The organism is Blautia sp. MSK17_66, from assembly GCF_020538025.1.
GTDB lineage: Bacteria > Bacillota > Clostridia > Lachnospirales > Lachnospiraceae > Blautia_A.
This window is the reverse complement of the sequence record NZ_JAJBNQ010000028.1, coordinates 1-53220: the sequence shown is the minus strand read 5'-3', so window position 1 is coordinate 53220 and position 53220 is coordinate 1. Positions and strand designations below refer to the sequence as shown.

The 53220-nt window shown below is 41.5% G+C and carries 53 protein-coding genes and 3 pseudogenes; 49 read left to right on the top strand and 7 right to left on the bottom strand.

Annotation, left to right across the window (positions count from 1 at the left end; genetic code table 11):
• The 38 genes and pseudogenes from LIR34_RS14400 to LIR34_RS14220 all read left to right on the top strand — a co-directional run.
• Positions 1-343: pseudogene (locus LIR34_RS14400) on the top strand (phage replisome organizer N-terminal domain-containing protein); the annotation flags it as partial.
• Positions 340-1197, top strand: a complete 858-nt coding sequence (locus tag LIR34_RS14395; protein ID WP_006859737.1) for an ATP-binding protein — start codon at positions 340-342, stop codon at positions 1195-1197. The pseudogene LIR34_RS14400 and the gene LIR34_RS14395, both read left to right, overlap by 4 nt.
• Complete coding sequence (locus LIR34_RS14390) at positions 1194-1382, top strand: transposon-encoded TnpW family protein (RefSeq protein WP_002569233.1); 189 nt, start codon at positions 1194-1196, stop codon at positions 1380-1382. The genes LIR34_RS14395 and LIR34_RS14390 overlap by 4 nt, the downstream gene beginning before the upstream one ends.
• 111 nt (positions 1383-1493) lie before the next feature.
• The gene (locus LIR34_RS14385) at positions 1494-3104 is read left to right on the top strand and encodes a recombinase family protein (protein ID WP_117536987.1); all 1611 of its coding nucleotides are present in this window, start codon (positions 1494-1496) and stop codon (positions 3102-3104) included.
• 36 nt (positions 3105-3140) lie between these two features.
• Positions 3141-3224, top strand: a pseudogene (locus LIR34_RS18125) (Maff2 family mobile element protein); the annotation flags it as partial.
• 82 nt (positions 3225-3306) lie between these two features.
• The gene (locus LIR34_RS14380) at positions 3307-3654 is read left to right on the top strand and encodes a TnpV protein (RefSeq protein WP_173722545.1); all 348 of its coding nucleotides are present in this window, start codon (positions 3307-3309) and stop codon (positions 3652-3654) included.
• Between the two features lie 14 nt (positions 3655-3668).
• Positions 3669-3950, top strand: a complete 282-nt coding sequence (locus tag LIR34_RS14375; RefSeq protein WP_173722546.1) for a hypothetical protein — start codon at positions 3669-3671, stop codon at positions 3948-3950.
• A 687-nt stretch (positions 3951-4637) separates the two neighbouring features.
• Positions 4638-4934, top strand: coding sequence for a hypothetical protein (locus LIR34_RS14370; RefSeq protein WP_243862476.1), 297 nt, complete (start codon positions 4638-4640; stop codon positions 4932-4934).
• Between the two features lie 23 nt (positions 4935-4957).
• A complete protein-coding gene (locus LIR34_RS14365; RefSeq protein WP_173722548.1) occupies positions 4958-5368 on the top strand; it encodes a single-stranded DNA-binding protein in 411 nt (136 codons plus the stop codon).
• Between the two features lie 147 nt (positions 5369-5515).
• Entirely contained in the window at positions 5516-5722 is a 207-nt protein-coding gene (locus LIR34_RS14360) for a helix-turn-helix domain-containing protein (protein ID WP_005341250.1), read from the top strand.
• Positions 5723-5737: 15 nt separating this feature from the next.
• Positions 5738-8503, top strand: a complete 2766-nt coding sequence (locus LIR34_RS14355; RefSeq protein ID WP_173722549.1) for a class I SAM-dependent DNA methyltransferase — start codon at positions 5738-5740, stop codon at positions 8501-8503.
• A 15-nt stretch (positions 8504-8518) separates the two neighbouring features.
• The gene (locus tag LIR34_RS14350; RefSeq protein WP_173722550.1) at positions 8519-9295 is read left to right on the top strand and encodes a DUF6414 family protein; all 777 of its coding nucleotides are present in this window, start codon (positions 8519-8521) and stop codon (positions 9293-9295) included.
• Positions 9282-10400, top strand: coding sequence for an AAA family ATPase (locus LIR34_RS14345; RefSeq protein ID WP_173722551.1), 1119 nt, complete (start codon positions 9282-9284; stop codon positions 10398-10400). Before LIR34_RS14350 ends, LIR34_RS14345 begins: the two co-directional genes overlap by 14 nt.
• Positions 10401-10652: 252 nt before the next feature.
• Positions 10653-11174 (top strand): GNAT family N-acetyltransferase, encoded by a 522-nt coding sequence (locus tag LIR34_RS14340; RefSeq protein WP_003864592.1) that lies wholly within the window; start codon positions 10653-10655, stop codon positions 11172-11174.
• A 57-nt stretch (positions 11175-11231) separates the two neighbouring features.
• Positions 11232-11657 (top strand): N-acetyltransferase, encoded by a 426-nt coding sequence (locus tag LIR34_RS14335; protein ID WP_003864588.1) that lies wholly within the window; start codon positions 11232-11234, stop codon positions 11655-11657.
• 94 nt (positions 11658-11751) lie between these two features.
• Positions 11752-12066: an L-2-amino-thiazoline-4-carboxylic acid hydrolase gene (locus tag LIR34_RS14330; protein ID WP_040466130.1), complete on the top strand. Its 315-nt coding sequence runs from the start codon at positions 11752-11754 to the stop codon at positions 12064-12066.
• Between the two features lie 33 nt (positions 12067-12099).
• Positions 12100-12282 carry a DUF6440 family protein gene (locus tag LIR34_RS14325; RefSeq protein ID WP_003864586.1) on the top strand — a complete coding sequence of 61 codons (183 nt, stop codon included), beginning with the start codon at positions 12100-12102 and terminating at the stop codon, positions 12280-12282.
• A 112-nt stretch (positions 12283-12394) separates the two neighbouring features.
• Entirely contained in the window at positions 12395-13906 is a 1512-nt protein-coding gene (locus LIR34_RS14320; RefSeq protein ID WP_003864585.1) for a hypothetical protein, read from the top strand.
• A 322-nt stretch (positions 13907-14228) separates the two neighbouring features.
• Positions 14229-14453 carry a DUF3791 domain-containing protein gene (locus LIR34_RS14315; protein ID WP_003864584.1) on the top strand — a complete coding sequence of 75 codons (225 nt, stop codon included), beginning with the start codon at positions 14229-14231 and terminating at the stop codon, positions 14451-14453.
• A complete protein-coding gene (locus LIR34_RS14310; protein ID WP_003864583.1) occupies positions 14446-15012 on the top strand; it encodes a DUF3990 domain-containing protein in 567 nt (188 codons plus the stop codon). The genes LIR34_RS14315 and LIR34_RS14310 overlap by 8 nt, the downstream gene beginning before the upstream one ends.
• On the top strand, positions 15000-15230 hold the full coding sequence (locus LIR34_RS14305; RefSeq protein WP_003864582.1) for a hypothetical protein: 231 nt from the start codon (positions 15000-15002) through the stop codon (positions 15228-15230). Before LIR34_RS14310 ends, LIR34_RS14305 begins: the two co-directional genes overlap by 13 nt.
• 200 nt (positions 15231-15430) lie before the next feature.
• Positions 15431-15796, top strand: a complete 366-nt coding sequence (locus tag LIR34_RS14300) for a DUF3847 domain-containing protein (RefSeq protein ID WP_015543456.1) — start codon at positions 15431-15433, stop codon at positions 15794-15796.
• Positions 15796-17523 (top strand): MobQ family relaxase, encoded by a 1728-nt coding sequence (gene mobQ / locus LIR34_RS14295; protein ID WP_003864580.1) that lies wholly within the window; start codon positions 15796-15798, stop codon positions 17521-17523. Before LIR34_RS14300 ends, mobQ begins: the two co-directional genes overlap by 1 nt.
• Positions 17524-17561: 38 nt before the next feature.
• Positions 17562-19469 (top strand): AAA family ATPase, encoded by a 1908-nt coding sequence (locus LIR34_RS14290; RefSeq protein WP_023843669.1) that lies wholly within the window; start codon positions 17562-17564, stop codon positions 19467-19469.
• A 264-nt stretch (positions 19470-19733) separates the two neighbouring features.
• Positions 19734-19850: a putative holin-like toxin gene (locus LIR34_RS14285; protein ID WP_015543458.1), complete on the top strand. Its 117-nt coding sequence runs from the start codon at positions 19734-19736 to the stop codon at positions 19848-19850.
• Between the two features lie 303 nt (positions 19851-20153).
• On the top strand, positions 20154-20336 hold the full coding sequence (locus tag LIR34_RS14280; protein ID WP_015521925.1) for a hypothetical protein: 183 nt from the start codon (positions 20154-20156) through the stop codon (positions 20334-20336).
• A 26-nt stretch (positions 20337-20362) separates the two neighbouring features.
• Positions 20363-22060 (top strand): recombinase family protein, encoded by a 1698-nt coding sequence (locus tag LIR34_RS14275; protein ID WP_015521926.1) that lies wholly within the window; start codon positions 20363-20365, stop codon positions 22058-22060.
• Between the two features lie 24 nt (positions 22061-22084).
• Positions 22085-22216, top strand: coding sequence for a Maff2 family mobile element protein (locus tag LIR34_RS17780; RefSeq protein WP_082425621.1), 132 nt, complete (start codon positions 22085-22087; stop codon positions 22214-22216).
• A 12-nt stretch (positions 22217-22228) separates the two neighbouring features.
• Positions 22229-23098, top strand: a complete 870-nt coding sequence (locus LIR34_RS14265; protein WP_012744298.1) for a VirB6/TrbL-like conjugal transfer protein, CD1112 family — start codon at positions 22229-22231, stop codon at positions 23096-23098.
• A gap of 23 nt (positions 23099-23121) precedes the next feature.
• Positions 23122-23586 carry a PrgI family protein gene (locus tag LIR34_RS14260; RefSeq protein WP_012744297.1) on the top strand — a complete coding sequence of 155 codons (465 nt, stop codon included), beginning with the start codon at positions 23122-23124 and terminating at the stop codon, positions 23584-23586.
• Positions 23468-25924 (top strand): VirB4-like conjugal transfer ATPase, CD1110 family, encoded by a 2457-nt coding sequence (locus LIR34_RS14255; RefSeq protein WP_027090295.1) that lies wholly within the window; start codon positions 23468-23470, stop codon positions 25922-25924. The genes LIR34_RS14260 and LIR34_RS14255 overlap by 119 nt, the downstream gene beginning before the upstream one ends.
• Before the next feature lie 18 nt (positions 25925-25942).
• A complete protein-coding gene (locus LIR34_RS14250) occupies positions 25943-26053 on the top strand; it encodes a DUF3789 domain-containing protein (protein ID WP_118342920.1) in 111 nt (36 codons plus the stop codon).
• An 18-nt stretch (positions 26054-26071) separates the two neighbouring features.
• Positions 26072-28873, top strand: a complete 2802-nt coding sequence (locus tag LIR34_RS14245; protein WP_044905510.1) for a CD1108 family mobile element protein — start codon at positions 26072-26074, stop codon at positions 28871-28873.
• Positions 28854-29216, top strand: a complete 363-nt coding sequence (locus LIR34_RS14240; RefSeq protein WP_243143786.1) for a DUF4315 family protein — start codon at positions 28854-28856, stop codon at positions 29214-29216. Before LIR34_RS14245 ends, LIR34_RS14240 begins: the two co-directional genes overlap by 20 nt.
• Entirely contained in the window at positions 29188-30600 is a 1413-nt protein-coding gene (locus LIR34_RS14235; protein ID WP_330659950.1) for a CD1107 family mobile element protein, read from the top strand. The genes LIR34_RS14240 and LIR34_RS14235 overlap by 29 nt, the downstream gene beginning before the upstream one ends.
• Positions 30601-32673 (top strand): DNA topoisomerase 3, encoded by a 2073-nt coding sequence (locus LIR34_RS14230; RefSeq protein ID WP_012744292.1) that lies wholly within the window; start codon positions 30601-30603, stop codon positions 32671-32673.
• A gap of 68 nt (positions 32674-32741) precedes the next feature.
• Entirely contained in the window at positions 32742-38270 is a 5529-nt protein-coding gene (locus LIR34_RS14225) for a SpaA isopeptide-forming pilin-related protein (protein ID WP_244092322.1), read from the top strand.
• Positions 38271-38601: 331 nt separating this feature from the next.
• Positions 38602-39099, top strand: coding sequence for a hypothetical protein (locus LIR34_RS14220; RefSeq protein WP_244092323.1), 498 nt, complete (start codon positions 38602-38604; stop codon positions 39097-39099).
• 152 nt (positions 39100-39251) lie between these two features.
• On the opposite strand, the gene LIR34_RS14215 is transcribed toward LIR34_RS14220, so the two are convergent.
• From LIR34_RS14215 to LIR34_RS14205, 3 genes are all read right to left on the bottom strand, one after another.
• The gene (locus LIR34_RS14215) at positions 39252-40442 is read right to left on the bottom strand and encodes a site-specific integrase (protein WP_101629279.1); all 1191 of its coding nucleotides are present in this window, start codon (positions 40440-40442) and stop codon (positions 39252-39254) included.
• Positions 40443-40519: 77 nt separating this feature from the next.
• Positions 40520-40726, bottom strand: a complete 207-nt coding sequence (locus LIR34_RS14210; protein ID WP_101629282.1) for an excisionase — start codon at positions 40724-40726, stop codon at positions 40520-40522.
• A 12-nt stretch (positions 40727-40738) separates the two neighbouring features.
• Positions 40739-41788 carry a replication initiation factor domain-containing protein gene (locus tag LIR34_RS14205; protein ID WP_257963366.1) on the bottom strand — a complete coding sequence of 350 codons (1050 nt, stop codon included), beginning with the start codon at positions 41786-41788 and terminating at the stop codon, positions 40739-40741.
• A gap of 566 nt (positions 41789-42354) precedes the next feature.
• Between LIR34_RS14205 and LIR34_RS14200 the strand changes: the two genes are divergently transcribed.
• From LIR34_RS14200 to LIR34_RS14175, 6 genes and pseudogenes are all read left to right on the top strand, one after another.
• Positions 42355-42921, top strand: a complete 567-nt coding sequence (locus LIR34_RS14200) for a helix-turn-helix domain-containing protein (protein WP_412659886.1) — start codon at positions 42355-42357, stop codon at positions 42919-42921.
• Between the two features lie 426 nt (positions 42922-43347).
• Positions 43348-43608 carry a hypothetical protein gene (locus LIR34_RS14195; RefSeq protein WP_244092324.1) on the top strand — a complete coding sequence of 87 codons (261 nt, stop codon included), beginning with the start codon at positions 43348-43350 and terminating at the stop codon, positions 43606-43608.
• A gap of 120 nt (positions 43609-43728) precedes the next feature.
• Complete coding sequence (locus LIR34_RS14190; RefSeq protein WP_101629281.1) at positions 43729-45684, top strand: hypothetical protein; 1956 nt, start codon at positions 43729-43731, stop codon at positions 45682-45684.
• 2 nt (positions 45685-45686) lie between these two features.
• A complete protein-coding gene (locus tag LIR34_RS14185; RefSeq protein WP_009243732.1) occupies positions 45687-46337 on the top strand; it encodes an ATP-binding cassette domain-containing protein in 651 nt (216 codons plus the stop codon).
• Between the two features lie 68 nt (positions 46338-46405).
• Positions 46406-46615: pseudogene (locus LIR34_RS14180) on the top strand (DUF188 domain-containing protein); the annotation flags it as partial.
• Positions 46616-46625: 10 nt separating this feature from the next.
• Entirely contained in the window at positions 46626-47144 is a 519-nt protein-coding gene (locus tag LIR34_RS14175) for a hypothetical protein (protein ID WP_012744275.1), read from the top strand.
• A 15-nt stretch (positions 47145-47159) separates the two neighbouring features.
• Here the strand turns inward: LIR34_RS14175 and LIR34_RS14170 are convergent, their stop codons facing one another.
• Entirely contained in the window at positions 47160-48539 is a 1380-nt protein-coding gene (locus LIR34_RS14170; RefSeq protein WP_012744274.1) for a relaxase/mobilization nuclease domain-containing protein, read from the bottom strand.
• The gene (locus tag LIR34_RS14165; protein ID WP_012744273.1) at positions 48506-48829 is read right to left on the bottom strand and encodes a MobC family plasmid mobilization relaxosome protein; all 324 of its coding nucleotides are present in this window, start codon (positions 48827-48829) and stop codon (positions 48506-48508) included. Before LIR34_RS14165 ends, LIR34_RS14170 begins: the two co-directional genes overlap by 34 nt.
• A gap of 249 nt (positions 48830-49078) precedes the next feature.
• Between LIR34_RS14165 and LIR34_RS14160 the strand changes: the two genes are divergently transcribed.
• Positions 49079-49468, top strand: coding sequence for an MmcQ/YjbR family DNA-binding protein (locus tag LIR34_RS14160; RefSeq protein ID WP_012744272.1), 390 nt, complete (start codon positions 49079-49081; stop codon positions 49466-49468).
• 57 nt (positions 49469-49525) lie between these two features.
• On the opposite strand, the gene LIR34_RS14155 is transcribed toward LIR34_RS14160, so the two are convergent.
• Together LIR34_RS14155 and LIR34_RS14150 are read right to left on the bottom strand one after the other, a co-directional pair.
• Entirely contained in the window at positions 49526-49726 is a 201-nt protein-coding gene (locus LIR34_RS14155) for a helix-turn-helix transcriptional regulator (protein ID WP_005344265.1), read from the bottom strand.
• Between the two features lie 56 nt (positions 49727-49782).
• Positions 49783-50514 (bottom strand): helix-turn-helix domain-containing protein, encoded by a 732-nt coding sequence (locus tag LIR34_RS14150; RefSeq protein WP_130096559.1) that lies wholly within the window; start codon positions 50512-50514, stop codon positions 49783-49785.
• A gap of 194 nt (positions 50515-50708) precedes the next feature.
• Here LIR34_RS14150 and dinB point away from each other — a divergent pair, with 194 nt between their 5' ends.
• From dinB to LIR34_RS14130, 4 genes are all read left to right on the top strand, one after another.
• Positions 50709-51956 carry a DNA polymerase IV gene (gene dinB, locus LIR34_RS14145; RefSeq protein ID WP_023922632.1) on the top strand — a complete coding sequence of 416 codons (1248 nt, stop codon included), beginning with the start codon at positions 50709-50711 and terminating at the stop codon, positions 51954-51956.
• 14 nt (positions 51957-51970) lie between these two features.
• Positions 51971-52183 carry a hypothetical protein gene (locus tag LIR34_RS14140; protein ID WP_023922630.1) on the top strand — a complete coding sequence of 71 codons (213 nt, stop codon included), beginning with the start codon at positions 51971-51973 and terminating at the stop codon, positions 52181-52183.
• Between the two features lie 12 nt (positions 52184-52195).
• On the top strand, positions 52196-52435 hold the full coding sequence (locus LIR34_RS14135) for a hypothetical protein (RefSeq protein ID WP_005344271.1): 240 nt from the start codon (positions 52196-52198) through the stop codon (positions 52433-52435).
• Between the two features lie 250 nt (positions 52436-52685).
• Positions 52686-53220 (top strand): hypothetical protein (locus LIR34_RS14130; protein ID WP_173684669.1); only part of this gene is annotated, 535 nt, incomplete at its 3' end.

Here is a 53220-nt window from a genome sequence, read left to right as displayed (position 1 = left end):
GTCCGACATTCGTCCACCAGAGATAGAGATAGAGTTAGAGAAAGAGATAGAGATAGAAAAAGAGAGAGAGGGAGAAACGGGACACCCCGCCCCCGCCGCTTATGGCAGATACAACAATGTGATACTGACCGATACAGAGCTTTCCGGGCTGAAAACAGAGCTGCCCGACAAGTGGGAGTATTATATTGACCGGCTTTCCTGCCATATCGCTTCCACCGGGAAGCAGTACCACAGCCATGCAGCCACCATTTACAAGTGGGCGCAGGAGGACGCTGCCAAAGGCAAGGCTGCCCCGAAACAGGGCATACCCGATTATTCATGCAAGGAGGGTGAGAGCTTATGAGAAACGAGATTGAAGCTATGATTACGGACATTACAGCCACTACCGCCGAAGCGGAGGACTACACAGGCGAGGACGGGCTTTTATACTGCGGCAAGTGCCATACGCCCAAAGAAGCCTACTTTTCAAAAGAAACCGCCCAATGGTTAGGGCATGACCGACACCCGGCAGAGTGCGACTGCCAGCGGGCAGCCCGTGAAAAACGGGAAGCCGCTGAAAGCAGACAGAAGCACCTTGAAAAAGTGGAGGACTTGAAACGCCGGGGCTTTACCGACCCTGCTATGCGGAACTGGACATTTGAGCATGACAACGGCAGAAACCCGCAGACCGAAACCGCCCGCTTTTATGTGGAGAGCTGGGAAACCATGCAGGCTGAAAATATCGGCTACCTGTTTTGGGGCGGCGTGGGGAAAGGAAAAAGCTACCTTGCCGCCTGTATCGCCAACGCCCTTATGGAGAAAGAGGTTGCCGTCTGTATGACAAACTTTGCAACAATACTCAATGACCTTGCTGCCAGCTTTGAGGGCAGGAACGAATATATTTCCCGCCTTTGCAGCTATCCCCTGCTGATACTTGATGATTTCGGTATGGAGCGAGGGACAGAATACGGGCTGGAACAGGTTTACAGCGTGATTGACAGTCGTTACCGAAGCAGCAAGCCGCTGATCGCCACGACCAACCTCACGCTGGAGGAATTGCAGCACCCGCAGGACACGCCCCACGCCCGTATCTATGACAGGCTGACTTCCATGTGCGCCCCCGTCCGCTTCACGGGCAGCAATTTCCGAAAGGAAACCGCACAGGAAAAGCTGGAACGATTAAAGCAACTGACGAAGCAGCGAAAGGAGAGCCTATGACAGAAACCAAACAGACAAGCACCACCAAAACAGACCGCCGCCCGGACTGTGTAACGGAAATCCGCATGGGCAACTCCGTCCTTACCGTTTCCGGATTCTTCAAGCAGGGCGCAACCGACACCGCAGCCGACAAGATGATGAAAGTGCTGGAAGCGGAAGCTGCTACACAAAAAACGGCGATTTGACCGACCATAAAGAAGCAGATTTGACGCTTTTGCCGCTATACAGACAGCCGCCCCATGTGGTACAATCAAGGTACGGAATAGTGGGGCTGGCTGTCGGAAACGGAGGATTTTATGTTAAGACAGACCAACCAACAACCAATTACCGCCCTTTACCCAAGACTTTCCCATGAGGACGAGCTGCAAGGCGAGAGCAATTCCATTTCCAATCAGAAGCGTATCCTTGAAACCTATGCAAAGCAGAACGGCTTTTCCAATCTGCGCTGGTACACGGACGACGGTTATTCTGGTGCAAACTTTCAAAGACCCGGTTTTCAAGCCATGCTTGCGGACATTGAAGCCGGAAAAGTCGGGACAGTTATCGTAAAGGATATGTCGAGGTTAGGGCGAAACTACCTGCAAGTGGGAATGTACACGGAAATGGTTTTCCCACAGAAAGGCGTCCGCTTCATCGCTATCAATGACGGAGTGGACAGCGCACAGGGCGACAATGACTTTGCCCCGCTGCGGAATATCTTTAACGAATGGCTGGTGAGAGATACGAGCAAGAAAATCAAAGCAGTAAAACGCTCAAAAGGTATGAGTGGCAAGCCCATCACAAGCAAACCTGTGTATGGCTACCTCATGGACGAGGACGAAAATTTCATTATTGACGAGGAAGCTGCACCCGTAGTTAAGCAGATATACAACCTCTGCCTTGCCGGGAACGGTCCGACCAAGATAGCCCGTATGCTCACAGAGCAGCAAATCCCCACGCCGGGGACGCTGGAATACCGCAGGACGGGCAGCACCCGCCGCTACCACCCCGGCTATGAGTGCAAGTGGGCGACCAATACCGTTGTGCATATCCTTGAAAACCGGGAATACACGGGCTGCCTGGTAAACTTCAAGACGGAAAAACTCTCTTACAAAGTCAAGCACAGCGTAGAAAACCCGGAGGAAAAGCAAGCGATATTCGAGAACCACCACGAGCCTATCATAGACACCCAAACATGGGAACGGGTGCAGGAGCTTCGCAAGCAGCGCAAACGCCCCAACCGCTATGATGAAGTGGGCTTGTTCTCCGGCATACTGTTCTGTGCAGACTGCGGCAGTGTGATGTATCAGCAGCGATACCAGACGGACAAGCGCAAGCAGGACTGTTATATCTGCGGCAACTACAAGAAACGCACCCATGACTGTACGGCGCACTTTATCCGCACCGACCTCTTGACCGCTGGTGTACTCTCCAATCTGCGGAAAGTGACCAGCTATGCGGCAAAGCATGAAGCCCGGTTTATGAAGCTCCTGATTGAGCAGAACGAGGACGGGGGCAAGCGCAGGAACGCCGCCAAGAAAAAGGAGCTGGAAGCCACCGAGAAACGCATAGCCGAGTTATCCGCTATCTTCAAGCGGCTGTATGAGGACAGTGTGACCGGGCGCATATCAGACGAGCGTTTCACAGAGCTGTCGGCAGACTATGAAGCAGAACAACGGGAGCTGAAAGAAAGAGCCGCCGCTATCCAAGCGGAGCTTTCCAAAGCACAGGAAGCCACCGTGAACGCAGAAAAGTTTATGAATGTTGTCCGGCGGCATACCAGCTTTGAAGAACTTACCCCTACTCTGCTGCGGGAGTTTGTAGAGAAAATCGTTGTGCATGAGTGCAGCTATGACGAGAACAAGACCCGCAGACAGGACATTGAGATTTATTATTCTTTTGTTGGCAAGGTGGACTTGCCCGAATAACCGCCCGACCTATCCGACACAAGAGCTAAGTGCCGGATAGGAACGGCAAAATTTTTTACACTTCTATTACTTCTTTATCGCACATCAATAAAGAGCCAGGGCATCAAACACTTAATGTCTTCTATGTGAAAAGATTTTAAAGGAAAAACGCACATCCTACGCAGATAACATGACAATTTCATGCAAAGCGAAAGGAGACACCATGAAAATCGAATACACAAAAGTTAGAGACTATTATTTACCGAATCTTTACTACCCGGAGGAAACCAGACCGATTGGCTTCTGGGGAATGCTTCGGAAGGAATATCTGAAAGAACATAAATCTGGAACTTATACATATCTTCTTCTGACTACCAGACTGGACAGCTATCTGGCAGATCTGAATGAACAGGCACAGGAACGCTTTGAGCTGATCGAAGCGCAAATGAGAAGTTCAGAGGGAGTTACCGAGGAACTGAAGAGACAGAATCCTATGGAATGGGTACGCCACTGCAACAATATCCGCAATCGGGCTGCTGAAATCATCAAGCAGGAACTGATTTATGTATAAGGGGGATTCCAGATATGAGAAGAGAATTGATTGAAAGCTATTATGAAGAATACCAACGGGAACTGGAACGATTTCTTGAATCTGATCCGGAGATGTTTTCTCTGGAAGCAGAAATTCATTATTACATAGAAATACTGGAACCAGTCCTCAGAGATGCCGGACAGGAGATGTGGCAGGCATTGGACAGAATTATCTCAGCGAAGAATGCCATGGAAGGACATGTGGCAAAAGAAATGTATATCCGTGGATTTCTGGACTATGAAAGACTTGTGTGTGAAAAGGACAGTAACATTTGAATAGTCATCTTACAAGCACTGACTGTAATGGTCGGTGCTTCTTTTTTGATTTTTTGAAAAATAATCTGACATTCTTCAAGTCCCCACGTGTGATTAGTAGAAAAAATAAATTTTTCTGCGAAAGTACCGTCCAAACGCCCTCTGAAACTTGCTATTAGTGAGGGAATATTTCATTTATGCGAAAAAAACTTGCAAAAGGGGGTTGGTAAATACCATTTCCAACGCTTTATAGGTAGAGGAATAATTATTTTTCAAAAATCTCCAAAATCATGTCCGCTTTTGCTTGTCCCAGTACAGAGTATGTGAAGGGACTAATGAAAATAAAAGAAAAACTGATAAAAATGCAAAAAAATATCACGAATTTTTTGCATTCTGACAAGTCATTTGACTTTAGTAATCAGAGGACGTTTTGGAATGTTCCTTCGCTGAACCTTGACAACCGATAAGTGCACCCTGGAAGCCTAACAGGAGTTCTGCCATGACCTTTCTTTTTCTGAGAGCAAGCGGAAGCATAATGACACTCCCGATGATGGGCGGCTGACCGGAGCCTTATGGTCAGTGACCTGCTTATGCAGGCAGAGGCAGTCTGAGACGGCTGCAGGTGACAGGGAAACGCACGCCAGACCACCAGACGAATGAAACTGATGACAATGTTTACAGGGCAAAATGCCCGGAAAGGAGCAGTTTATGACAGAACTGAAAATAAAAGAAATGCAGCTGATCAACTGGTTTGGATGCCCAAATCTGATTTATACAAGGGAGAGAATCCATCTGGCTGCCATGCTTGCTACGGATGAAGAAATGAAAAAGAATCTTTACAGAGTATGCAGATTTCTTGCAAGAGAAGAAATCGCATATCGGTATCCGATCATGTATGAAATGATCCGGAAAATGTTTTCACCGGACGATACCAATCCACCGGAAGCATGTGCAATGTTTATGCCGGATAATAAAACTGATGATGAATATGCAATGGCAGCGTAGCTGCGGAAAGGACGGTAACGATTATGAATAAAGTAATTTTAATGGGAAGACTGACTAAGAACCCGGAGATTAAATATGCCGGGAAAGACAATGACATGGCAGTGGCGAGATACACACTGGCGGTAAACAGAAGATATAAACGTGACGGTGAACAGGAAGCGGATTTTATTTCTTGTGTCACATTTGGAAAGAGTGCAGAGTTTGCACAGAAATATCTTCATAAGGGAATGAGGATTGTAATTGGTGGTCGTATCAGCACCGGTAATTATAAGGATAAAGACGGGAAGACAATTTATACCACAGATGTGATTGTGGAAGAACATGAATTTGCCCAGAACAAGGATAACGGTATCGGAGCGGATTCGTCGGAAACATCAAAAACAGATAAGGACGGATTCATGGAAGCACCAGATGGTGAGATTCCATTTGACTAATTCAGAGTAAATGATTGGAGAGGTTGCCCTTTGCCGGGGCATCCTCTTTTCCATTTTACTGAAGATATCAAAAATTACAGGTATTCAACCTAACGAAATCGTGATATAATATAAAATATGTTTGAATGAGAAATATGGAGGTAGCTTATGGGCGTAAGTTATAACAGATTATGGAAAATGCTCATAGATAAAAATATGAAGCGGATAGAGATGCAGTACCTCACCGGGATAAGTGGAAACATTCTTGCCCGGATGGGAAAAAACCAGTATGTATCAATGGAGACGATTGAGAAAATCTGCAAGAAGCTAGACTGCACCGTTGATGAAATGATGGAATTTACTGATGATGAATAACAGGAGGTTGCTGCAATGACAGATACACAGCAAAGAGCAGCGGCGAAAGCGTTTGCGAAAAACTGGAAAGACCGTGGATATGAAAAAGGCGACAGCCAGATTTTCTGGGTGGAGCTTCTGACAACGGTATTTGGTGTAACGGAAATATCACAGTTTATTTCTTTTGAGGATCAGGTACATCTTGACCACACCAGTTTTATTGACGGGTATATTGAGAAAACCCATGTCATGATTGAACAGAAAAGTATCAACAAGAGCCTGACGGCTGCTATCCGGCAGTCTGACGGTTCTATGCTGACACCATTTGAACAGGCAAAAAGATATTCTTCTGAGCTGCCATATTCAAAAAGACCAAGATGGATTGTAACCAGTAATTTCCAGTCATTCTATATTTATGATATGGAAAAGCCGGGCGGTGATCCGGAGATCATTCAGTTGGAAGACCTTGAAAAAGAATACTATCGGTTACAGTTTCTTGTGGACGAGGGAAACACAAATCTTCAGAGAGAAATGGAAGTTTCCATTGCCGCAGGTGAAATTGTAGGGTTGCTGTATGATGCACTGGCAAAACAATATGTTGATCCGACAACAGAGCGTGCAATGAAAAGCCTGAATATCCTATGTGTCAGAATGGTTTTTTGCCTGTATGCAGAGGATGCCGGCATTTTTGGACAGCATGGCATGTTCCATGATTATCTGGAAGAATTTGATACAAGGCATATGAGAAAAGCTGTGATTGAGCTGTTCCAGGTGCTTGATACAAAACCAGAAGACAGAGATCCATACATAGAAGAATCTCTGGCACAGTTCCCATATGTAAATGGTGGGCTGTTTGCAAATGAGGATATTGAAATTCCACAGTTTACGGATGAAATCAGAAATCTTTTACTGGAAAAAGCCTCAGCAGATTTTGACTGGTCAGAAATCAGTCCGACTATATTTGGTGCGGTATTTGAGAGTACACTGAATCCTGAAACAAGACGCTCCGGCGGTATGCACTACACCAGCATTGAAAATATTCATAAAGTCATTGATCCGCTGTTCTTGGACGATTTGAAAAATGAGCTGAAAGAAATTCAGCAAATAACCGTTCAGAGAACAAAAGATAAAAAGTTGAGAGACTTCCAAACGAAGCTGTCAAATCTCCGGTGGCTTGATCCGGCATCTGGTAGTGGAAATTTCCTTACAGAGACATATATTAGTATCCGTCGATTGGAGAATGAAGTCATAAAAGAATTGCAAAGAGGACAGATTACTTTTGGCTTTGATGAATCTTCCCCGATTCATGTTTCCATTGATCAGTTTTATGGAATCGAAATCAATGATTTTGCTGTCACAGTTGCAAAGACAGCTTTGTGGATTGCAGAATCTCAGATGATGAAAGAGACAGAAGACATCGTTCACATGAATTTAGATTTTCTGCCATTGACAACTAATGCGTTTATTGTGGAAGGCAATTCTTTACAGATTGATTGGGAGAGTGTTGTACCCAAAAATCAGGTGTCGTATATTATGGGGAATCCACCATTTCATGGATTTACTTTTATGACAGCTGAGCAGAAACAAGATATGCAAAATATTTTTCCAGGGGTAAAGAATCTTGATTTTGTTTGTGCCTGGTATAAAAAAGCGTCAGATTATATTCGGGGAACAAAAATAGAAGTTGCTTTTGTATCAACAAATTCAATTGTTCAAGGTGAAACGGTATCCAGATTTTGGGACTTTATGCAGGATGATATTATTAACTTTGCATATAGAACGTTTGTATGGGATAGTGAAGCCAGTGTAAAAGCTCATGTACATTGTGTGATCATTGGATTTGCGAAATTCTCACGTTCGAATAAATATTTGTACGATAATGGAAGAACTACAGTGGCTGAAAATATCAATCGTTATCTGATGGATGGAGATAATATATTAGTACGTAGCCGGAATAAACCCTTGTGTGATATTCCTAAAATGATATATGGTAATAAACCAGCAGATGGAGGAAATTTGATTATTGAAGATGAGGACTTAAATGAATTTATTAAAAAAGATCCGAATGCAAAGAAATATATCCATCCTCTTTTGGGAGCATCAGAATATATCAAAGGGAATAAAAGATGGTGTTTATGGCTTGTTGGAGCAGATCCAGAAGACTTGAAAAAGTGTCCAATGATTATGGAAAGAATAAAGAAATGTAAAGAGGCGAGAGAAAATAGCGTTGCGGCTGGAATAAGAAAATTTGCAGCTACACCAACACTTTTTGCACAGAGAACGCAGCCAGTTGATAAAGATTTTATCATTGTGCCGAGAGTATCTTCACAAGCAAGACGTTATGTTCCTATGGGATTCATTAAAGCTGGAACAATTGTAACCGATAGGGTTCAGGTAATCCCTGATGCTTCACTGTATGACTTTGGAATTATAATTTCAAATATTCACATGGCTTGGATGCGAGTAACATGTATGCGATTAAAAAGTGACTATAGTTATTCAAAAGATGTTGTATACAATAATTTCCCTTGGCCAGAGCCAACAGAGCAGCAAAAGGAAAAAATAGAGAAGACTGCTCAAGCAATACTTGATGCAAGAGCATTGTATCCAAATAGCAGTCTTGCAACGCTGTATGATGAATTAACGATGCCTCCAGAACTGAGAAAGGCACATCAGCAAAATGATATGGCAGTCATGCAGGCATACGGATTTACAAAAGGCAGTGAAGCCTATAAAAGCGAAGCTGCATGTGTTGCAGAACTTATGAAAAGATATCAGAAATTGTGTGAGGAACAGAAATAGTAAGGAGCAGAAAAGTTGAAAAATAAAAACACTGAGAAAATAGAGTTTCTAAAAATAGTATATTTTGATGAAGCTGCTGCACAGGATTATGTTGATGTTACAAATGGAGGACGACTTGATTGGTCAACACAGGAAAATAAAGAAAAAATAGCTAAAATAGTTGCTGAAATTGAAGCTCAGGCAAAAAGTGGCTTTAATATTTTGAATTATATTAAAGCAACATTTCAGGGAAAAGTTGATGCCAGTGCTTCCGCTGAACTGACCAGTGCTTTTGACAAAACAATAAAAAATACGTTGCTTACAGATTATATACAGGCAGCATCGAAAGATGAACACGTAAAAAAATTCGAGAATAGTGGTGTTTATGCACCAGAAAATTCTGTGACATTATATAAAATGCTCAGTTCATATTTGACAATTGTGCCTAAAGAAGAAATGCCAATAGATATGGAAAAATTAAATGAGGCAATATTAGGTGAACGGGGTTATTATGACATGCTTTTAAAAACAGAGATAGAGCGGAAAAGCGTATTGAGATTTAACCTTCAAGCATTTAAAAACAATTATAATCTTGTCGATTTAAGCAAAATGAAGCTGACATATTTCGGAATAAAGGTTGGAACTTGTGGAGAAAATCATTTATCGATTGATAAAGAGTTTGATTTTCAACCAGCAGAAGACAAGACTACAGCAGAAGAAATTGTAGAGGGAGAAAAGTCTGCTGCTGAAGAAGAAAAAGAATTAGATGTTTATGATATAGTATTGGCAGGTGTAGTACGTGAAGAAGATTGAAATTTTTGTAGGATCTGATTCTGCCTTTGAAAAGATTGTTCCGAAAAGTGCAAGAAATCTTAGTGAAATGGCAGCGAAACTTGATGATGGTAATAAAAAAATGGATGTGTTTGTTAACATTCCAGGGCAGCCAGAACCAAAGCCTAAGAAAAAGAAGAAACCGAGAGTTCAGGATTTTGTTATTCATGCAGATGAGTACTGTAGTGTTCAGGAACATGTAATTATAAACTTTATAAATTTTATTTTCCAAATGTCCATAACAAATATGTACATTCAAAATCCACCGAAAAGTATTCGAGAACAGATATACCGAACATTTAATAAAAGTATTATTCATGAAACGCAACAGCCATATTTGGAAGTTTCAAAAGAAATGATACAAACATTTAATAGCCAATATAGTGAAAGGATAATTGGACAGGAAAGAGCAAAAAAGAAATTGCTTCAAGCAATATATCCTCTGGTAGATGGTAAACAAAGCAAGCCGGTTGTAATATTGTTATATGGAGATTCAGGACTTGGAAAGACAGAATCCGCACAATATATGGCAGAATTGATGGGTGGAAAATTATTAAGAAAACAATTTTCTATGTATCAGAATAATGAGTCGGCCAATTATATTTTTGGTGGAAGATATAACGAAAAAAGCTTTGCGCAAGATCTTTTGGCTAGAGAAACTAATGTATTGTTGTTTGATGAGTTTGATAAAGCTTTATCTATATTCCATAGTGCATTTTATCAATTATTTGATGAAGGAATTTATGAAGATCATAATTATAAAGTGGTAGTAAATAAGGCAATTATTATGTGTACTTCAAATTATAAAACAATTGATGAGATAAAAGAACATTTAGGATTGCCGATATATAACCGTTTTGATTCAATTATTAAATTTAATGATTTGTCAGGTATGGCAAAAGAAAAAATTGCAGAGAGAGAAATAGAAAGACTGAGGGAAGATTATGATATTGAAGACAGAGAGTTATTTGACAAAATAAAGAAAGGTGCAGTTACTCAGTCAAATGCAAGAGAAATAAAACATTTGATAAAGGATACTTTCTCTCTTGTGGCACTTAATAAAATATGCGGTGAAACAGAAATATAATTCTCTTAGCAAAGCTAAGAGCGCACTTCTATACAGGCAATTCCATCTGCCTGTATCGTGCGACCTGCGGTGCTGTTCCCGATTTCAAGAAATCTCAAACCGGGAAATACAGCGAAATCAGAGATTTCGTACAAGGGGAAGATCCCCTTGCGGCACAGATGCCTATCCCTGATAAAGTTTGTGACTGAATATTTCAGATATAGACATATAAGGGGAAAGAAAGTGTGAAATCAAAATTTGTGGAGAGATTTTATGATTAGAAAAGCAATACTAAAAGATGTTAATTCGATTGAAGATACTTACAATGAGCATTTCCAGTATGAACTGAATCATACAGCCTTTACTGTATTTAAGAAAGGGGTTTATCCAACGAAAGATGATGCAGAACGGGCTATTTATGCTGGTGCTTTGTTTGTATATGAAGAAAACGGAACAATTGTTGGAAGTATCATTATTGATAAAGTTCAACCAATAGAATATGCAACTATTCCTTGGAAAGAAAAATTATCTGAAGATGAGGTAATGGTAATTCACCTTTTAATGGTACGTCCGAGTATGTCTGGTAAAGGAATTGCATCATCACTAATAAAATTCGCTACAGAATTAGCACAAAAAAATAGTTGCAGGGCACTACGTTTGGATACAGGAAGTCAAAATATTCCTGCGCTATCTTTGTATCAAAAAAATGGATTTGAAATAATTGCTAGTGCTTCTAAAAAAGTTGGAGATGTAATTGCACACAAAAACCATCTTTTTCTCGAAAAGATATTGTAGTTCGTAAATTCCAGTTTGAAAAATTGAGAAAATCGGAGTTTGAGGAGCATCACCGTTATGATTAGAGAATTACGGAAAGTGGATATAAATAAAGTTGCAGAAATATGGTTAGATACAAATATAAAGACACATTATTTTATCTCTGCTCAATATTGGAAAAGTAATTTTGAGTTAGTAAAAGAACTTCTATTACAGGCAACTGTCTATGTTTACGAGGATAAACAGGAAATACAGGGTTTTATAGGGTTAAGTAACGAATACATTGAAGGTATTTTTGTTTCTGCCGAAATGCAATCTCAAGGTATAGGTAAAATTTTGCTAAACTATGTAAAGGGAAAAAGAAACAAATTAATCTTAAATGTATATCAAAAAAATACACGGGCAATATCCTTTTATCAAAGAGAAGGATTTGAGATTCAGTATAGCGGTTTGGATGAAGCTACTGGAGAAAAAGACTATGTAATGGCATGGCAGCAGAAATAGAAATTCAAGTTTTAGTGTTTGGAAAATTATGACTTAGTGTGCAAGTTGGGAGAAAATATGGTAACGGAAAAAGAGAAAAAAGCATGTCGATTTATTGCCGAATGGCTATAAGATTGTGAGACAGTCTCTGGTAGATGATCTGGAGGGCGAAAAAAAGGTATGTTGGGAGACAGAAATTTTGCAGGATGATGATAGTGGATTTACTTATGAAATCAGCAGGTGTCTGTATTTCGATACCTGTAAGGAACATGGCTATGCAGAGTTCTGCAAAGTATTTTGCAACCATGACTGGTATGCTTATGGAGTATTAAAGCATCATTCGAGATTTATCAGAAAATCGACGATTGCCGAAGATGGAACTGTATGTCATGATACAATCGAGAAAGTAACAGAGAAACATTTTTTATAAAACCGAAAAATTGATTATGGGAGGAAATTGAAAATGGCGAAAGAAGAGAGATTTGAAAAAATATATTCTCAGGGAGCATTAACTACTACTGAGATATGGGTGGATAAGGAAACTGGTGTGAATTATTTATATCATGCATGTGGGTATTCAGGTGGACTGACTCCATTGTTGGACAGAGATGGGAAACCAGTTATTTCTCAGGCTATAAATAGATGACCTTAGAAACAGCAACTGTTATGGTAAGTAACAGCATCGTCACAATATGTATATGGTCGATTGGTGTGTGCGGTAATATACTATATTCAGAAAAACAATTCAGGAGATTTTTATGAGAAGATCAGGTTGGACAAAATGGTTGATCGTGATTCCGGCAATGCTAGGCATTGTGTTGGTGACCTATGTGCGGTATACAACGGATATCTGGGGATTTGGTGCATTTATCTGCCAGCTGATTGCAATTTTGGAATTGGCTTATGGTCTGCGAATTGCGATGCTGGCACAGAATAGAAAGAAGTCCTATCGGTTAACACCGGAAGAACGACATGAGTATGCACGGTATTTATATGAGAAGCAATATCACCGTTACCCTGCTGTAGCGAATCAGATGCTTTTGGTTATGGCACGGATGAGTGTACTCCTTAACAATTATGAACGGGCTGCACAGGAGCTGGCAGATATTCGTATAGATAAATTCAATCCAGCACAGTTGAAGTTGTATTATTACCTGAAAGTGGTTACAGCAATGGCAGCAGGAGATGCGACAGGGATTCAAGAGAGCCAGATGTGTTACGCAGGGATTCCGGATACTAAATGCACATATCCGTCAAAAGCAGAGCTTGCTATGTGGATAGAGCAGAGAGCGGCAGCGCAGATGGCAGAGGCACTGAAGAAGGCAGTGCCGGATAAAAAAGAGCATCCGATACGGATCAGTATCATTACTTTGGTTCTTGCGTATAGTACCTTCTTCTATGGATTGTGGTATGGTATAAAACGTGATATGGGATATGAAGTGAGATATCGTTTCGCAGAAATATCGATTACTGTTATTACAATCAGTCTGGCGGTTCTTTTGATCTGGGGGATCGTGAGTTTATACAGACACAATTGCCAGGCATTATCCATACAATTCGGTAAAAACAAAGTGGCATTGATAATTGTCTATGGAGCTGCTGCGATATTTGCACTTTTGATTATTGGAATGAGTGGTCTGAGTGTAGTGTTCGGAATGGATGGAACAGAAACGGTGACTGGTTGTGACAGCAAATATACGTATATAACTGTGCAGGAAGATTATGGTGGTGAACGGAGATACAGAACCAATAATCCATTTGTTATGCAGAGTATGGATGGTCTGTGGTGGTCTTCGGATACAATAGATGAAGAAGATAATCAAGAAGAGGATACTACAGAATTACCGGATTTGGATACAGAGAATTCAACAGATTCAGAGGATATTCAGAGTGGAAATACCATAGAAGATTACGAGACAGAAGGGCAGCATGATGGTCTGACAATTCAAAATGCAATGCTGGCAGTTTATAATTACCTTCAGGAGCAGAATACACTTCAAAATATGGCGTTCAGTTACACGGCGAATGCAAAGGGAGAAGTCTATGCTGTCGTCAGCGAAACGCAGGAAACAAAGAACGGTAATACGGTAAATGTGAGATACTGTCTGTACGATAATGGTTCCAAGACAGATGCAGATGGTAATTCCTGCGAAGAACTGGTGTTAGAAAAAGTATATCCGGATGGCAATTACGAGACCGAATTGGTAGATTTTTATCTGGTAAATGCAGATACGATGCAGGTGACAGACGAACAGAAGAATACGTGGTAAAATAAATTCTGGGGAAGTAGGTGCATTGTATGACAATGAGAGAAAAAATAAAACTATTATCGTAAATGTTTCAAGCGGACTGGGTTCTTTTGGAAGTATGCAAAAGGACTCCAAGACATAAGAGGTGAACTGCGCTGATCCAGGTGCCACGGCAACAGATTTGAATGTCGACGGAGGAAAGCAAACAGTACAGGCGCAATCGTAAAACTTGCAATGATTGATAAAACCGGACTAACAGTAACTTTTATTAGTCGATTTGGAAATATGCCTTGGTAATCAACAATTCCGGTTTTACTGACTAAGAAAATGAGGAGGATTCATAATGAGTGAGAAAACAGAGATTACTTTTATGCAAACAAGACTAATCCGGCTTGCTTCAGAAGAGTGGCATTTACCTGTTGAACAGATTATCCACTTGTTTAAAGAAGCCGATGTTCTTGGATATATAGAAAAATGCTATGGGATTTTTCATTGTGAAGGCGATGAAGCTGTGCTTGAAGATATTACTGAATTTTTGCAAAGAAAGGGGATAGAGATTAGTGCTTGAGTTAAAAGATGGATTTGTTCTCTATCATGGAAGTTATTGTGAAGTAAAAGAGCCAGATCTTGCCAAATGTGCAAAGAGAAAAGATTTTGGACAGGGATTTTATTTAACCACATCAAAGGAACAGGAAGAAAGTTTTCTGAGAACCTCAATAGCCAAAGCCATCGCAACCGGAACAATTGAAGAGGGGCAGAAGTTTGGATATATTTCAACTTTTGAATTCAAACTTTCAGAAAATCTTGAAACGCATATTTTTGAAAATGCAGATGTGGACTGGTTACATTGTATCGCCGCTCACCGAAAGAAAAAAATGTTTATTGAGGTTGAACGTGAAATGGCAAAATATGATATCATTGCAGGAAAGATTGCGGATGATGCAACAAACGCTACTCTTACCGCTTATCTTGCGGGTGCTTTTGGGACTGCAGGTGATAAAGTAGCAGACGATTTCTGTATCAGACAGTTGCTGCCGAATAAATTGAAAGATCAATACTGCTTTAAAACTGAGGCAGCTATTGAGTGTCTGAAATTTGTGAAAGGTGAGAAGATATGGCTGAAGTAACAATTCCAAAGGAAAAAATGAATTATACAATCGACCTTCTGATCACTATGGTGACAGATGAAATCGCAGAAGAGACAGGCAAGGACAGAAACGAGGTATTGACAGATTTTTTGTGTTCAAAGACAGGAAAAGCACTGTATGATGAGAAGACAAAGCTGTGGTGCACTGGTCCGGCATATATAGCTGAACTGTATATGGAAGAATTAAAGAAATCCTGATATGGGATGTGAGTTTAAATTTATACGACAATGGTGACAAAGACTTTCATTCCAAGGAGCAACAATTAAATATTTCAAAAACGCTGAGGTCAGCATTTCCTAATCACAGGACAACGACCTCAGTTTTTTATACCCAGGAATCGGCATTCATGAATAAGCCGGTTCTTTTTGTTTACAGAAAAAAGAAGGAGTACAAGAAAATGAGCAGAGCAAAAAATCCAAAGTATGAATCCATGTCATTGGAGGAACTGAAGGCCAACATGGAAAAGAGCAGACAGGAACTGGAGGCAGCAATTCACCACAAAAACATTCTGGAGCAGCGGAAGAAGCTGGTAGAACGCAGGGAACGTTCCCACCGGCTGATTGTCAAAGGGGCAGAGTTTGAGAAAGTATTTCCGCTGTCCAGAGATCTGGAACAGGAAGACGTCCAGGACATGATGAATCAACTGCAGAACAGCAGTTACAACAAGAGTATTGTGCGGCAGGCTCATATAGCCGCCTTACACAAAGATCAACAGCAGATTGCAGAAGCAGTAAAAAAGACAGAGAAGGGAGATGACAGTTAATGGCACTGTATCATTTTTCAGTAAGGAATGTATCCAGAGGGAAAGGGCAGATGGTGGTCGCTTCCGCAGCCTATATTTCCGGGCAGAGGATTTTTGACAGTTATTACAACAAGATACACGATTATACGAGCAAGTCAGGTGTGATATTTACAGAAATCCTGACACCGGAGTATGTGCCAGAGCGTCTGACTGACAGGGAAACACTCTGGAACGAGGTGGAGCATGTGGAACGGAACAACAAGGCACAGCTTGCCTATTCGTTTGACATTGCACTGCAGAATGAATTGACACTTGAGGAAAATATCAGACTGGCAAAAGAGTTCTGCCAGGAGCAGTTTGTGGCACGTGGCATGATCGTGGATCTGGCAGTCCATGAGGGAAAAGCGGAAAATGAAGAAGAACCGGATAATCCCCATTTCCATGTGCTTGTCCCAATCCGTCCTTTTACAGAGGAAGGAATCTGGGGCAATAAGCAGAGAAGGGAATATATTCTTGATGAGGATGGAAACCGGGTGAAGGATGCCAAAGGAAAAGATATGTTCAATGCTGTTTCTACTACCGGATGGAATGATCCGGAGCTTTTAAAAGAATGGCGGCGGGCATGGACAGAGAAAGTAAATGGGAAATTCAGGGAGTGCCACATGGCATCCAGAATCGACCACCGTTCCTACAAAGAACAGGGGATTGACCTGATCCCGACCATCCATGAGGGATATGAAGTCCGGGCAATGGAGAAAAAGGGAATCAAAACGGTGATCGGAGAATTGAACCGGGCAATCCGGCAGTTTAACCAGATGTTTATTTCTCTGAAAGAATCCATTCAGTGGATGAAGACAGCTTATGAGGAAATGAAAGCAGAGCTGGATCGCAGGCAGAACCCGACACTGCTGGAAAGCCTGCAGGATTATTATGATAAAAAGACACAGGGCAGACCACCACTTCCCAATTTTTATGCGGAGATGAAACAGAGAGGTAAGAATCTCTCCAATTTACAGGAGTTTGCAAAATCCATCAGTTATCTTCAGACACATCAGATAGAAACGATGGATGACTTGCAGGAACGGATTGAGGAACTGAACGGTGTTGTTTCTGTCAGTAAAAAAGAAATTTCTGAAAAGCGGAAACAGTTAAAGGAACTTGAGAATCTGGAAAAGATGGCAGAGGTAATAAAAACAAATCAGCCATTGATTGATGAGTATAACCATTTCTATTTTCAGAAAAGACGGGAGAGATATTATCAGCAGCATAAAAAAGAAATCAATTATTACCGCAAATGTGAACGGGAACTGAAACAACATCTGGATAAAAATGGAAAAGTGCCAACTGCCAGATGGAAACGGGAGAAAGAAGAACTTCAGGCGGGGATCGAAGAGCTGAAAGCAGATAATCAGCCGTACCAGGAGGAACTAACTTTTGTGAAAAAGGTACAGAGCTGTGCGGATATTGCCAGACGTGACCGGGAAATGGCAGAAGCAGATACTTCCGGGCGTTCAGAAGAAAAAAGGGAGAAGCAGGTGAAGTTCCCGACATTTTACACAGTTCAGGCGAAAGAGATTCTTGAAGAAAACGGGAAAGCAGAGCAACAGCCGTTGAACCAGTCGGAGCAGAATCCAGAAAAGAAGACCTCTCTTCTGAGAAAACTGGATGAAAAAAAGAAAGAGTGTGCAGAGCGTGATGCAAAACAACAGGCAGTGAAGAAAAAGCGAAACTATGACATGAGTTTATAACAGTCTGTCAGCAGGACAGACGGGAAAGGATGAGCAAAATGCAGTATACAGAAGAACAAATTATAAGAGCAAATCAGACAGATCTTGTTTCTTTTCTGAGCGCACAGGGAGAACAACTAGGGAAAAGCGGAAAGGAATACCGTTGGAAAAAGCATGACAGTGTAACGGTATCCGGAAACCGGTGGTACAGGCACAGTCAGGGGAGGGGTGGCTATCCGGTGGATTTTGTGATGGAATTTTACAATGCCACATTTCCGGAAGCTGTCAAGATGCTAACCGGGGAGGAAGGCGAAGGCAGGAACAGTACCTGCCCCGCCCCGTCCCCTGACTTCCGATTACCAGAGAAAGAGGAAAATAATGATAGAATCATCAGATATCTGACAGAAAACAGAGGGATTGAAAAGAATATGGTGGAGGAATGGATCGGCAGTGGGGATATTTATGAAGAAAAGAAGCACCATAATGTGGTGTTTGTTGGCAGAGATGCAGACGGTATTCCAAGATATGCCCATTGCAGGGGAACTGGTGAAACAAAATACCGGGGAGATGTGGCTGAATCTGATAAATCTTACGGATTCTGTCACAGAGGGACGGATAATCAGTTGTTTGTGTTTGAAGCAGCCATTGATCTGCTTTCTTTTATCCAATTATTTCCCAAAGACTGGAAAAAGCGGAGCTACCTGAGTCTGGGTGGCATTTCCAGTGCGGCACTGATGGCTTTTCTTTCTGAACGCCCTCAGATTACTTCGGTTTTCCTGTGCCTGGATAATGACCATGCAGGGAATGAAGCCAGTGAGAAATTGGCAATAGAAATCCCGGACGGATACAGTGTCATCCGTCTGAAACCGTCCCGAAAGGACTGGAATGAAATCCTCTGTGATAAAAATGCAGACAGGAAGAAATCAATCATTGAAACAGTTACAATGAAAGTACCGGAGAAGGAAGAACTGGTGCCGATGTTGTGTTATGAAGACATTGAACAGACCAGTGTAGAATGGCTGTGGTTTCCCTATCTGCCATTTGGAAAACTGACGATTATTCAGGGCAATCCAGGAGAGGGAAAAACTTATTTTGCCATGATGCTGACCGCAGCCTGCACGAACCGTAAGACTTTCCCGAACATGGAAGAGATTGAACCTTTTAATGTGATCTATCAGACTGCAGAAGACGGTATGGGAGATACGATTAAGCCGAGGCTGGTGGAAGCAGGAGCAGACCTGAGTCGGGTGATGGTCATTGATGATACAGAGGAAGCATTGACGTTATCCGATGACCGTATTGAAAAAGCAATCCGTCAGAATCAGGTCAGACTTTTAATCATTGATCCGGTACAGGCTTTTATCGGTGCCGATGTGGATATGAACCGGGCAAATGAAGTCCGTCCGGTATTCCGGAAACTGGGAATGATCGCTGAAAAGACCGGTTGTGCGATTGTGCTGATCGGACATCTGAATAAATCTTCAGGGACACAGAGTACTTACCGGGGACTTGGTTCTATTGATATCATGGCGGCGGTGAGAAGCCTGCTTTTTATCGGGAAAGTAAAGAAAGACCCGACAACAAGAGTACTGATCCATGAGAAAAGTTCTCTTGCACCTCCAGGTGAGACGATGGCATTTAAACTTGGAGATGAAGAAGGATTCCGCTGGGTGGGAGCTTATGAGATTTCCGCAGATGATCTTCTGGACGGAAAGGAAGGAAAGCCGACAGAAACAAAACTGCAACGGGGAACGAAACTGATCTATGAACTGCTTGCAGACGGAAATGCAGTCACAATCCGGGAACTGGATGAAAAGGCAAAAGCACAGGGAATCTCCCAGAGAACCATGCGAGAAGCCAGAAGCCGGATGAAAGAAGAACTGGATTATCGGATGAATGAAAAGCAGGAAAATACCATTCGATTAAAAAAACAAGGGAGAATGGGTGACGGCAGAATTTTGGAGTGAACGGCAGGCTTTATAGATACCCTATCTGCCGTCTGCCGTCTGCCGGTGCAAGGCAATCAAACGGAAATAGCAGGTATCCATACAGAATAAGGATTGCTGTGAATCTGGAACAAAAATGAATTGTAATATGGCGGATATAATGGTATGATTATCCGGTAACAGCAATGTTACGGGGAAGCACCTGTGACAGGGTGTGGCTGCCTCCTGATATTTACAGACCGGAGCCTTTCGGGGTTCTGAGATGAAAGAAAGGAGGTGCGTGATATGACAGCTTATGAGATTATCTCAATATTCTTAGGCGTACTCAGTTTACTGATCGCTTTTGGTAGCCTGTTAATTGCGATTATTGCCTTTCTTGATCGGAAGAACAAGAGGAAATAAAAATGCCTATCCTGTCTGCCAACAGGATAGGCGGTGGTCGTAAGACCATTTAGTCAACTCAGGCGGCATCCACTTTGGAGTGGGTGCTTTTCCTATAACAAATGTACCACACATTCCTCTTGTTTTCAATGGGAAAATTAAAATATGCAGTTCATCTGACAGGGATTTATCCCTGTCTTTATTATATCCCCAATTTCTGAAATGTTAATACAAAAATTTTAATATATGTAACCAACAGTCTGGGCAGTTAATCTGTAAAAATGGATTAGCTGCTCTTTTTTTGCAAAAAATGGAGGTTTTACAATGGCAGTGAAGAAGAAAATTATCAACATCAGAGTATATTTTGACGGTGATCAGGACGCAAAAGAAGTGTTTGCAGAGGTGATCGCACAGAAAATACGTGACACGAAAACAAAAGATAAACTTGCAATAATGAAAGATAAGCAGTATAATGATTATGAGTTCAGTAATCTGAAATCTGCGTAGGATGTGCAAAGTAACGGAGGTATCAGATGAACAACAGATATATGAGTAACAATATAGAAAGAAATGCAACCTGGAGAGTTGGTGTATACTGCCGACTTTCCAAAGATGACGAATTGACCGGTGAGAGTGCCAGCATCTCCAACCAGAGAGACATACTGGTGAATTACTGTCAGTCACAGGGCTGGCAGGTGGTGGATGTGTTTCAGGACGATGGTTATACAGGATTGAACACAGACCGACCTGATTTGCAGAGACTTCTCAAAGCCTGTGAAAAAGGACTGGTGAATCTTGTAATTACCAAAGACCAGAGCCGACTGGGACGAAACCATGTACAGACAGGATTTCTGATGGAGGAGTTTTTCCCAAAGCATGGAGTAAGGTATATCGCATTATATGATAATGTGGATACCTTTGCCGGAGACAATGAGATTGCCCCATTTAAGAACGTGCTGAACGAGATGTATTCCAGAGATATTTCCAAGAAAGTCCATGCGTCCTATCACCTGCAGGCAACCAAGGGAAAGTTTACAGGTGTTGTTCCACCACTGGGATATCAGAAAGACCCGGAGGAAAAGGGACATCTCCTGATTGACGACGAGACAGCACCGATTGTCCGGAAAATTTTCCAGTGGGCGGTGGACGGTCATGGGATTAACTTTATATCCAGAGAACTGGAACGCCAGCAGATTCCCTGCCCGTCATGGTGGCACCGGAAACGGGGACTCCGCACCTATTACACAAAATGGGAAAAGAAAGACCCGGAAAATGGGAAATATGTATGGGATGAATCCTATCTGAAATCCCTGCTGATGAATCCCGTTTACTGTGGTGACATGGCTTCCCAGAAAAGGTACTACCGTTTCAAGATTGGCAATCAGGGAGATAAAGCTCCGGAGGACTGGATCACAGTCAGGGATACCCACGAAGCAATCATTCCGCAGGATGTATTTGATCTGGTACAGGCAAAGATGAAAGGCAGGAAACGCCAGACAGAACAGGGAGAATACAGCATGTTTGCCGGATTACTCCGCTGTGCAGAGTGTGGCGGTGCGTTGACGTTGAAGAAGACGCACACCAAAGACCAGCATGAAGTTTATACCTGTTCCACTTATATCCATAAGGGGAAAGCACATTGTACCCAGCACCGGGTGGACGCTGATGACCTGTATGATGCAGTCCTTACCAGAATCCAGGAATGTGCAAAAGCAGTTACCGGAGACGGAACAGAACTGGAAAACCGGGTAAAGGAGTTATGCGAGGAAGATACACAGGGACACAGGGAAAGTCTGGAGAAGCTGGTATCAAAGCAGAAAGACCGCCTGGAAACGTTAGACCGGCTGATTGCAAAACTGTATGATGACCTTATCAATGACAAGATTACAGAATCTGTTTTTGATAAGATGCTGGAGAAGACACAGAAGGAGCAGACAGATATCAAAAAGGAACTTTTCCAGAATGAGAGTGTGCTGAATACGGAAGAAAAACTGGATGCACAGTCCCAGCAGTGGATTGACGATATTAGCGAGTATGCGGACATCAAAGAACTGGATGCCAATCTTCTGAACCGGCTGATCAGTAAAATCGTTATCTCAGAACCGCAGGAGAAAGACGGAACAGAAAATTACTGCCGTACTCCTGAAACGGTCACAATGGAAATTCATTTCAACTTAAAACCAATACCGGAGCTTGGAACCATCGAAAGAGGTTCCGGCTCCCATAAATAAGAAAAATCTATCAAAATTTAATCTATTTTAATCTTTTCAAGGCTCATTTCGAGCAAATATTTTCTCATAAAAGACATAAAACAGCTGATGGCTGGTGCCGGAATCATGCTGCTGGGAACTACCCTGATTCCACAGCTGGCAACATTGTTCTCTTAAGAGGAGTGGTAGATGAACACCATCATTGAGAGAATTACGGAAGCGATAAAGGATATCCTGATCGGGCTTATCAAGTCATGTTTGGATAACATGTTCACGTCTGTCAATGAGCAGGTGGGAACCATAGCCGGGCAGGTGGGACAGACACCGCAGGGATGGAATGCAGGGATCTTTAATCTGATCCAGAACATTTCCCAGACAGTAATTGTCCCCATTGCGGGACTGATCATCACCTTTGTCTTGTGCTATGAGCTGATTACGATGGTAACGCAGAAAAACAATTTCCATGAATTTGAGACTTACAACATTTTCCTCTGGATTTTCAAGGCGTATGTAGCCATTTATTTGGTGACAAATACGTTCAATATCACGATGGCGGTCTTTGATGTTGGCCAGCATGTGGTCAACAATGCCGCCGGGGTGATCTCCGGGAACACAGCGGTGGATGCATCAGAAGCAGTCGCAAGGATTGTGGATGCACTGGAAGATATGGAACTGGGGGATTTGTTCCTGCTATCCATGGAAACGCTGTTGATCAGTATTACCATGCGGATTCTGTCGATCATCATAACCGTTATTTTGTACGGAAGAATGATAGAAATTTACCTTTATACTTCCATAGCACCAATTCCGTTTGCCACCATGACCAATAAGGAATGGGGCAATATCGGAAACAACTATTTAAAAGGCTTGTTCGCACTGGCATTTCAGGGATTCTTCATGATGGTCTGTGTGGGAATTTATGCAGTTTTAGTAAATGCAATGACCATATCCAGTGACCTTCATGCAGCAATGTTTTCAGTAGCGGCGTATACCGTGATTCTTGCATTTTCATTATTCAAGACCGGAAGCCTTAGCAAATCAATATTCAATGCCCACTAACGGGCAGGAAAGGAGCGCATACCATGGCGTATGTACCAGTACCAAAAGACCTTACCAAGGTCAAAACAAAAGTAGCGTTAAATCTGACAAAGCGGCAGTTGATTTTCTTTTCACTTGCCGCAGTTGTGGGAATTCCGTTTTATCTGTTCATGAGAAAACCAATCGGTTCCAGTATCGCTGCCATTCTGATGGTAACGATCATGCTTCCGTTTTTCTTCATGGCGATGTATGAAAAAGACGGGCTTCCCTTTGAAAAAGTGGTGGCAAATATCATTCGACAGAAGTTTATATGTCCAGCGGTAAGACCATATAAGACAGAAAATTTTTATCAGGAGATTTCCACCCTTGTAAAAAAGGAGGGTGTGCCGGATGGCAAAAAAGACAAAGCAGGAGGCTCAGCAGGAGCGTCTGTCCCTGGCGGAAAAAAGAAACCGTCAGGAAAGAAGAAACAAAAAAAGCAGAAAAGAAAGAGAACAGGAAAAGCGTAGGAAGAAGCAGGAACGGGATCGTAGGAAACAGAAAAACATTCCTACAACTGCACAGCAGAGTATTCCGTATATTCGGATGCTGCAGGATGGTATCTGCCAGGTGACAAAGACCTTTTTCTCTAAGACAATTCAGTTTTATGACATCAATTATCAGCTGGCTTTAAATGAGGATAAGACCACGATATTTGAGAATTACTGTGATTTTTTAAATTACTTTGATTCTTCCATCAGTGTGCAGCTGTCCTTTATCAATCAGCAGGTGGATGTGGCTGAATTTGAGAAAAGTATTGATATTCCGGATCAGAACGATGACTTCAATGCCATTCGTGAGGAGTACCGGACCATGTTAAAAAATCAGCTTTCCAAGGGAAACAATGGTCTGGTGAAAACCAAGTATATCACTTTTGGAATCGAAGCAGAAAGCCTGAAGGTGGCAAGACCAAGGCTTGAAAGGATTGAAGCCGATATCCTGAACAACTTTAAAGTTCTGGGAGCACAGGCACATTCCTTAAATGGTCTGGAGCGACTGGAGATTCTGTATCATGTGTTCAACCAGGATCGGATTGAACCATTTAAGTTCCAGTACAAGATGCTGCCGGAAACAGGATTAAAGACCAAAGACTTTATTGCACCAACTTCCTTTAACTTTTCCAAGAATCAGACATTTCTGATGGGAAAGACCATGGGAAGCGTGAGTTATCTGCAGATCCTGGCACCGGAGCTTACAGACCGGATGCTTGCAGATTTCCTGGATGTGGATGACAGCATCAATGTCAATATTCATATCCAGTCCATTGACCAGAGTTCTGCGATCAAGATGATCAAGAGCAAGATTTCAGATTTGGATAAGATGAAGATTGAAGAGCAGAAGCGGGCGGTACGTTCCGGGTATGACATGGATGTGCTTCCATCGGATCTTGTGACCTACGGGGAAGAAGCAAAGAATCTGCTGGAAGATTTACAGTCCAGAAATGAGCGTATGTTTCTTGTGACAGTGTTGGTGATGAATACCGCAAAGAAGCGTCAGAAGCTGGATAACAATATCTTCCAGGTACAGGGTATCGCACAAAAATACAACTGTTCCTTAAAACAGCTGGACTATCAGCAGGAAGCAGCATTGATGTCCTGTATTCCACTGGGAGTCAATCGAATTGAGATTCAGAGAGGGCTTACCACATCGGCAACAGCGATCTTTGTGCCATTTACGACACAGGAACTGTTCCAGGAAGGGGAAGCTCTTTATTATGGATTGAATGCATTATCCAACAACATGATTATGGTTGACCGGAAGCGTCTGAAGAACCCGAATGGACTGATTCTTGGTACACCTGGTTCCGGTAAATCCTTCTCAGCAAAAAGAGAAATTACGAACTGTTTCCTGATTACGGAGGACGATATTATTATTTGTGATCCAGAAGCCGAGTATTATCCACTGGTGCAGGCACTGCACGGACAGGTCATCCGGATTTCACCGGTATCAGACCAGTATATCAATCCGATGGATCTGAACCTGAATTATTCAGAGGAAGATAATCCGCTGTCCTTAAAGGCAGATTTTATTCTGTCCCTGTGTGAACTGATTGTCGGTGGAAAGAATGGACTGGAACCGGTAGAAAAGACGATCATTGACCGTTGTGTGCGGCTGGTCTATCAGGAATATCTCGCTGATCCGGTGCCAGAGAAGATGCCGATACTGGAGGATTTATATAATCTGTTGCGGAAACAGGAAGAGCCGGAAGCACAGCGTCTGGCAACTTCATTGGAGATTTACGTTACAGGTTCCCTAAATGTATTTAATCATCGCACAAATGTGGACATCAACAACCGTATCGTATGTTTTGATATCAAGGAGCTTGGAAAACAGCTGAAGAAGATCGGGATGCTGATTGTGCAGGACCAGGTATGGAACCGAGTGACGATCAACCGTTCCGCTCATAAATCCACCCGTTACTATGTGGATGAATTCCATCTTCTCTTAAAAGAAGAACAGACAGCAGCCTACAGCGTGGAAATCTGGAAGCGATTCCGTAAATGGGGCGGTATTCCGACAGGAATTACCCAGAACATTAAGGATCTTTTAGCTTCCAGGGAAATCGAGAATATTTTTGAAAACTCTGATTTTATCTATATGCTCAACCAGGCATCCGGTGACAGGCAGATTCTGGCTAAACAGTTGAATATTTCACCAACCCAGCTGTCTTATGTAACCAACAGTAATGAGGGTGAAGGACTTCTGTTCTATGGAAATGTGATTATTCCGTTTGTAGACAGATTCCCGAAGAATTCCCTTTATAAGATTATGACAACCCGCCCGGAGGAAACAGCCGAAGCAGGGTAATACAGGAGGAGTAAAACAATGTTACAGGTAATTTCATATGGATTGACATTTTGTGGCGGTGCTGTATTTGGCATCGCTATTCTCTGTTTATTACAGGCAGGGAAAGGGTATCCGAAGAAGGAGGAGTAATCAGTGGCAGAACAGAGAATGAAAGTCAGGGATAAGAAAGTCCAGAAAATGACCAAGGATGGTCTGGTGGAAGAAAACCTGACGGATAAATCTTCTGTTCGTGTCAGTAACCGTGCCAGTGATGTGCAGATGGGAGGAAAACAGGGGGAAAAAGAAGTAAGCCTTGTGGATAAGTCTTCCCGCCAGTCTGAACGGAGTGGGAAAAATATTCGTCCCTCTGTGCAAAAATCCAGAGATGCACCGGAACTGATACGGGCAGAGAAGCAAAGTGAGGATCTTGGACAGAGTAGAAAACAGCAAAATAGAAAAAGAATCCGTGCTGAAGTCGGAAAAGAATCCAGACTTGCAGAAAAATCCGAAGCCGGACAGTCAGGGAGACTGAAAGAAAAACGTGCGGATCTATCAGAAAACAGAGGAGACAGCCGGAGAAATCAGACCGGTGGTAGCAAAAAGCCAAAACAAAAACAGCGTTTGAAGTTTGCTTATGAGGAAACTGGTGCTTCTGTGAAAAATGATAAAGATATGGAGAAATTGAACCAGATGGATACGGATGGAGTCAATTTCCGACATCAGAAACAGAAGGAAAAAGCCAAAAAGTTTTCTTATGAGGAAGCAAAAAAGAAGAAGGAAGCAAAGCAGCATTCCAAGAAGGCACAGGTCTATCAGGCAAATGATGGAGAAGCTCCTGGAAAGAAGAAATCCCGCTTGAAGTTTGGCGAAGGGGAATCTGTGAAAACAGAAAAAACTTCTGTTGTCAAGAAAGCAGGAAGTGCAGCTTCCGCAGCATTGCACCGTGAGATCAGCAAAAATGAAGACGATAATGCGGCGGTAGAAGGTGCCCATAAGTTAGAAGAAAGCGGCGAAGGTGTTTACCGGCTGGAACAGAGAAGTGCCAGACGCAGGAAACAGAGGGCATTCAGAAAAAGAAGCAGACTTGAAAGACAGGAAGAGAAACAGACACAGGCGGCAGCCCGTCAGGAACAGAAGAAACTGAAAAAACAGATTCAGAAGCAACAGATCAAACGGGATTATGCCAAAGCGAAGCGAAGTGAACAGACAGTAGGAACAGCTACAAAAGGTACGATTGATTATATCAAGAAGATTGGCGGCAAAGTCACCAACTTTTTTAAAGAAAACCGGAAGGTGTATATCAGTGTAGCAGTTCTGATCGGATTGATGTTTCTGATCATAACGAATGTCACGTCATGCTCTGCAGTGTTTTTACAAAATGTGATCACTTACACCGGAACCAGTTATCTGTCATCGGATCAGGCAATCCGGGAAGCGGAACTGTATTACACACAGCTGGAAGCTAATCTGCAGGAGCGGATCAACAATATGGAATCTGAAGAACCAGGACATGAGGAATACCGATATAACATCGGACCTATTGAGCATGATCCGTTTATCCTGATTAGTTATCTGTCTGCAAAGTATGAAGAATTTACTTTTGAACAGGTCAAGCCGGAGCTGGACGCCTTGTTTGCAGAGCAATATCATTTAACTACTGAAGCAGTCAATGAGACTGTAACGGAGACAGCAACAGTAAGAGTTGGAGAATCTTTGGGACAGGTTGTGACCAGTGGATATTGTAACTGTCCAATCTGTTGTGGTATTTGGAGCGGAGGACCGACTGCCAGTGGAGCATATCCAACTGCCAATCATACCTTAGCGGTAGATGCTTCCAATCCGTTTGTTCCAATGGGAACAAAGGTAGTTATGAATGGTGTCGAATATACCGTAGAAGATACCGGAGCTTTCGCAAGATACGGTGTACAATTTGATGTCTATTATGACAGTCATGCGGCAGCATCTGCACATGGACATCAGACCTGGGAATGTTATCTTGCAGATGATAACGGAAGCAATGAAGTCGAAGTGACCAGAATCAGAGATGTGGACACGCTGAATGTAACATTGACCAGTGGAAACCTGATGTCAATCTGTCAGGACAGGTTGGGATTTTTCCAGAAAGAACTGTTCAGTGCCTACAACGATACCAAAGGCAACCTGCAGATGTTTGCAACACCGGTTGATTTTAACTGGTATTCCAGTGTGACCAGCTATTATGGATATCGGATTCATCCAATATCAGGAGCAAATCAGTTACACAATGGTATGGATATCGGAGCACCGGAAGGGACAAAAGTAATGGCAGGGCTGACCGGAACGGTTACAACTTCTGCTTATAACGACAGCTATGGCAATTATGTTGTAATCAAGGACAGTAAAGGCTATGAACTGCGGTATGCACATTTAAGCAGCCGGAGTGTATCTGCAGGTGCATCCGTCACGAAAGGTGATGAGATCGGTCTTGTAGGAAATACCGGAAATTCTACAGGAAGCCATCTTCACATTGAACTTTTGAAAAATGGAGAGCGGTTAAACCCGATCTTTTATCTGGAAACAGGAGAAGGGACAGGCTTTGGTGGTAATGAATATACCAGTGAAGCAGCGCAACGTTTACTGGAAGAGGCTGCAAAATATCTTGGAACACCGTATGTGTGGGGCGGATATTCCCCAAGTGGATTCGATTGTTCCGGATTTGTCAGCTACTGTCTGGTTCATTCCGGGGTAAGAAATACGGGAAGGCTGACTGCACAGGGACTGTACAACATTTGTACGCCAGTATCCCAGTCAGAAGCACAGCCAGGAGATCTGATCTTCTTTACCGGAACCTACGATGCAGGAGAACCAGTAACGCATATTGGAATCTATGTGGGCAATGGTCAGATGATCCATTGTGGGCATCCGGTTCAGTACACGTCCATCAACTCTCCATACTGGCAGAGCCATTTCTATGGATTCGGGCGATGGTAAGGAAAAGGGCGTTATAACAGCCGCCCGGAAAGGAGAAGAGATGAAAAGTCTTGAAAAAGCAACGGCAGATTATGAGAAAGCCAAGGAAAAAATGGAAGCATCTAAAGCCAGATATGAAGCAGATTTAAAGCGGTTCAAGGCTGCGGAGATTGCAAAAACAGAAGCAGAAAATCTGGAAATTGTAAGAATTATCCGTGCAATGGATATGAGTATTCCGGAATTGGAAGCTTTTAAAAAGAAAATGAAAAATGAGTTGCCCGGCAGGGTAGAAATACAGAAGGAGGAAATAAAAGCCGATGATGAATCTGGAAAAAATGAAACAGAAGAAGAGAACAAATACTAAAAACAGGGTAAAAAAGAGTCTGCTTGCAGCAACGACATTTCTTTGCCTGACAACACCTTTGCTCCAGACACAGACTGCTTATGCAGCTGAGAATACCACGCCTGCAATCACGATTGAGAAACCGGATGGCTGGAAACAGGGAGAAACAACCATTGCTGTTACGGTAGATGCCAGCCATATGCCGGAAGGTTTCTCAATAGCAAAGATTGAAGCAAAAGCAGGAAAAGATGGAAGCTGGCAGGATGTAACTGGAAGCGGAAGTATCACGATCACAGGAAATCAGACAGTGTATGTGCGTGTGACAGATGGTGATGGAAAGGTGTATGAGCAGAATCGTTCTATTAAGTGTTATGACACGGAAAAGCCGACACTCTCTGCTTCCCTGACAGATGGTGTGCTGACGATTCAGGGGAATGATACAGTATCCGGGATTACTGCAGTAACAGTTAATGGCACCACTTATACAGATCTGAAGGATGGAATGCTGAGAGTGCAACTGACACAGAAAGATTTTACTACAAAACAGATTGAGATTACGGTAACAGACGGTGCCGGAAATACTTCTGAAAAGTATGTGTTGCAGAATCCTTATTATGAATGGGCAAAGAAGCAGGCAGAGAAACAGAAAACCTCCAGTGACAGCAATGGTGCAATGGCAACTACGACCAGTGCAGATGCAACGGGAACTGAAAAAACAACGACTTCTCCGCTTCCGCAGGATGCACAAGCTTCTGAGCCAACAGATGCAAAAGGAACTGTGGATGATCGGACAGTGACAGGTATTGAGGAACAGCTTAATAAAGAAGGCGAGACAGCAGATTCTGTTACTAAAACAGCTACGGAAGGCACAAAAGAGTTTTATACCATTTCAACTAAGAGTGGTAAGATTTTTTATCTGATCATCGACAATTCAAAATCTCAGGATAATGTGTATTTCCTTACAGAAGTCAGCGAGAAAGATCTGATGAACTTCACACTTTCTGATTCCGTGACACTTCCGGAAGTAGATACTGTTTATGCAGAACCAGAGAAACAGGCTGAAGAAGAAAAGCCGGAAACAACTGAGACAGCTGAGAAAGATAAGGTAGAGGATGAAATCCAGATGCCAGAAGATAAAAGTCCATTTGGAACGTATCTTCTGATTGCACTGGTTGCAGTAGGAGCTGCGGCAGGAGGATATTACTTCAAAGTCTATAAACCAAAGCATGAATATGATGACGAGGATGAGATGGAAGAGGATGAAGATGAATCCGAAGATTCAGAATCTGAAAAGCGGGAAGTAGACGATGCAGATGAGCAGGAAGAAAGTATAGAACCAGAAATCCTGAGAGACGAGGATTTTGATGATGCTGTGCTGGAAGATGAAGAAGAGGAGCAGGAGTAAATGAAGTTAGTGATTGCAGAAAAGCCATCGGTTGCGATGGCACTGGCTTCCGTGATTGGAGCCAGAACAAGAAAAGATGGCTACGTGGAAGGAAACGGTTATCTCGTTTCCTGGTGCGTAGGACATCTGGTTGGATTATGTGATGCATCAGAATACGATGAAAAATATAAAAAATGGAGATATGAAGATCTGCCGATTGTGCCGGAATGTTGGAAACACAGGGTATTGGAAGGCACGAAAAAGCAGTTTGGAATCTTGAAAAAACTGATGCGAGATTCCAAAGTAGATGAAGTAATCTGTGCTACAGATGCCGGGCGGGAAGGAGAACTAATCTTCCGTCTGGTGTATGAGCAGGCAGGATGCAAAAAGCCGATGAAGCGGCTCTGGATCTCTTCCATGGAGGAACAGGCAATTAAAGATGGATTTGCGTCATTAAAAGACGGTTCGTGTTATGACAGTCTCTATCAGTCAGCACTTTGCAGGGCAAAGGCAGACTGGCTGGTGGGAATCAATGCGAGCCGTCTTTTTTCCGTTCTGTATAACCAGAATCTGAAAGTTGGAAGAGTACAGACACCAACACTTGCCATGATCGTGGATCGAAATCAGAAGATCAAGGAATTTACCAAAGAAAAATATTATATGGCTCATATCAAGTTTGACGAGATGGATGCGGTCACAGAGCATTTTCAGAAAAAAGAAGATGCAGATAGAGTGGCTGCGGACTGTATGGAGCGTATGTGCGAAGTGGAAAAGGATGATGTGAAAGAAAAAACGGTCCGTCCTCCGAAGCTCTATGATTTGACCACTCTGCAGAGGGAAGCAAACAGAATGTTTGGTTATACCGCACAGCAGACATTGGATGCCGTGCAGGAGATGTATGAGCAGAAGCTGGTCACTTATCCGAGAACAGACAGCCAGTATCTGACAGATGAGATGGGAGAAAGCACTGAAACACTGATTCAGATGTTACTTGGGAAAATGCCTTATGCTGAAGGTCTGGAATATCACCCAGACGTGAGTAAGGTATTAAATTCAAAGAAAGTATCCGATCACCATGCGATTATCCCAACCATGGAAGTAGCCAAAGCAGATATTGGTGAACTGAAAGAACGAAACCGCAAGATTTTGTATCTGATCAGTGCCAGGGTTCTGACAGCAACTGCAGATCCTTATATTTATGAAAGCCATAAATGCCAGATCACCTGCAATTATCATACGTTTTATCTCACAGCAAAGAAAACAAAGCAGGAAGGATTCAAGGCGATCGAAAATAAATTGAAACAGTTCTTTGGCGTAAAGATTGAGAAAGAAGAGCCGGAGCTGGATATCTGGGCAGGCAAGCATTACGGTCCCTGTGATTCTTTGGTATCGGAGCATTTCACACAGCCACCGAAACAGTACACAGAAGATACCCTGCTTTCTGCGATGGAACGTGCAGGGAATGAAGAACTGACCGAAGATACAGAAAAGAAAGGACTTGGTACTCCGGCAACAAGGGCAGCAATCATTGAAAAACTGATTCAGTCTGGTTTTGTGAAAAGGGAAAAGAAAAATCTGGTGCCGACAGATGATGGTAATGTATTGATTACAGTTCTGCCAGATGAGATTAAATCTCCGAAGATGACCGCAGAGTGGGAAATGGCATTGAATCACATTGCCCAGAATACAGAGACAGCAGATGAATTCCTAAATGGGATTACAGAACTGATGCAGGAACTGGTTGCCAGGTATCAGGGAATTTCAGAAGAAAAGAAAAATCAGTTTCAGGGAAAGGCAAAAGGAGAAGTCATTGGCAAATGTCCCCGATGTGGAGCAGATGTCCAGGAAGGGAAAGTAAACTTTTACTGTTCTGACCGGAACTGTACTTTTACCTTATGGAAGAATGATAAATTCCTTGCGAGTCAGGGAAAAAAGATGGATAAGACGGCAGCAAAGAAGTTCCTGTCTAAAGGAAAAATCCATTATAAGGATCTGGTATCAAGAAAAACAGGGAGACAGTACGAAGCAACTGTGGAGATGGTTGATCCCGGAGAGGGAAATGTACAGTTCAATCTGATTTTTCCACAACGATAAGTAGTGTATTGCAGGCAGTCTAAGGACTGTCTGTTTTAATACAAATATATGAAAGAGAGGACCTTAGCATGAAGAAAAAAGGTAATTTTAGAAAAGTAGTATCTGGCTTGCTGGCAGGCATGACAATGCTTAGTACAGTGCTATCTCCGATGACGGCATATGCAGCGGAGATCCAGCCAGAGGAGAAACCTCCACTTTATGAGGAAGTGAAAGACCTTCTGGATGAAGATGAGGTGGTGACTGCCAAAGATTATGAAATCGAAACAGGCAGTGTATTTAATGTGAAATCAGATTATACCGGACTGGAAATCAAGGATGATAACAAGGTTAAAGTCACATTTGAGGAAGCAAAGAATGATAAGAATGAGGATTTTACGACAGATCATGCGGACACTTACAAAGCGGTCTATTATGTGGAACCGGTAAATCAGGAGCATCCGAAGTACCAGATCAGCCGAAAGCTGATTGTGCGTGAGAAAGAAACAGAAGTGCAGACAGAAACTGCAGGGAGTGAAGCAGTAACCGAATCAGAAACAGCTGGCAGTGAACAGCAGACAGAGGAAACGGAGAATTCAGAAGCAGACTCGGAATTGCTTCCAACAGAGGAAGTGACGGAAAGCGAGATAGAAGAATTTGATTCTCAGGCAAGCGAACTATTACCGGATATGGAAGAAGATACTGAAAATACAACGGATTCGGAAACAGGTCTTACAGTATCGGATGCAATGGAGCAGGCGGAAGAGGAAGGAATTGATTTATACGCCATGGAAGCTGGTGAAACAGTCACTTTTATGGCAAAGACAAGTGCAAGAAGTGTACAGAAAGTATCTGTTACAAGAGGAACTCTGTATCGTTATGCGGATTATGGTTATGGTTCTTATCTTACCTATCAGTATACGGTTCAGTTTGGAAATGTATCTGCGACTGCTTACTGTGTACAGCCATCAAAACCGGGACCAGGAACAGGTAATTACACGATTAGTAAAGTCGGAGATGGAAAAACATTAGCTAAGGTATGTTATTACGGAACCAAGGCAGCAGGAGATGAAGGATTCTTTACAGAAGAGAATGGTTATGGAAATCTTAGTGCTGGAGCAAAATTCATTCTTGTTCATCTGGCGGCTTCTTATGCTAATGGAAGTGGCGACGCTTTTTCCGGAGCGAATAGTACAGCCAAGAATTTAGCAATGAAATTGTATAATTATTGTGTTTCACAGCCAGAAATACCGGATGTAGCAATGTCATTTTCTGATGGAGATGTAAAAGCTTATGTGGATGGCAATTCACAGAGAACCAAAGATATTACATTCAAAGCAGATAAGCTACAGACAATTACGATGAAGCTTCCGTCTGGTGTGAAACTTCATAATCTAAGCACAGGCACAACAAGTAAAGCTGGTGCAAGTGTAGAAATTTGCGGAGGAACAAAGTTTTATCTTTCTGCACCACTGACACAGGTGAGTGACGTGGCACAGAGCTGGTCTTCTACAATGAAGGGAAGTATTACAAAAGATTACTCTGCTTATAAAATCACCACCGGATCTGACACGCAGGATCTTGCGTTGGTATTTGGTGAAGGTGTGACAGATGAAAAATATATTGATTTCAAAGTGTCTTGGATTGAACAGGCTACGATCGAAATCGTAAAGAAAGACGATACAGCGGATGTCAATCTTGCAGGTGCAGTATTCGGTGTATACAGCGATGAGGCATGTACAAAGCTGATCACTCAGATGCCGGCAACAGATAAGAATGGAAAATCCTCTGTTACGATCATCAAGACACAGGATACCGTTTATCTGAAAGAGATCACAGCGCCACAGGGATATGTAGTAAATGCAACGGCAACAAATGTGAAACTGGTAGCAAGTAAGACCTCGGCTGTGACCGTGGAAAACAAGGAGCAGCTGGCAGAGCTTACCATTTACAAAGAAGGTCAGGTTCTTATCGGTGCAGAAGTCAGTGAGAGTGGAACCGTATTCCAGTATGAGAACCGCAGACAGAAAAATGCAGTATATAACGTGTATGCCGGAGCGGATATCGTAACTGCTTATGGCACAAAAGTGTACAGCAAAGGTGACTTGGTAAAAGAAAATCTGACAACAGGTGAGAATGGTTCTGTCACACTGAAAAACCTGCATCTTGGAACCTATGTGGTAAAAGAAGCAAAAGCACCGGACAATTTCTATAACGGCAGCGAAGAAAAGCCAGTGACTCTGACCTATGCCGGACAGAATAAAGAAGTTGTATTTGCAGATGTGACTTTTAACAACGAGAGACAGAAAGCAGATGTTTCCGTAGTAAAACAGGATAAAGACACCAAGAAACCACTGAATGGCGGTATTTTTGCTCTGTATGCATCCGATGATATTAGAAATGCAGACGGAACCGTTGTTGTGAAAAAAGGAACACTGATTGAGAAAGCAACTACTGGAGCAGATGGGAATGCAAAATTCACAGCGGATCTTCCGATTGGATATTCCTATTTTGTAAAAGAAGATCAGGCACCGGAAGGCTATGTAAGAAATACAGAAGATGTGTATACGTTCAAGTTTTCTTACACCAATGATAAAGAAGCAACCGTATCTTTTGCCCATACCTTCAGTAATGACCGTGTGACAGCAAAGATCAATTTATTCAAAGTTGATAAAGAAACAGGAAAAGCAGTACCGCAGGGAGATGCCACACTGAAAGGTGCAGTTTATGGTCTGTATGCCCGTGAAGATATTGTGCATCCGGACGGAGCAACCGGAACTATTTATAAAGCAGGAGAACAGATAGCATCTCTTACAACAGATGACAAAGGACAGGCTTCTGTAAATGGCTTGTATCTTGGCAAATATTATATCAAAGAGATTACACCTCCGACCGGATACCTGGCAGATACAGAAGAGCATGATCTTACGTGCAGTTATGAAGGAGATATGACAGCAGAAGTGAAAAGAGAGTGCACTTCCAGTGAGCAGGTCATCAAGCAGCCATTCCAGATTATTAAAGCAGCCAACAATGGAAAGACAGATGCAGATCTGTTATCCGGAGCTGGATTTACAGTTTATCTGAAATCTTCCCTTACAAAGAAAGCAGATGGCAGTTATGATTTTGATTCTGCAAAACCAGTAGTGAGTGGAGAAAAAGGAGCAACTGAGATTTTCACAGATGAAAAAGGGTATGCCTGCAGTATTCCATTACCATTTGGAAGCTATATCGTGCGTGAGACAACAACACCGCACAACTACAAGCCAGTCGATGATTTTGAAGTGAATATCACAGAGCATCATCCAAATGAGCCACAGATCTGGCGAGTGCTTCTGGATGAAGAGTTTAAGGCAAAACTGAAAATCGTGAAAAAAGACGATGAAACAAAGAAATCCGTCCTGATTGCAGGAACAGAATTTAAAGTGTACGACCTGGACAACAAGAAGTATGTGGAACAGGTAACAACTTACCCAGTGACAACAACCCATAAGTCCTATTTTACGGACAGCCAGGGATATCTGATCATGCCGAAGAATCTGAAGATCGGACATTACCGCATTGAGGAAGTCAACGCACCGGAAGGGTACACAATCAACAAGAACTATGTAGAGATTGCGGTGGATGCAAACACAGCATACCAGATGGATTCTGAGAGCGGAGATGCCATTATTACGGTAGATTACGAGAACCATCCGGTAAAAGGAAAGCTGACGATCTATAAAAAAGGTGAAATGCTGACCGGATTCAAAAAGGATTTTGTTTATGAAGAAAGATACCTTAAGGGTGCGGAATTTAATGTCTATGCAGCTGAAAATATCTATACACCGGATTATCAGAAAGATGAAAACGGAAACAGACAGCTGATCTATGCAAAAGATGCACTGGTAACAACGGTAACGACTGGAGAAGACGGAAAAGCAGTTGCAGAGAATCTGCCGCTTGGTTCTTACTATGTGGTAGAAAAGACTGCACCGGAAGGATTCGTACTGAACCATGACAGATCAGAAGTCGCATTTGTCTATGCCAATCAGGATACACCTGTGATCGAACAGGAAGTGACTGTTGGCGATGACCGACAGAAAGTTGCAATCCAGGTAGAAAAACAGGATGCAGAAAATGGTGCAACCGTAGCAGGAGCTGTCTTTGGTATCTATAACAAAGCGGATATCAAGGCAGATGGAAAAGCAATCGTGAAAGCAGACACACTCTTACAGGAAATGACTTCTGATAATGATGGTCTTGCGGCATGTACGCTGGATCTGCCACTTGGACAGTATTATGTGAAGGAGTTAAAGGCACCGGCGGGATTTGTATCCTCTGATGAAGTTCTGAATCTGGATGCTTCTTACCAGGGACAGGATGTGAAGACAGTAAAACTGAAAACTGTGAAAAAGAACCAGCCGACAACAGTAGAAATCACGAAATCTGATGTAACAACAGGTGTGGAGCTGGATGGGGCAAAACTCACCGTTCTTGATAAAGAAGGAAATGTTGTGGATCAGTGGACGTCTGTAAAAGATCAGCCACATGTGATCAAACGCCTGACAGTTGGAGAGGAATACACTCTTCGTGAGGAAATGGCACCTTATGGATATCTGAAAGCAACGGATGTGAAGTTCACTCTGGAAGATACCGCCGAGATTCAGAAAGTAGAGATGAAAGATGAAGTACCGACAGGACTTCTGATCATCAACAAAAATGGAGAGTTTTTGGATAAGGTAACACTTTTGGATCATGTAAAAGGTACCGTGGAGCATCTTTTTGAGTATGTAACCGGAAGCCTTACAGATGTGACGTTCGATGTATTTGCTGCGGAAGATATCAAAGCGGCAGATGGTGTCAGTGAAGATTATTTCAAAGCAGATGAAAAAGTGGGAACCATTACTACAGATTCCAATGGTATTGCACAGATGGGAGATCTCCCGGCTGGAAAATACTATGTGAAGGAAGTAAAAACAGCCCATGGTTATGTGCTGGACAAAGAGCCGAGATATGTTGATCTTTCTTACCGTGATCAGGACACACCAGTCATCACTTATGATGAGAAATGGCAGAATGCCCGTCAGAAAGTAAAGATTACGGTTCTGAAGAAAGAAAAGGATACAGAACGTGTCCTTGCAGGTGGTGTCTTCGGTCTTTATACCAGTGAAAATATCAAAAATGCAAAGGGCGAGGTACTTCTTGAGAAAGACAGTCTGATTGAGCAGCGGGTAACGGATGAAAAAGGACAGATCACTTTTACGGCAGATCTTCCGGTAGACGGAAAATACTATGTGAAAGAGATCTTTGCACCGGACGGATTTGTTACAACAGATGAAGTACAGGAATTTACCTTTGAATATGCTGGAGAAGACCAGGCAGAAGTAAGCTACGACTTTACTTTTGAAAATCAGCCAACCACAGTAGAGCTGACCAAAACAGACCTGACAACAGGCAAAGAACTTCCAGGTGCACACCTGAAAGTAACGGATTCAGATGGCAATACAGTAGATGAATGGACTTCTACGGAAGAATCCCATGTGATCAAAGAACTGGTTGTTGGTAAGGAATACACCATGACAGAGACAAAACCGGCAGATGCGGAATTAAGACTGGCTCTCTGTCTGACGACTATAACTTGATTGTGCTTTATCAGCAGCACGGAAAAGAGTTTTTGATATGCAGTTTAGGCTCTCAGTCCGATTCCTCTCGTTATGACGATGTGAATTTTATTCTGAAAACGATTGATGAATCGTATTATCTCACGCAATAAATCTTATGTTGTCCAAGACAAAAAAACTAACCAAGGGGGGTGATAATATCGGACGAATCGTACAATTTTTTATAACTGTGTTCTTGACATTAAGGACACTTTTGCATAATGTATTAACTGAAGCCACTTGTGAATACTCCTTTTGTGTTTTTCTTCGCAGTTAATACATTAAAGGACACAAGTGTTTTTTCAATATGGTGTTGTTAATTTATGGTGTTAGGCTTCCACCATTATGCCAGAAGCCTCATATAAATTTATTGGGAAGAGTTACCGATCAAGTTTTCTCAGAATCCGAAGAATGGGATATTGATACGGTGTCAGAAACTATTGCATCGGAATATGAAAGAGCAACGAATCTTTCGATAAATAAAGAGAAGCAGAATTTGCCAATAGAAGAAAAACGAACGATAGATGTTAAAGAAATACGAGAATGGCTGAACTTTATTATTACGATTATATCAGTTGTTTTGGGAGTTACGAATTCTTCAGCAACAACGATAAATAATTACAATTATACACAACAAGTCAATAATTATTACATCGTTGGAATGGGATATGATGCGAAGGAGCTAAATACGACTAAATATAGAATCGTTAATAGAGAATCTATTGTACGACTGAAGCATGACTGCCATTCGATTGTAATTGAAAAGCTTGAGGAAGGGAAAGTTGTTAGAATTTATATAAACTTAATATAAATTTTTGATTATCTTTTCATATCTTCTTAAATGTCCGCAAAGCCTTATTTTATCAGCTTTACGGGCATTTCTCTTTTCGGCTGATACTTCCAAACAGCTACGTTTCATCACGTTTTCTCACGGTCAATCGTGGTAAATATCGTGGTAAAACTTTAAGCTATCATGCTTCTTAATTCTGCCTTGACGTTCTCTATGGACGCATGGGCGTACAGGTTCAGCGTGATACTGATGTTTGCGTGTCCCATGATATACTGTAAACTCTTAGGGTTCATGTTCCTGTTCGCAAGTCTGGTACAGAACGTATGACGCAGGATATGGGGCGTTATCTTTGGTAAGCTGTCCTCATGGCTCTTGTTATATTTCTTTCTCAGATTAGCGAAAGTAGAAGTATAATAGGCATTCGTCATAGGAAAGCCTTTCCCGTTCAGAAAGAGGAAACCACTGTACCCGTCTATCTCTGTCGGCTCTGCCTTTGCCTTGTTTGCCATGACACGCTCAAATGCCTGTTTCACTTCCTCACTCATGGGAACATCACGCACACCGCTTTTTGTCTTTGGTGTTTCGATATAATAGCCCGTTTCCTTGCTGGATAATAGCTGGTGGTCTACATGGATAACGCCGTTTTCAAAGTCTATATCCTGCCTTGTCAGTCCGCACAGTTCCGAGATACGAAGCCCTGTCTTTAACAGTATTACGATTGCGTCATAATACTTTTTATATACCCTGTCCCTGCTGGCAAAGGACAAGAGCCTTTCTTCCTGTTCCTCGGTCAATGCCTGCCGTGGTGTCCTGTCGTCCTCTATGACCTCATTCAGCTTGAAATCAAAGGGGTTCTTCCTCACGAGGTCGTCCGCTATGGCAATGCGGAATGACGCATTTAACGAGCGTTTATAATTGCTTATGGTCTGATAAGCATAGCCCTTGTCTTTCATGCGTAACGCCCATTCCTTAGCGTCTGAAAGGCGTATGCTGTCAATGCTCCTAGCCCCCAGTATATCGCCCTCTAATGTCCGCATGAGCTTTTTCCTGCCCTGTCTTGTGCTTTCCTTTACGTTGGCTCTCTGGGCGTTCTGTTTGGCGTATAGCTGGCACAGCGTCATTTTTCCGCCTGTTGTGTCGATACCGTCCTGTAAATCCCTTTGTATCTCCGTTTCTAATTCCCTTAGGGATTTCCCGTCCCTCTTGCCTTTAGGTACGAGGTCTGTCGGCACAAGTTTCCATGAATAGGCATACCTTGTCTTTCCTGCCTTGTCCACATATTTGTATAAGTATCTTCCGTCTGCTCGCTGGCTCTCTCCTGTCTTTAAGAGGCGACCTTTACTGTCCCGTCTTTTTTCCGACATTTCTTATCTGCTCCTTTCGTAAGAAAGAGCCTTGATATGACTTACTGAAATAATATCACATACAAGGCTCTTTTGCATTAGATTGCGTCTGTTTTATCCATAAATTTCTCAAACTGTTTTTTCTTAATCAAGATACGGTTGCCGTTCATCACATACCAGTCGCCGTGTCGGTTTTCTTCTACCAATCGGCGTAGCTTGTTCTGTCCGATTGTGAAGTATCTTGACGCTTCCTCAATGGTAAGGGTGTATTTTTCCCATACAGGAATATCAATCTTTTCGTTCATCATGCCACCCCCCTACCTGTTCTTTGTGTCATACTGGACGTAGGGTATCAATTCTGTCCTGTCTATCCGCTGTAAATGGGCGGTCAGCTTGCTGGAAAGGGAAGTGCTGTACCTTGCCTTATCTACCATATCCCCGACACGTTCCAGCCCACCTAAAGCGTCATGGGATTCGAGGAAGTAAAAGCCTTTGACAGCGGATATGACACCACCCTCTGTAAGCCACTGTTGCGTTTCTTCAAGGGAATTATGCGGTGTGGGTACATGGAGTTTTAAAAGTTCCACAGCCCCTAAAAAGCGTTGCCAGAAACGGCACGTTTTCCACCTGCTCTTGTTGCTCTCATTCCTGTTTGCTACGACAAAACGCAGGTTGTCCGCCAGCAGTCCGAAAGCCAGTTCCCCAATCTCCAGCGGTCTTGCCTGAAATGCCATAGCAAAGGCATGAGCCTTTTCATCACGCAGTTGCATTTCCGTCCGTTTCCAACTCCCGACTTCATCAAGCGTCCTGTTGTATTTGCCGCACACTTCCTTGTCCTTGTCATAAAAGCGGTAGGAAAGCCCCGATTTTCCAGCCCCGATATAGACGGTCTTTGCGGTGTCAAAATCATCAAACTTGCTCTCGTCAAAATGGTAGCCCTCACTGTTGGCGATAAATTCCTCTTTTTCACATTTCTTCTTTATCTGCTCTATGGTAAAGAACGGCGTTTCGTTCCTGTCGTCAATGGCAACGTCCAGCCTTGTGAAATGGTAGTTTCCAGCCCCATATCTCCTTTCACAGCGTCCGAACATATCCCCAAAGGTCAAGCCGTTGTTATCGAGGATACGGAAAATATCATCACACCCCCTGCCTGTCATCACGAGATAACAGCCCAGCCCTTGTGGGTTGTCCTCTGTCTTTTTTGCGTCGCCCGATACATAAATATCTCCGATTTCCCAACGCGCCTGATACGTCTTAAATTTGACCGTTGCAGGATAGACATTAAAAATATCGGTCGGCAAGCATAAAATGTGCCGTATCACATCTTCTGCCGTTGCCGTATCAAAGACAATGCTGATGTAATCAATCTTGACGGATAAATTTTCATGTGTTGCGATAGTGCATTACTCCTTTCGTACTCCCCGTTTTTTTGCGGGGTAAAAATCGTGTTTTGTCCTTTATTTATCACAGTTTCTAGGTACTATGACATGTATGCGCAGGGCGGTGTTACATATACGCCCTGTACGGAACGCCTACGGCGTTCCTTTTCTTCCTGCACCAGCCCCGTTCTTAACGCTCACGAGCCTTTGGGAGGCTCGTGGCTAAACGGGGCAGGCACAGGAAGAAACACCGTTTTCGGTCGGATAGTCCATGCCTATTCATGCTATCAAAGCGAAAATAACTCTTTTCTATGCCTACTCAAGCGTGTGATTGACCTCATTGTGCTTAATCACTATATCCTCCATGATAATAACGCCGTTAGAATTACTTGTCAAGAACTTTTTCTTGACTTTTTCGGCTATAATAAGTATGATAGGCTTATAAAGGAACGAAAAAGCCGGGAAAGGAAAAGATATAAGAAGTTATGGAGCATGACACAAAGAAAATAAATTTTTTAGGGGAGAACATACAGACCATAAGAAAACACAGGAAAATGAAACAGCAGGAGCTTGCGGACGCCATCGGTATCAATATGCAGAGCCTTTCTAAGATTGAACGAGGGGTAAACTATCCCACCTTTGACACGCTGGAAAAGATAATGGACGTACTGGAAGTAACACCGAATGAATTGTTGTCGGGAGAATGGAAGTTTGTCCAACAGGCGGAAAAAGAGGTATGCAAGTTTTTACGGACGGAAGAACGCCTAAATGCAGAACTGAAACACGGACACTATGATAACTTCTTTGACAGTGAAGAAGAATGGCTAGAGTATGAGTTGGAGCAGTTGCGGAAATACATCACAGACTATATCAAGGGAGAGGACATACAAGCGTCCGACCTTTACCCTATCAAAACATTTATCCAGCACTTGAAATTTCAGAAAGTATTAGACCGTTATGATGATTTATACAGCATGGATATGTTCGGGGAAAGCACAGACGGACACAAGTACGGTACACCTTATCAGGTTGTAAAGAGGATAAATCCCAACTCAAAAGAAGATATGGAGCTGTTGCGGGAAGTCTTAAAGGACAGCCATTTTGACAACGGGGACGAGTAGCCTTTTTCCTCTTGCAAAAAGATACAGCAAACAAAAAGCCCAGATCAAGAGTGCAAGCACCACTTCTAAAGAAGTGGCAGGCTCTTGACAGGGCTTTTTCTTTTCTGTTTATGGCAGACAAGAGAAAAAAGGATAGCTATATTGTATAGTTTCTCTAATAATTTTAGAGCAATGAATTTATCACAGGTACTTCGTCTTTTCATTGTAAAAGTACAATCGTGGAAAGCACTAATATTGGCACTTTGATTTTGTGCATTATGCACAAAATATGATAGCAACAAAGAGGTTATATATAAAATAGAAACAAAAATAACTTGACATTTAATGAAATATAGGTTATGTTGAGGTTAGTAAAAACAGTACGTGACATAAAACTATCAAAAAGTAAAAAAGAGAAAGGAGGTTTATCGAATGAGAGCAAAGAAGTTGAGAACGAAAGTAGTTGGTCTTGTAGCAGCAGTTATGGTTGTCGGCGCTCCACTTACAGCGTGGGCTATTGATGTAGCGGGTGGAGATTTGTACTACAATGGAGGGCAAACAGACACCATTGTATATTCCGAAATTGGGCGTAAAGCAGGTATTAGTCGCAACTACATGGTAAAGGCAACTGTAAAGGTCGGCGGAGATACATATACCAGTGGATTCAAGTCAAACTACGCTTACAAAGATGCAAAGAGAGTTTGGTGAGCGAACGAAACATCTTATTATGATTATTATCCATATTAAGTAAAATAGTTCAAACACCTAGGGCGGGGCTATTTGTCCCGCCCTATTTTATACATTTCTTCAAAGAAAGGGGCGTATGTTATGAAAAAATTTTTAAAGATTTTTATTTTCCTTGAAGTCATACTCTTTGCATATATTTTTAATACTTCTATTTACAACATTTATGAAAAGAATAACATTGCTACTGAGAATTTAAAAGGGTATGTTTTAGAAGAAACATCGCCAGAAATTCTCGACAAATTTTATACAATATTTACAGAAGAATATTCTCAAAATAAATTAGAACTCATTAACAATACGCTCACTTCCACAGATAAATCTGTTTATGATTTATATTGCTATCCATTAAATGAGTTTACACAAAAACAGCCTATATCTTCCTCTATTTTGTTTCAATATCATGAATTGCAAAAGGAAGATTTTTTAGATAGTGTTGGTGTATTCTATACAGATTTACCAGCTAACGCAATTAAAGAGATAGCTTCTCAACTGTCCGTCGCAATAAATAACTTTGAAAATGACGCTATTCCGTATAGTATGGTATTAGAATTGAATCTTCTGAATTTTGTAATCTTATTTATTGTACTTCAAATCATATACTGTATTTATACGTCTTATAGTTTGAAAAAAATAGGTATTAAAAAAAGCATGGGCTTTTCTACTATACATATTTTAAAGGAGCAAATTACCAGTGTAATAAAATATTTTGCTGTAATATGTTTAGTATTACTGTTCTTGCTAAATTTATATTACGCATTAACAAACAGATATGATTTTTCTTATTTAGCAACAAGTGTACTGTTCTTTATTGGTGTTTTAGCTATAAATATACTTTGTGTTTTAATTACAAGTATTTTAATTAAGTTTGTTTCTTTAGAGGCAATGATAAAAAATAAGACTTTAAATAGCGGCACAAATATTGTAGTTCAGGCTATAAAAATAATTTTTTCGGTAATAATCGCTATCACTATTATTTCATTGCTGAATCAGGGGAACTCATTTAGACAAAGCCAACAAGCTGTTTTAGATTATAAGTATCTGGACGGATATTATACCGCTAATGGTTTTAATTCATCGGAGTATGATTATGCGTTAGCAAACACAGACATATTAGAAAAATATTCTGAACAAACATTAGAGATGTATAATCATAACCATTCACTACTATGTGATTTTAGGACAGACGGTGGTTTGCAGACATCACGCCCCTATTATGAACAACAGCTTGTTATTGCAAATAGAAATTATCTGAATGAATTTTCAAATATCCAGCTCAGTGGAAAACCATTGGGAGAAGATATATTTAGTGAACCAACAGTATTAGTTCCACATAAATATAAGAATGATGAAAATTCTATTAGCGAATATATTAAGCAAGAATATTTCCGATTGATGAATTACAATCAATTTTATGGAATACCGGGAGAAGAAAAAACTATTGATAAATTTAATGTTGTTTATATAGACGATGATTCTACGATAAAAGTCAATACAGAAAATGGTTTTTCGGATATGGCTAATCCTGTTATCATTGTTGATACGGGCAATTTTGCAGGACTTTACTATTTGGATTCTTTAAATACAAGGTGTTTATTTTTTCAAATGGAGTCAAGAGAAGATTTTTCTTCTTTGTTATCAGAATATGATTTAGAGCAATTAGTTACAGCTGGAACATTACTTACACCTTATTTAATGCAACTTGAAAATGTGACATTCGTTCTTAAAACACTCACTATGTTTACGATTGTCTTTATAGTGTCTTTACTGTTTATTTTGTATATTTCAAATTATGTGGACATTTTTGTAAATCGAAAGAGATATGCGGCAAAAGAGATTTTAGGATTCTCTCATTTTAGGACACTGAAAAATCGGTATATTTTTTGGGGAATCGAAATAATTATATCAGGCGTATTAACTGCTATAAATTATTATTTTGCTTGCCTTTTTGCGATTATACTTATTGACTACATATTCTGCGAATTGCTTTATAGAATTTATATCTCAAACGCTTTATATGAGATTGAAAAGGGGGCATAAGTATGTCATTGATTACATTAAAGAACGTCAAAAAAGAATATGGGAAAAATCAGGTTCTATTTGAAAATTTATCTTTAGAAATAGAAAAAGGCGAATTTGTGGGGCTTGTAGGGAAAAGCGGGGCAGGTAAAACGACACTTTTAAATATAATAGGATTGATTACTGATATATCCGAGGGAACAATCACTATTGATAGTCATAAAAATTTGTCCATGAACGGTAAAAATGCTATGATTTTGAGAAGATATACAATAGGCTATCTATTTCAAAATTATGGACTAATAGAAGATGAAAGCGTGTTGTGGAATTTAAAATTAGCTCTTGAATATAAAAAAGTAAAAAAAGAAGAAAAACTGAAACTAATCAATAAGTATTTAAAGCAATTTGAGCTAAGTGACATGCTTAACAAAAAAGTATATCAGTTAAGCGGTGGAGAGCAACAGCGAATTGCAATTATTAAATTGATTTTGCAAGGAAGTCAGATTATATTAGCTGATGAACCAACTTCTGGACTTGATAAAGAGAACGAATTGATAGTGATGAAACTTTTGAAAGAATTAAATGAAAAGGGCATTACTATAATCATGGTCACTCACAACATGAATTTGTGCGATTGTTTTTCCAGAGTTATAAATGTAGAAAACTTTAGATAGTTTGTTAAAGGGAGATACGCGGTTTTATTATACGTGCAATCTCCCTTTATATTTCGTCATATCAAGACTCATATGCTATTCATCAATCAGGTAAATGGTACACGGATGATAATATTGATCAGATGCTAATGGAACGTCACCTGAGTAAAAAAGCCAGAAGAAGTTCCCGTAAATGTCATGTCAAGGGACCGAAGAAGCGGACGGAGGAAGATGATGAAAGATTCGCTCAGTCTTTTGAAAAAATGCTTTTGATGGCACGGGAGAAAGAAGGCAGATGAGGAATTGTAGATGCAGAGGAACGACAGAAGCTATAAAGACTTAAAACAAAAACAGAAGAGTGCAATAGCAGATAAAACATACAAAATGCACTTGAAGTTTTATCTTGAGAATCAGCGAATGCCGGATGCTACTGAAATGAATGATATATGCAAAAGTTTGTTTACGGCAGTTCAATCGCTTGCTCCTAAAACGGAATATGAAGAATTTTATAAAATTGTTGAAAAGCGTGAAAAGAGTTATGAAGAACGTATCCTGAGAGACATTCAGAATGGAATTATAATAGAAACACTTATGGCAAAAAAACATAAGAAAACGCCGGAAGAAAAAGCAGCTGTTGCGAAACAAAAGAAGCAGCAGAGGCGAGCAAGACGGAAACAAGAAACAAGAGATAATCTGGCTAAAGAAGAAATCTTGCAAGATGACAGATTTTTCGTTATTGCCGGTTATACCTCCGGAGGTGCACCGTATGGTGTCACCTGGGAGGAAATGGGTCTGAAACCTTGGGAAGATTTGGAAGAGAATAATTGAGTTGTCAGTGCAATCTTATTTATCTCTTGTGACAGAAACAGGTTCCCGTTTTGCCGGAAGTAAGTCTGAATTGATTTCAGGAGCATCGAGCAGCACAGAGAAATTTTGCTGAATGATATCCAGTGTTTTCTGCTTTTTCTGTAATTTCTGTTTTTCCCGGACGGTAGCAGCTTGTTCAGATTCAAGATTTTCAATCCGCTTCTGGATTTTTTCAGAGCTAGGGATTTTGGTAACACCGAGATCCTGAAGCTCTTTTTTTAGTGAATCGTGGAGTTGGTATTCTGCCAGATGCTTGGAACGGTATTCTTTTGGATTTTTTGCAGATTTGCAATCTTCTATCACTTTACGGCAGAGCCGGTAAGAATCACAGTGTTTCTGAATGACTTTCTGCGTGCTTAGCTCACTGGTGATGTGTGCTATTCTCTGATCAGCCGCTTTAACAGAAGCATCAACATCAGAAACATGCTGCCTGAAATCCTCATAATTCAGTAGGTTATTTTCTGAAAGATAGTTGAAGGTGCGGGCTGCCTCTTTTAGATTATTGAGTTTTGCCCAATGTTCAAATCCTTCTCGATTGCCAGTCGTTACATACGTGGAGATATTGATATACAGGCGAGCTTCTCTGGACAGATGTTTTGGAGTTTTCACTTTGCTACGATTTTTAGCTAAGTGGATGCGGACGTTTTCTTCCGTATAATAACTTCCCAGAGATTTCATATAAGTGAAATTTTTTTGTTCCGGTGCACGGAAAGAAAGATGCTTTCCCTGCCGGACTTCATATCCAGCTAACTGCATTTTTTGTAGAAATTCCTCATAGTTGATGGAAGTCCAGATTGCTTTATCAACTGCAACACGTAGCTTGGCTTTCCAACTGGTGCCACGATGATATTCCATGTTCTCTTTATAGCTTTTTCCTTTTTCTCCGGTTGGCATACTGGTGGCAAGTCCATTTTCCAGGCAGATACGATTACTGATTCTGCAGAGTTTATGGTAGCTCCGCTTATTGGAAACATACTTGTGATGATCAACAAAGCTTGCAGCGTTGAAGATGATATGGTTATGAATGTGCTTTTTATCAACATGGGTACTGATCACGTATTCATATTTTCCTTTCAGTACTTCGGCTGCAAATTGCTGTCCTAAGCGATGGGCAGTTTCGGCATCAACTTCTCCAGGTTTAAATGACTGGATCAGATGAAATGCCAGGTTATTACCTTTGTCCATTCCATTCTTTTTTGCCATTTCTCTAGTCATGGAAAATTCGAGATCAGCAGTTTCCGGGGAACAGCCAAAACTGGAAACCAGCAGTTTTTCATCAGTCTTGTCTGGATTCGTGATATAGTCCAGAGCTTTCTTGTCTGTTACTTTAATGGGGAAGATCTTAATATATGCCATAGTTCTTTCACCATCTCTTTCAATTCTTGCATTTCTTCCGGATATAGATCTCCGGTGGTATTTACCTTTTTTGCAATCTGGTTGATATTTATGCCAATCTTGTGCATTTCCTCATACTGTTTCTTCAGAGGAGTTGTATCTGTGTTGACGATGTAGCCGTCGATTGCCATCTTACGCAGATAAGCTCCCATGTTCTTGGTTTTTGATTCTATCATCTTCCTGCGGATTAACTTTCGTTCTTCTTCTGTGACATAAAAATGAATTTCTTTGTTTCTTTTTCTTTCAGCCATTAGCAGTTTCTCCTTTCTGAGAGGGCAGTAGTATCGTTGCTTTCAGCGTTTTTCAATTCAGGGCAGGGTACCCTAAATTGGGATTTTCCGGAAGTGTATCCTCACTTCCTGTCCTTGCTGTTTTACCCCTCTATTAGTTAAAGTCAGGAGAACCGGGAAAATGCAAAAGAATTTGGCAGGTAGTACGGGAACTGAAAATATGGTATGATTATGGGCAGGATATCAGAAGAATCAGGAGTTGAATAAACTGTGAAGAAAGAAGAAATTTTTGAATATGTGAAGAAACAGTATGGTACGGTGCCGGAGTATTTATGGGCACAATCACCAGATAATGCTGTGCTACGACATAAGAATGGAAAATGGTATGCTGTGGTCATGACGGTTGAAAAATCGAAACTGGGATTAGAAGGAAAAGATCCGGTTGATATCATGGACGTAAAGTGTGATCCGGACATGACGAATATGATTATTCAGACTTATGGATTTTTACCTGGATACCATATGAATAAGCAGCACTGGATCACGATTTTACTGGATGGTTCTGTCAGTGAGGCTAAGACACTGGACTTTTTGGATATGAGCTATGACCTGATTGACGGAGCAGGCAGAAAAGAAGAAAATGTAAGTGGATTACAGTGATTTTTGAGCAAAAGGAAAACCGGGGATTTTACTCCTCGGTTTTCTGGCTGTTGTGCTTCAGTCTTCAACTTGAAAAATATCTTCTACAGGCACTTTCAGGTAATGTGCCAGCCGGATTGCAATCTCAAGAGAGGGATTTCGTTCTCCACGTTCGATGCGGCCTATCGTCTGGCTGCAGGAACCTATGGCTTCAGCCAAATCTGCTTGAATGAGATTCCGTTCTTCACGAATATCTTTTAATGTATTATTGATTGCCATTCAATCACTTCCTTTGCTTATTGTTATCAGTAGGATCATGAACCTGCTGTTGAAATCTAATGAAATCCTGGAATTTCTGCACCTTTGCATTTCCCGATTACTTTTCCAAAAATCTTAAAAGAGTCAGATTCCAAAACTTGGATAGGACGATATTTTTGATTTAAAGAGATCAGATAAACACCATCTGGCTCATCGTGTAATTCCTTGATGTAAGTATTGCCGTTGAGATAGAAGATTCCAATTTCACCATTAGCAAGAGAATCTTTTTTCTGAATCCATGCAACATCGTCTGTATGATAAAGTGGCTCCATACTATCACCAGAGATCCGCACACCAAAGTCAGTCTGCTCAGGAGCAAGATGTCCTACGTCATAGGTTTCTTTTACAGAATCTTCCAGGTAATTTCCAGTACCAGCAGAAACTGGTTCCCAGGTAATTTCTACAGGATGATGGAATGGGATAATCTTTGCAGACAGTGGAGAAAACTTTTTAGAAGCTTTCAAAATATCAGCAAATTCAATCAATTTATTTCTGCCTTCTTCATTCAATCCACTCATAATGTTATATGGATTTTCTCCAAAGAAGGATTCATATATATCTTCGATATCAAGTAACTGGCAAAGTGTCAGGAAAACATGTAAAGCGGGTTCTCGTGCATTGTTCTCCCATTTGGAGAGTGCTTTTGTAGTGACCTGAATACCTTCCTGAGAAAGCAGGTTTACCAGCTCTGATTGAGAGTATCCTTTCTTTTTTCTATTTTCTGCTAATATTTCCCCGAAATCACGCATTTGTTCGCCTCATTTCTATTTGAATTTTCTATATGCATTATACCGTATGTTAGAAATAAAATCAACAATAATCTCCGAAATGGAGAAAATACAACCAAGATGTTACTTGACTATCTCCGAAATGTCGATATATACTAAACATACAGAAATTGATAAGACATTATGTTGAAGGAAGCAGCTGGGAGGTGAAAAGTTTGAGTGAGCGTGTGATCCTGCATAGTGATATGAACTGTTTTTATGCCAGTGTAGAAATGCTACATCATCCGGAATTTGCTGGAATGCCTCTGGCAGTCGGTGGTGATCCGGAAGCCCGGCATGGAATTGTGCTGACAGCAAATTATATTGCCAAGAAAAAAGGAGTAAAAACCGGAATGGCATTATGGCAGGCGAAACAGGTTTGCCCGGAAATTATTTTTGTACCACCACGGATGGATTTATATTTGCGATTTTCTCAAATGGCAAGGGAAATCTATTCAGAGTATACAGATAAAATTGAGCCATATGGAATTGATGAAGCCTGGCTGGATGTATCAGATAGTGGAAATCTGAAAGGAAGCGGAATGACGATTGCGAGAGAAATCAGCCATCGGATTAAATACGAACTTGGAGTAACAGTGAGTATTGGAATTTCCTGGAATAAGATTTATGCGAAACTTGGTTCAGATTACAAAAAGCCGGATGCAATCACAGAGTTTAATCGAGAAAATTATAAAGACAGGATATGGCAGCTTCCTGCGTCAGATTTGCTTTATGTCGGAAGACAGACAAATAAGAAATTGCAAAAACTTGGAATCCGGACAATCGGGCAACTTGCGGAATCAGACGAAAAGTTGTTAGAGAGCCATTTTGGAAAAATAGGAAATGTATTATGGGCTTTCGCAAATGGCTGGGATGAAGATCCGGTTTGCAAGGAAGGGTATGAAGCTCCAGTAAAGTCGATAGGTAATAGCACCACAACACCGAGAGATCTGGAAAATGATCTGGATGTTTGGATCATTCAAATAGCATTGGCAGAAAGTGTAGCTGCACGATTGCGGAAACATGGATTTAAATGCAAAACAGTAGAAATTACAGTTCGAGATAATGGATTGTATAGTTTTTCCAGACAGATACATTTACGACAGCCAACGAATATTACAAATGAGATTGTAACTGCAGCATTTCAGCTATTTAAAGATAATTACAAATGGGAACATCCCATTAGAAGCCTGGGAATCCGAGCTGCGGATCTTGTGTTAGATGATATTCCCGTGCAGTTGGATTTATTTGGAAATCAGGAGAAAAAAGAAAAGTTAGAGAAGCTGGATCGTACTGTAGATGAGATAAGACGACGGTTTGGATATTTCAGTATACAGCGAGCGGCAATGTACCAGGATAAAGTCTTATCCCACTTAGACGCTGGTACGCACACGGTCCATCCACACAGTTATTTTCATGGGTAATTGGAGGGATAGATTTGAAAAAAGCATTAACCAGAAAACAGGAAGAAAGTTATCAGTGTATTTTGAATTATACGAAGGAGCATGGATATCCGCCGACAGTTCGGGAATTTGGAGAGTTGATCGGGGTGAAATCAACATCATCTGCTTTTTCCAGAATCAAGCAGTTGGAGCAAAACGGATATATCCGAAGGATTCCGGCATCGCCAAGAGCAATCGAGATTTTATAGTGAGGTGTCGGCATGAACAAAGTATATGTAGATGTAGTGGCAGAGTTTCGGAAAGACGGACAGCTGGTTCCCATATTTTTTACATGGGAGGATGGAAGAAAGTATAGCATTGACAGAATTTTGAAAATCGAGCGATGCGCCAGCAGAAAGGCAGGCGGTGTAGGAATGATGTACACCTGTATGATACAGGGACAGGAAAGCCATTTGTTTTACGAAGTGGATAAATGGTTTATGGAGAGAAAAACAGCATAAGGAGAGATAGGTATAGACGATATTATTTGGATTATTAACCGGCAGGGATAGTCACTTTCCCTTTATATTCCTGCAGGTTTTACATAAGAAGATGGATTCCGGTCAGCAAAGGCAACTCCCACAATGCCTTTTGGATATCCGCTTCTGCAAATTGTAGTAAGTAATTGCTTCCCATCAAAATCATGGGGAAAGCGAACTGGTCTGAAAGACCGCCAGTTAGTGTGATGATGATAAGGAGATTTTGAAACTGATGACAGACAGAGATTATGCAATTAAATCAATGAAAGAGATTACCTTCCAGATGGCAAGCCATGCACAGGATTATCTGGAAGTTACAATCGAAAGACATTATACTGATATTAAAGAACTGATGACAAGTTACCAGAAGCTGATTTTGGAAAATCAGGTCGTATTGGAAGAACTGGATATGGAGTGCCAGGAGAAGATCAATGAAGATATGGCATATGCGTTAAGCTACCTGAGCATTTATAATCATCAGCTGAACGTGCCAAAGATGCACCGGGAGATGAATAACCTGATGATTATTTATGGACTGTCGGACATGATCTATCGGGGAATGACACTGGTGAAATTTTATGCTCCCAATGGTGTGACACTCAGTGAAATTCTTCATTCCTGCTTTTGCAGTCATTACAATAAGACAGATGTGGAAGTGCAGCAGGAACTGGGAATAGGCAGGACTTCTTTTTATAAGATGAAGAAGCAGGCCCTTGGATATTTAGGATTTTATTTTTATGAGATCGTGGTACCGCAGGCAAAGGATA

Excerpts from the sequence above, each read along its gene's own strand:
- LIR34_RS14395 (WP_006859737.1), top strand. The coding sequence starts at position 340 with ATGAGAAACGAGATTGAAGCTATGATTACGGACATTACAGCCACTACC.
- LIR34_RS14390 (WP_002569233.1), top strand. The coding sequence starts at position 1,194 with ATGACAGAAACCAAACAGACAAGCACCACCAAAACAGACCGCCGCCCG.
- LIR34_RS14385 (WP_117536987.1), top strand. The coding sequence starts at position 1,494 with ATGTTAAGACAGACCAACCAACAACCAATTACCGCCCTTTACCCAAGA.
- LIR34_RS14380 (WP_173722545.1), top strand. The coding sequence starts at position 3,307 with ATGAAAATCGAATACACAAAAGTTAGAGACTATTATTTACCGAATCTT.
- LIR34_RS14375 (WP_173722546.1), top strand. The coding sequence starts at position 3,669 with ATGAGAAGAGAATTGATTGAAAGCTATTATGAAGAATACCAACGGGAA.
- LIR34_RS14370 (WP_243862476.1), top strand. The coding sequence starts at position 4,638 with ATGACAGAACTGAAAATAAAAGAAATGCAGCTGATCAACTGGTTTGGA.
- LIR34_RS14365 (WP_173722548.1), top strand. The coding sequence starts at position 4,958 with ATGAATAAAGTAATTTTAATGGGAAGACTGACTAAGAACCCGGAGATT.
- LIR34_RS14360 (WP_005341250.1), top strand. The coding sequence starts at position 5,516 with ATGGGCGTAAGTTATAACAGATTATGGAAAATGCTCATAGATAAAAAT.
- LIR34_RS14355 (WP_173722549.1), top strand. The coding sequence starts at position 5,738 with ATGACAGATACACAGCAAAGAGCAGCGGCGAAAGCGTTTGCGAAAAAC.
- LIR34_RS14340 (WP_003864592.1), top strand. The coding sequence starts at position 10,653 with ATGATTAGAAAAGCAATACTAAAAGATGTTAATTCGATTGAAGATACT.
- LIR34_RS14335 (WP_003864588.1), top strand. The coding sequence starts at position 11,232 with ATGATTAGAGAATTACGGAAAGTGGATATAAATAAAGTTGCAGAAATA.
- LIR34_RS14325 (WP_003864586.1), top strand. The coding sequence starts at position 12,100 with ATGGCGAAAGAAGAGAGATTTGAAAAAATATATTCTCAGGGAGCATTA.
- LIR34_RS14320 (WP_003864585.1), top strand. The coding sequence starts at position 12,395 with ATGAGAAGATCAGGTTGGACAAAATGGTTGATCGTGATTCCGGCAATG.
- LIR34_RS14315 (WP_003864584.1), top strand. The coding sequence starts at position 14,229 with ATGAGTGAGAAAACAGAGATTACTTTTATGCAAACAAGACTAATCCGG.
- LIR34_RS14305 (WP_003864582.1), top strand. The coding sequence starts at position 15,000 with ATGGCTGAAGTAACAATTCCAAAGGAAAAAATGAATTATACAATCGAC.
- LIR34_RS14300 (WP_015543456.1), top strand. The coding sequence starts at position 15,431 with ATGAGCAGAGCAAAAAATCCAAAGTATGAATCCATGTCATTGGAGGAA.
- mobQ (WP_003864580.1), top strand. The coding sequence starts at position 15,796 with ATGGCACTGTATCATTTTTCAGTAAGGAATGTATCCAGAGGGAAAGGG.
- LIR34_RS14290 (WP_023843669.1), top strand. The coding sequence starts at position 17,562 with ATGCAGTATACAGAAGAACAAATTATAAGAGCAAATCAGACAGATCTT.
- LIR34_RS14285 (WP_015543458.1), top strand. The coding sequence starts at position 19,734 with ATGACAGCTTATGAGATTATCTCAATATTCTTAGGCGTACTCAGTTTA.
- LIR34_RS14280 (WP_015521925.1), top strand. The coding sequence starts at position 20,154 with ATGGCAGTGAAGAAGAAAATTATCAACATCAGAGTATATTTTGACGGT.
- LIR34_RS14275 (WP_015521926.1), top strand. The coding sequence starts at position 20,363 with ATGAACAACAGATATATGAGTAACAATATAGAAAGAAATGCAACCTGG.
- LIR34_RS14265 (WP_012744298.1), top strand. The coding sequence starts at position 22,229 with ATGAACACCATCATTGAGAGAATTACGGAAGCGATAAAGGATATCCTG.
- LIR34_RS14260 (WP_012744297.1), top strand. The coding sequence starts at position 23,122 with ATGGCGTATGTACCAGTACCAAAAGACCTTACCAAGGTCAAAACAAAA.
- LIR34_RS14255 (WP_027090295.1), top strand. The coding sequence starts at position 23,468 with ATGGCAAAAAAGACAAAGCAGGAGGCTCAGCAGGAGCGTCTGTCCCTG.
- LIR34_RS14250 (WP_118342920.1), top strand. The coding sequence starts at position 25,943 with ATGTTACAGGTAATTTCATATGGATTGACATTTTGTGGCGGTGCTGTA.
- LIR34_RS14245 (WP_044905510.1), top strand. The coding sequence starts at position 26,072 with ATGAAAGTCAGGGATAAGAAAGTCCAGAAAATGACCAAGGATGGTCTG.
- LIR34_RS14240 (WP_243143786.1), top strand. The coding sequence starts at position 28,854 with ATGGATTCGGGCGATGGTAAGGAAAAGGGCGTTATAACAGCCGCCCGG.
- LIR34_RS14235 (WP_330659950.1), top strand. The coding sequence starts at position 29,188 with ATGAAACAGAAGAAGAGAACAAATACTAAAAACAGGGTAAAAAAGAGT.
- LIR34_RS14230 (WP_012744292.1), top strand. The coding sequence starts at position 30,601 with ATGAAGTTAGTGATTGCAGAAAAGCCATCGGTTGCGATGGCACTGGCT.
- LIR34_RS14225 (WP_244092322.1), top strand. The coding sequence starts at position 32,742 with ATGAAGAAAAAAGGTAATTTTAGAAAAGTAGTATCTGGCTTGCTGGCA.
- LIR34_RS14215 (WP_101629279.1), bottom strand. The coding sequence starts at position 40,442 with ATGTCGGAAAAAAGACGGGACAGTAAAGGTCGCCTCTTAAAGACAGGA.
- LIR34_RS14210 (WP_101629282.1), bottom strand. The coding sequence starts at position 40,726 with ATGAACGAAAAGATTGATATTCCTGTATGGGAAAAATACACCCTTACC.
- LIR34_RS14200 (WP_412659886.1), top strand. The coding sequence starts at position 42,355 with ATGAAACAGCAGGAGCTTGCGGACGCCATCGGTATCAATATGCAGAGC.
- LIR34_RS14190 (WP_101629281.1), top strand. The coding sequence starts at position 43,729 with ATGAAAAAATTTTTAAAGATTTTTATTTTCCTTGAAGTCATACTCTTT.
- LIR34_RS14185 (WP_009243732.1), top strand. The coding sequence starts at position 45,687 with ATGTCATTGATTACATTAAAGAACGTCAAAAAAGAATATGGGAAAAAT.
- LIR34_RS14175 (WP_012744275.1), top strand. The coding sequence starts at position 46,626 with ATGCAGAGGAACGACAGAAGCTATAAAGACTTAAAACAAAAACAGAAG.
- LIR34_RS14170 (WP_012744274.1), bottom strand. The coding sequence starts at position 48,539 with ATGGCATATATTAAGATCTTCCCCATTAAAGTAACAGACAAGAAAGCT.
- LIR34_RS14165 (WP_012744273.1), bottom strand. The coding sequence starts at position 48,829 with ATGGCTGAAAGAAAAAGAAACAAAGAAATTCATTTTTATGTCACAGAA.
- LIR34_RS14155 (WP_005344265.1), bottom strand. The coding sequence starts at position 49,726 with ATGGCAATCAATAATACATTAAAAGATATTCGTGAAGAACGGAATCTC.
- LIR34_RS14150 (WP_130096559.1), bottom strand. The coding sequence starts at position 50,514 with ATGCGTGATTTCGGGGAAATATTAGCAGAAAATAGAAAAAAGAAAGGA.
- LIR34_RS14135 (WP_005344271.1), top strand. The coding sequence starts at position 52,196 with ATGAACAAAGTATATGTAGATGTAGTGGCAGAGTTTCGGAAAGACGGA.